Here is a 56563-nt window from a genome sequence, read left to right on the forward strand (position 1 = left end):
CGGGACCCGACGCGGAGGTGGTCGGCGTCGCCGGCATGGCGGGGAGTCGATCAGATCCGGCGGCCAGCGTCGAGTACAGCGCCGACAGCGCCGTGGTCGAGCGGTCCCACGTCAGGTGCGCCGCGACGTGCTCGCGGCCGGCGGCGCCCATCGCGGCGACCCGGTCGGGGTGGTCGAGCAGCACGCGGATCGCCCGGGCGAGCTCCGCCGGACGGTCGGGGTGGACGAGGCGGCCCTGCACGCCGTCGGTGACGAGCTCGCGGACCGCCGGCAGGTCGGAGGCGATCACGGCGGTCCCGGAGGCCATCGACTCCAGGAGCTTCAGCGGCGCACATCCCTGGGCGACGTTGCGCTCGCAGTCCTTCAGCGGCGCGAGCGACAGGTCGGCGTGCTCGCGCCACGGGGCCAGCTCGTGCTCGGGCAGCGCCGCGTGCCACGTCACGCGGTCGGCGACCCCGAGGCGCTCGGCCAGCTTGGCGTACGGCTTCGCGCGCCGTCGGTGGACCGACGAGCAGACGACGAGCCCGAGGTCGTCGAGGTCCGTGAGGCGGGCCAGCGCGCGGAGCGCGTCGTCGAGCCCCTGCCACGGCTGCAGCGCGCCGAAGTACAGGAGGTAGCGGTCGGGGGCGCCCGCCGGTCGCGGGGTCGGCGGGGGCAGGTCCGCGCCGTTGCGCAGCACGTGGATCCGGTCCTCCGGGACGCCGCGGGCCCGGACGGCGGCGGCGATCGTGTCGGCCGGGACGACGACGGCGTCCGCGGCGTCCAGGCAGCGCTGCTCGAGCGCGGCGACCTGCGCGAGGACGTCCGGCGGGATCCGCGGGAAGAGGAACGGCAGCTCGATCGACGGCAGGCCGTTGACCTCGTAGACCGTCGACCACGGCCCGCCGGCCTCGACGACCGGGACGCCGCTCCACGGATCGCGGAAGTGGCAGACCTCGAGGGTGCCCGCGTGCTCCTGCAGCAGGGCGTCGAGCCGGACGCCGAACGCGAGGGCGCGGGCCATGAACCGCGGCTCGTCGCGGGAGAAGCGGACGATCTCGACGTCCCCCTCGCGCTGGTAGGCGGGCAGGTCGTCCCCGCCGAGGACGTAGAGCAGCCCGCCGCCGTGGTGGTCGAAGAGCGTGCGCGCGAAGCGGTCGATGTGGACCGCGGAGCCCTTGCGCGACGGGAAGCGGTCGAACGACGCGTAGAGCGCGCGTGGGCCCGGCCGGGCGGCGGGGTCGGCCGGCGTCCCCGGCATGCTCAGCCCGCGGGCGCGCCCGGGTCCGCGAGCCCCGGCAGCTGCTCCGCGGCGCCGACGCCCTGCTGGTCGAGCCGCCGGGAGACGACCTTCGAGACGCCGTCGCCGCCCATCGACACGCCGTAGAGCGCGTCGGCGACGTCCATCGTCCGCTTCTGGTGCGTGACGACGATGAACTGCGCGCGGTCGCGGTAGCGGCGCAGGAGCTGGAGGAAGCGGTCGATGTTGAGGTCGTCCAGCGCGGCCTCGACCTCGTCGAGCACGTAGAACGGGCTCGGCTTGGCGAGGAAGACGGAGAACAGGAACGCGATCGCGGTCATCGTCTTCTCGCCGCCCGACATCAGGGTCAGGCGCTTCATCGACTTGCCGGCGGGGGTGATCTCGATCTCGACGCCCAGGTCCTCGTCGCGGTCGGCGTCGGCCTGGTCGGCGTCGTCGAGGTCGCGGGCCTCCTTCGTCCCGTCGTCCTCGGACTCGCCCGACTCGTCCTTGTCGTCGTCCGGGGTCTCGCGCACGAGCCGCAGCCGGCCGCGGCCGCCGGGGAAGACGTGCTGCGAGAGCTCCTCGAAGTTCTTGGCGCACGCCGCGAAGGTCTGCTCGAACGTCTCGCGGATCTGACGGTCGGTGTCGCGGACGAACGCCCGCAGCTCGCGCAACGCGGTCTCGAGGTCGTTCCGCTGGGCCTCGAGCGTCTCGACGTGCTCGCGGGCCTCCTCGTACGCGTCCATCGCGAGCGGGTTGACCGGACCGAGGGTCTCGCGGCGCTTCTGCAGACGGGCGATCCGGTCGCGGAGTGTCTGGGCGGTCTCCTCGTCCAGGGCCTCCTCGGCGGGCTCGGGCGGGAGGCCGAGGCGCTCGGCCAGGGCCTGCAGCTCGACCAGGATCTCGGCCTCTTGGTCGCGGGCGCGCTGGAACGCGACCTCGCCGGCCGTCACGCGCTCGCCGGTGCGGCGGATCCGGGTGGAGATGTCGGCCTCGCGCTGGGCGCAGGAGCGCAGGCGCCCGGCGACGTCGTCCCCGGCGGCGCGGTCGTCCTGGACGGCCTGCTCGAGCACCGCCGCGCGTTCGCGGACGACGCGGAGGGCGTCGAGCAGGAGGTCGGTCATGCGCTGGCCGAGCGGCTCGACGCGGACGTCGGCGGCGAGGGCCTCCTCGAGGACCTGCACCCGCGCGTCGCGCTCGGCACGCTCCCGGGTCAGGCGCTCGGCGGTGCGGCGCTCGGCCTGCAGCTCGCCGACGATCTGCGCGCGACGGACGGCGGTCGGGCCCTCGTCCGGCGCCAGCTGCCGGCGCTGGACGGCGCGGACCGCGTCGCGGAGGACCTCCTCGGCGTCGACGATCCCGCGGCGGGCCTCGCGCGAGGCCTGCTCGGCGGCCTCGCGCTCGCGGTCGGCACCGGCGAGGTCGTCCTTCAGGGCCTCGACGGCGACGACGGCCTCGCGGGCGGCGCTCGCGGCCTGCTCGCTCTCCCCCACCAGCCGGTCGCGGCGGTTGCGCTCGGCCAGCACGCGCTCCTCGCCGCCCTGCGGGCTGCGCTGGAGCTCGCCCGCCCCGACCCGCCACACGTGACCGTCGGCGGTGACCAGCGTGCCGGTGAACGTGAACGGGACCGCGTCGGGCAGCGCGTCGACGAGCCAGGCGTCGGTGAGCACGCGGCGGGCGATCGCGACGGCGGCATCGGAGCCGGAGACGCGCGGGGCCAGCGGGGTGGCGCCGTCGAACGGGGGCGGGTCGGCGGGGGTGCCCGCCGGGGCGCCGGATCCACCGTCGGCCGTCCCGGCCGGGACGCCGGCGGTCCCGGCGTCGCCCGGCCCGCCCGACGGTGACCCGGGGACCGGGGCGTCGGGAGCCAGCAGCACGCGCACCCCGTCGCGCCCGGCGTTCGTCAGGAGCTCGCGGGCCGCGGCGGGATCGTCGGCGACGGCGGCGCCCAGGCGGCCGTCGAGTGCGGCGGCGACCGCGAGCTCGCACCCGTCGTCGACACGCAGGCCGTCGCCCAGCGCGACGGGCTCCGGGGCGCCCGGGCGTCGCGGGCCCTTACGCGCCGCCGGCGACCCCGCCGGCCCCGCGGAGGAACTGGTTGGCGGCGGCGAGCTGCGAGCCGATCGCGGCGGCGTCGCGGCGCGCCTGCTCGACGGCCTGCTCGAGCTCGCGGCGGCGCTCGCGGACGGCCTCGGCGCGGTCCTCGGCGGCGCGGCCCTGCGCGCGGACCTCCTCGGCGGCGGCCTGCGCGCTGGCGACCCCGCCCTCGGCGGCGACCCGGGCCTGCTCGAGCACCGCGACCTCGCGCTCGAGGGTCTCCTGCCGCTCGCGGTCCAGGCGCTCGAGCTCCTCCTCGAGCGCGGCGATGCGGGACGCGCCGACCTCGTCGGGCCGGTCGTGCGCCGCGGCGGCCGCGAGCTCGGCCAGCGACTCGCGCCGGCGCTCGATCCGCTCCTCGAGCGCCTGGCGACGGTCGGCGACGCGCTCGACGCGGCCCTCGACGCGGTCGGCCGACGACTGCACGCGACGGGCGCGCGAGGCCAGCCGGTCGCGCCGATGGGCCTGCTGCTGCAGGGCCTCCTCGGCCTCGCGACGCTCCGCCACGACGGCGTCGAGCTGCCCCTGGAGCTCGTCGCGCTCGGCCTTCGCGGCGGTCGTCTCGGCCTCCGCGGTCGCGAGCTGCGCGCGACGGGCGCGAAGGCCGTCGCGGACGAGCTCCCAGCGGGCCTCGACCGTCTGACGCTCCAGGCGCTCGTGGAGCTCGGCGGCCTCGGCCTGGCGCTTCAGCGGCCCGAGCTGCTTGCGGGCCTCCTGCTCGACGAGCAGCGCCTGGTCGAGGTTCTGGCGCGTGCGCTCGAGCTTCAGCTGCGCGCGGCGGCGGCGCTTGCGGTGCTTGCCGAGACCAGCGGCCTCCTCGATCAGGAGCCGGCGGTCCTTCGGCTTCGACGTGACGATGCCCTCGACGCGCCCCTGCGAGATGACCGAGTGGGCCTCCTTGCCCAGGCCGGTGTCGGAGAGGACCTCCTGCACGTCGGTCAGGCGGCACGACGCGCCGTTGAGCCGGTAGCCGCCGCCACCGGTGCGGTCGAGGCGCCGGACGACGGAGATCTCCGCCACCGGCAGGTCGACGGTGCCGTCGCTGTTGTCGAGGACGAGTTCGACCTCCGCGGCGTCGCGCGCCTGGACGCCCCGGCCGCCGCCGAAGATCACGTCCTGCATCGACTGCCCGCGGATCGCCAGTGGGCGCTGCTCGCCGAGGGCCCAGAGGATCGCGTCGGTGACGTTGCTCTTGCCCGACCCGTTCGGGCCGACGACGACGGACACGCCCGGATCGAACTCCAGGCGCGTGCGGTCCGGGAAGGACTTGAAGCCCTTGAGGGTGACCGACTTCAGGTGCACGGGTCAGCCACCGGACCCTGGATGCGTTGCGGCGAGACGGCGCACGGCTACGGCTCGACGGTCGCGAGCGCCTCCCGCGCGGCCTCCTGCTCGGCCAGCTTCTTCGAGCGGCCGCGGCCGGATCCGACGACCGTGTCCTCGACGACCGCCTCCACGACGAACGTGCGGTCGTGCGGCGACCCGATCTCGTCGATGACCCGGTAGGCGACCGTCGACCCGCGCGCCATCAGGCGCTCCTGCAGCCGGCTCTTGTGGTCGGCCGGGTGGTCCAGGGCGTCCTCGAGCTCCGGCGAGAACGCGGCGACGACGGCCTCGGCCGTCCGCGTGTAGCCGAACTCGAGGTAGCAGGCCCCGATGATGGCCTCGCACACGGAGGCGAGCACGCGCTCGGTGCGCGTCAGGTCGGCGACGCGCCGCCGCAGGTTGTCCGGGGCGACCTCGGCCATCCGGCGCGGGACCTCCAGCCGCTCGGCGACCCGGCGGCACGGCGCCGCGGAGACGGTGCCGGCCCGGACCTCGGTCAGCCGGCCGGCGCCGAAGCGCTCGGCCTCCAGCGTGCGGAACAGGTGCGTCGAGACGGCGAGCTCGAGGACGCTGTCGCCGAGGAACGCCAGGCGCTCGTAGGAGTCCGAGCGCCGCGAGGTCCACGACGAGTGGCTGAGGACCGGTCGGCGCGCGGACTCGGGCAGGCCGTCGAGCAGCTCGCGCAGCGGCCGTGTGGAGACGTCGTCCTGCACCCGGCCCTAGGCGCCTGCGGGCAGGTGGCGCAGGACCGCGTCGGCGGCCTCGCCGACCGTCGTGATCTTCGCGGCCTCGTCATCGGGCAGCGTGACGCCGTGGCTGTCGTCGAGCTCCTGCACCAGCGTGAAGAGGTCGAGGGAGTCGGCCTCGAGGTCCTCGCGCAGGCGCGTGGACTCCGTGATGCGGGCCGGGTCCACCTCGAGCTCGTCGGCCAGGTGGGAGCGCACGATGTCGAGTACCTCGTCGCGGGTCATGGCCCCGGAACGCTACCCGCTCGGGCGGTCGGTGCCCGATGCGGCGTCGGCGGCCGCGAGCACGGCACCGGTCGTCGCGGCGGCCCCGTCGGCCGGTACGCCCGCCGCGGCGGGCGGACGCCGCAGGGCGCCGGCGTCCTCGAGGTCCTGGTGCAGGAGGTCCGTGATGCGGCGCTCGTGCCCCTGTGCGGCGAGCACGATCGCCCGGGCGAAGCCCTCGCGGGTGAAGCGGCCGTGCGGCACCACGCCGAGCGAGCGGAGGCCGAGCAGGTAGGCGCCGCCGGGCCCCTCCGGGTCGATCGACGCCTTGAAGCGGTTCAGCGCGGGCTTCAGCAGCAGGCCACCGAGCATCGCCATCGGGTTGGACGTCGCGGCCTGGCGGACGCCGGAGACGACGGTCTGCGACACGCCCTCCATGAGCTTCAGGGCGATGTTGCCCGTGAAGCCGTCGGTCACGACGACGTCGGCCGCGCCGGCCGCCACGACGTTGCCCTCGACGTTGCCGACCCACTCGATCTGCGGGTGGTCCGCGAGGCGCTCGCTGAGCAGGCGGTGGACCTCGACCACGTCGGGCGTGCCCTTCGTGGACTCCTCGCCGTTGGAGAGCAGCGCGACGCGCGGGCGCTCCACGCCGAGGACGGTGCGGGCCAGGGCGGCGCCCATGAACCCGAACTGGACGAGGTGGTCGGGGCGGGCCTCGACGTTCGCGCCGACGTCGACGAGCGTGACCGGGTCGCCGAGCGTCGGGATCGGCAGCGCGAGCGCGGGCCGGTGGATGCCGCGGGCGCGGCGCACGTGCATGAGCCCCGCGGCGAGCGCGGGACCGGTGGCGCCGGCGACGACGAACGCGTCGGAGCCGCCGGAGGAGACGTCGCGGATCGCCCGGACGATCGAGGCCTCCGGGTGCGAGCGGACCGCGACGGCCGGGTCCGGCGCCTTGGCGATGGACAGCGGAGCGTCGACGACCTCGATGCCGGGGACGCCGTCGACGACGGCGAGCAGCTCGGCGGACGGGCCGAACAGCCGGATCCGGAGATCGGCGCGCGAGGCGGCGAGCTTCGCCCCCTCGGCGACCTCGGCCGGACCGAGGTCGGCACCGGTCGTGTCGACCGCGACGGTGACCGTCATGACTGAGGATCGCGACCGGTGACCGGCCGCGAGCGTCCTAGAAGTCGAGCGAGCTCTTCGGCGCGACGACGACGCGGCCGTCGTAGTAGCCGCAGGTGCCGCACACGCGGTGCGGGATGCGGGGGCTGTGGCACTGCGGGCACTCGTTGACCGTCGGGCGCGCGGCCTTGTGGTTCGCACGGCGCTTGGCGGTACGGGCGTGAGACTGCTTCTGCTTCGGTACGGCCATAAGACGGGCAAGGATAGGGAATCGCCCGCCCCCGCGTCGCCTGCCTCCGAGGGCCGATCCGGCCCCCGGGTGCCCGGGGCCCCGCCGTGGTCCGACGGGCCCGGACCTGCGATGCCCGGCCGCGCCTAGGGCCCCTGGACGATGTTGCCGTCCTCGTCGAAGCGGATCCCCGCCAGGGCGGCCATGCGCGGATCCGGCTTCGGGTCGTGGTGGTGCGTGGGGTCGTCGTTCAGCTCGGCGCCGCACTCCGGGCAGAGGCCCTTGCAGTCCTCGCGGCAGAGCACGCGGACCGGCAGCGAGAACACGAACGAGTCGTTCGCCCAGCGGTGGAGGTCGAGCTCGTCGCCCTTCACGTAGTCGCTGTCGAACTGCTCCTCCGGATCGCGCTTCTTCTGCTCGAGCTCGCGCACGTCGACGCCGACCTCGCTCTTCGTCGGCAGCAGGCAGCGCATGCACGGCCCCGCGATCGTGGTGTCGAAGCGCAGCTGCAGGGCGTACCCGCCGCCGAGCATCCGCGAGATGTCGAGGCGGACCTCCTGCGTCTCGGGGTCGGGCGCGTAGCCCTGCTCGCTCAGCCGCACCGCGTCGAGGACGACGGGCAGGTCGAGCCGCCGGCCCTCGCCGGGGCTCATGCGCAGCCCGGAGAGGTCGATCAGGTCCGTGGGCTCCATGGACCTACGGTACCCCTCCCGGGCGACGCCCCGGCGGACCGTCGCCCGGTCAGCGGTACTGCCAGCGCGGCTTGAGTCCGAGCAGCTCCGGGACCGTCACGAGCTTCATGCCCCGGGCGCGGAGGTGCTTCACGATCGACGGGATCGCGGCCAGGGTGCCACCACGGGGCCCGCCGCCGTCGTGCATCAGCACGATCCCTCCGGCCGGGGCCCCACCCGCGCGGGACGCCACGGCCGCGGTGCCCGGCAGCTTCCAGTCGTTCGTGTCGACGGTCCAGAGCACGTCGATCATCCCCAACGACGACAGCTGCCCGTCGAGGGTCCCGCCCCGCGCGCCGCCCGGCGGGCGGAACAGGCAGGGCCGGAAGCCGACGGCGCGCTCGATGGCGTCGTTGGCGGAGGTGATCTGCCCCATGCCGCCGCCGGCGACCGTGGCGTGGCTCCACGTGTGGTTGCCGAGGGCGTGGCCCTCGCGGACCATGCGCCGCAGGAGGTCCGCCTTCGCCCCGACCTGCTGCCCGATCATGAAGAACGTGGCCGGGACGTCGAGCCGCTTCAGCGTGTCGAGGAACTGCGAGGTCAGCGTCCAGGGGCCGTCGTCGAACGTCAGCGCGACCTCCTTGCGGGCCGGGCCGCGGGTGACGAGCGTCGGGCCCGACGCGACGCAGCCCGCCTGGACCGCCCTACGGACGACGTAGCCCTGCGACCCGGTCGCCGGGGCGCGGTCGGCGCACGGGCGCCCCTCGGGGCAATTCGTGCTGCCCTCCCAGCCGGTCGTCGCGTACCAGCGGACCGGACCCGTGGCACGGCCGACGAGGTCCTTCGGCAGGCCCCGCACCCGCAGCGACCGGCCGTCCTCGCGGGACACCGTCGCGTCGGTGGCGTGCCACCCCGTCGGCAGGCCGTCCGCCCCGATCCCCGTGCTGCGGAGCGTGAGCGCCGAGCCCCGTCGCACGACACACGCCCGGTGGGCCTCGCGGCCGTGCCGGGAGACCGACAGGCAGATGCGGCGGCCGGCGCCGCCCTGGAGCCGCGCGGACTCCCAGGGCCCCCGGGTCCCGAGGTCCCAGGTGAGGTCCTGCCCGTCCTGCACGAGCGACGTCGTCCGGACGTCGACCGGGCCGGGGTCGCGGCCGTCGGTGACCGTCGCCGCCGGTGAGGGCGTCGACCGTTGCGCGGCCGCCGAGCCGGCGGCCGGGACCGCGAGTCCTGCCGCACCGATCGCCACGAGCACCGTCGTCGTACACCACACACGCATCGGCGGATCGTAGAACCGGACGGCGAGCGTCCGGGCGCCTGAAACCGATCTGGCGCGAACCTGGCGCGGCCCCGCTCGCGGGCGTGGCGGGACGCCGCGTCTCAGGCCGGCCGCAGCTCCCGCTTGAGCACCTTGCCCGTCGCGTTGCGCGGCAGCTCGGCGATGAACTCGACGTCGCGCGGCACCTTGAAGCCGGCGAGGTTCTCCTTCACCCGCGCCTTCAGGGTCTCGACGGGGAGCTCGGCGCCGTCGTCGAGGACGACCACGGCGCGGAGGACCTCGCCCCAGCGCTCGTCGGGCACGCCGAAGACCGTGACCTCCTTGACCTCCGGCATGTCGGCGATCAGATCCTCGACCTCCCGCGGGAAGACGTTCTCGCCGCCCGAGACGATCATGTCGTCGTCGCGGCCGTCGACGAACAGGCGGCCCTCGGCGTCGAAGTGCCCGACGTCGCCGGAGGACAGGAGCCCGTCGATGACGTCCTTGCCCCCGCCCCCGGTGTAGCCGTCGAACTTCATGTCGTTGCCGACGAAGATCCGGCCGACGGCACCGGGCTCGGTCAGCTCACGCTCGTGCTCGTCGTAGATGCGGACGGCCGTGCCGCGGGGCGCCTTGCCGGCGGTCCCGGGTGCGGCCCGGAGGTCCTCCGGGGTGGCGATCGTCGCCCAGCCGACCTCGGTGGAGCCGTAGAGGTTGTAGAGGACGTCGCCGAGCCGGTCCATCGCGCGGATCGCGAGCTCGCCGGGGAGCGCGGACCCGGAGAGCGCGACGATCCGCAGGCTCGAGAGGTCGTGCTTCGCCAGGGTCTCATAGGGCAGCTCGAGGATCCGCTGCAGCATCACGGGGACGACCGGCAGGACCTGGCACCGGTGCTCCGCGATCGCCGCGAGGGTGCCCTCGGGCGAGAACTTCCGCTGCATCACGAGCGTCGAGCCGAGCGCGAAGCCCATCGTGAAGTGCAGGTAGCCCCACGAGTGGAACATCGGGGCGGCGAGCATCGTGCGCTCCTCCGAGCGCAGCGGCATGCGCGAGAGGATCTGCGCGGCGGGCCCGAGCCCCTTGGGCTGCTGCCGGGCCGCGCCCTTCGGGGTGCCGGTGGTGCCGGAGGTGAGGATCACCATGCGGCCCATCTCGGCGGGGGCCCTGAGCGCCGAGCGGTCGCCCCGGCCGATCAGGCCCTCGGCCGTCGCGACGTCGCCGCCCGGCGCGGGCAGCGCGGGATCGGTCCAGACGACCTGCTTCAGCGTGCCGGACGGGTCGCCGTCGCCGGTGACGAGCTCGCGGAACTCCTGGTCGTAGACGGCGACGACCGGCTTCTCGCGGGCCAGGACGTCCCGGAGCTGCGGGCCGCTGAACATCGTGTTGAGCAGCAGCTGATGGACGCCGAGCTTGCTCGCGGCGACGATCGTCTCCACGAAGCCGCGGTGATTGCGGCACATGATCGCCAGGGCGTCGCCCTCGCGGACCCCCATCGCCCGCAGCTCGTGGGCCAGCGCGTTGCTGCGCTCGTGGACCTCGCCGAACGTCAACGAGCCGTGGTCGTCGATGATCGCCGTGTGATGGGGACGCCGGGCGGCGTTCATCGTGAAGCCCGCGGCGGGCGTCGGCCCGAACTCGTGCAGGCCCTTCAGGACGCCGGCGACGACGCTCGGGCGCATCGGCCCGACGACGCCGGCCGCGACGAGCTGCCGCAGCAGGAACGTCGTGTCCCCCGCGGCGGTCGTGACCTTCTCGAGCGGTGCGGCCAGCGGCATGGGCGCGAATGCTACCGCGGGTACGACGGACGTGACGGTGGTGTCCCCGACCGCGGCCGTCGACGGCCGCGGGCGGGTCCTCCGGGTGCGCCGAGCCTCGTCGCGGTCCGGCGCGGCCCTGCCCGAGACGCTCGGGGCGGGGCCCGGCCCGCGCTCTACCTCTCGGCGCCCTCGAGCTCGGCGTCGTCCTTGCCCTGCAGGCGCTCGCGCCCGCGGCGGACGGCCGCGATGAACTTCATGAGGTTGACCTCGAGCGTGTTCAGGATCTCGTCGGCGTAGTCCTCGGCGCCGAGACGGATCTCGCGCTCGCGGGCCCGCGCCTCGTCGATGATGTCGTCGGCCTCGCGCTCGGAGAGCTTGACGATCTCGGTCTCGGACACGAGCTCGACCTGCTGCTCCTTGCCCTCCTTGATGATCCGCTCGGCCTCGCGCTTGGCCTCGGCGAGCATCTCCTGACGCTCCTTCACGATCCAGCGCGCCTGCTTGATCTCTTCCGGGATCGTCGCGCGCATCTGGTCGAGGATGTCGAAGATCTCCTCGCGGTCAACGCGAACCTGGTCCGTGAGCGGGACCTGCTTCGCGTTGTGTACGAGGTCGTCGAGTTTGTCGATGAGGACCAGAACGTCCATGGCACACTTCCGATTCGCGGTGGTCCGGAAAAGTCCTTCTTTTCCGGATGGATCCGCGTTGGGCGGAACGTCAGAGGGATTGGCTGACCGCCCGACATATCCTGCCGGATCGGCTCCACAACACCAACGTCGGGGCCCTCAGCGTGCAAGATCGCGCCCACGGGGGCGCGGCGGGGGCCGCCGGAGCGGCCCGCGAGGTCAGTCCGCGGCCGCGCGCTGGGCGGCGACGCGCTCGCCCAGGAGCTTCGCCACGGGCGCGGGGACCAGCTCGTCGATCTGGCCGTCGAAGCGCGCGAGCTCCTTCACCCAGCTCGACGACAGGAACGCGTAGCGCGGCGACGCCATCACGAAGATCGACTCGATCTCCGGGGCCTGCTGGCGGTTGAGGTGCCCCATCTCCATCTCGTACTCGAAGTCGGAGATCTGGCGCAGGCCCTTGACGATCGCCTGGGCGCCGATGCGGCGGGCGTAGGCGACGACGAGCTCGTAGAACGGGTCGACGCGGACGTTCGTGACGCCGGCCTCGGCGAGCGCGTCCTGGATGAACCCGATCCGCTCGTCGATGGTGAACATGGCGGTGCTCTTGCGCACCGACTGGTTCACGACCGCCACGACGACCTCGTCGAACAGGCCGGCGGCCCGCTTGATGATGTCGAGGTGGCCGTTGGTGACCGGGTCGTAGCTCCCCGGGACGACGGCGATTCGGTGGTCGGTGTCTGGGCTCATGGGCGATGGATGCGGATCAGGGTGTCCCCGTAGCGGCGCTCGTCGGCTCCGCCCAGGTCGAGGTGCATCGGGGAGCGACGGTCGGATTCCGTCACCACCGTGGCGCCCTCGCGCAGCAGCGGCCGCAGAGCCGTGTCGAGCACGGGAGCGATCCCGGACGCGTCGCGGTACGGCGGGTCGAGCAGGACGAGATCGTATGCCTCGCCGCGCGCGCCTGCATCCCGGAGGGCCCGGCGGTAGTCGCCGCGCACCACGAGCGCCTCGTCCTGATCGAGTCCGAAGGCGTCGATGTTGGCGCCCAGGGCGTCGAGCGCCCGGCGGTCGCGCTCGACGAACGTGGCGTGCGCGGCGCCCCGCGAGAGCGCCTCGAGCCCGAGCGCCCCGGTGCCCGCGAACAGGTCGAGCACGCGCGCGCCGTGGAGCGGACCGAGGATCGAGAACAGCGACTCCCGGACGCGGTCGCCCGTCGGACGGGTGTCCAGCCCCGGCGGGGCCGTGAGCCGTCGTCCGCCGAAGCGTCCCGCGACGATCCTCACGCCGGGATCGCCTCCTCCGCGTCCGCCTCGGCGGCGCGGGCCTCGACGGCGTCCTTCAGCCCGACGTGGATCGGGTCCTCGAGCTCGGGGTCGACGCGGTGGAGCTCCTCGGCGACGTCGCGGGCCCGCAGCAGCAGGTCGGCGTCGTCGGGCAGGCGCGCGGTCCGGTAGCGGGCGATGCCGGACTGCCGGGTGCCCAGCAGCTCGCCCTCCCCGCGGAGCTGGAGGTCGACCTCGGACAGCGCGAAGCCGTCGGTGTGGCTGGCGAGCGCGCGGAGGCGGGCGGTGGACTTCGGGCCGAACAGCAGGCAGGCGGAGGCGTTGCCGCCCCGGCCGACGCGGCCGCGGAGCTGGTGGAGCTGGGAGATCCCGAACCGCTCGGCGTTCTCGATCAGCATCACGGTCGCGTTGGGCACGTCGATGCCGACCTCGATGACGGTGGTGGCGACGAGGACGTCGGCGGTGCCGGCGGCGAAGCGCTCCATCACGGCCTGCTTCTCCGCCGGCCGCATCTGGCCGTGGAGGAGCTCGACCCGGAGCTCCTTCAGCTCGCCGGTGGAGAGCCGCTCGTGCTCGGCGACGGCCGACCGCGCATCGACGGCCTCGGAGGTGTCGACCAGCGGACAGACGACGAACGCCTGGCGCCCCTTGCCGACCTCCTCCCGGATCCGCTCGTACGCCCGGGCGCGTTCGCGGTCGCTCGCGCAGACGTGGGTGGAGATCGGCTTGCGCCCGGCGGGGAGCTGCCGGAGCGCGACGACGTCGAGGTCGCCGTAGGCGAGGAGCGCCATCGTCCGCGGGATCGGCGTCGCGGTCATGTGGAGGACGTGCGGCGCCCGACCGTCGGGGGCCTTGCGGTCCAGGCGGCTGCGCTGCTGGACGCCGAAGCGGTGCTGCTCGTCGACCACGGCGACCGCGAGGGAGCGGAAGACGACGGGGTCCTCGATCAGCGCGTGCGTGCCGACGAGCAGCGGCAGCTCGCCGGACGCCAGGCGGGCGAGGAGGACCTTGCGGCGGGCCTGCGGCGTGGAGCCGGTGAGCAGCTCGACGGGCACCAGGACGTCGCCGAGCAGCTTCTGGAGGGTGCGGAAGTGCTGGTCGGCCAGGGTCTCGGTCGGCGCCATCAGCGCGGCCTGGTGGCCGGTCTCGACGGCACGGAGCATCGCGTGCAGCGCGACGACGGTCTTGCCGGAGCCGACCTCGCCCATCAGGAGGCGCTGGAGCGGCGTGTCCCCGGCCAGCCCGGCGGCGTTCGTGTCGACCGCCTTGACCTGGTCGTCCGTGAGCGCGAACGGCAGGGCCTCGGCGACCCAGCGGTCCGTGAGGCCGGTCGGCCCGTCGAGCGGGACCGCGGGGCGGCTGCGGCCGTGGCGCCGCCGGCGGCGCAGGTACTCGAGCTGGCCGAGGAGGAGCTCGTCGAAGGCGAGGCGCCGCCGGCCGGCCTCGTGGTCGCCGAGGTGCGCGGCGTGCAGCGCGTCGACGCGGCCGGGGAGCCGGTGCCGGGCCCGCAGACGCCCGGGCAGCGGGTCGACGGCCTCGTGCAGCTCGTCCTGGAGCTCGCGGACGCGGGCCAGGATCTCGATCGAGGTGATGCCGTCGGTGGCGGGGTAGCGCGCCATCACGGCACCGTCGCCCTCGTCCGCGGGCGCGCCCTCCCCCGTGTCGACGGTCGTACCGCCGTCGGGGTCGTCCGGGAGGACGCCGGCGGAGAGCGGCGTCGGCTCGGGCAGCGGGTCGCTGCTCGGGGCGTGCGCGGCCACGGAGAACCGCCCGGGCCCCTTCGACGTGCCGCTGAGCAGGAGCTTCGTGCCGGGCGGGTAGCGCTCGACGAGCCACGGCTGGTTGAAGAACGCCACGCGCAGGACGCCGGTGCCGTCCGTGACGAGCGCCTCGACGAGCGGCCGCATCCCGCGCCGGCGGACGGGCCGGCTGGCGATCCGCTGGACCTGCACGAGCAGCGTGACGCGCTCGTCCTCGCGGACGCCCGCGATCGTGCCGACGCGCCCGGACTCGACGGGCAGGTGCGTCAGGAGCCCGCCGACGGTGTCGATCCCGATCGCGGCGGCGGCCTTCAGCGCCTTCTTGCCGCCGAAGCCGCTCGCGGCGTCCCAGCGGGACGGGCGCGGACGGCGGACCGGCGCGTGCAGCAGCGCGGCGACGTCCAGCGGGTCCCCCGTGGGGAACGCCGAGCCGGCGGGGCGCTCGCTGGGTTCTGCCTCGTCGGCCGGCACGGCGTCGGATCGTCGCGGACCGGCCGGACGTGGAGCCCCGGAAGGGCTCACCCGGTGGCGACGAGCCACCACCAGGCGGTCTGCCCGCCGGCCAGGAGCTCGGGCTCGCTGCCCTCGGGGGCGAGCCGGACGACGTCGTCGTCGGAGAGCGGCGCGCCCTCGCCCGACGCCAGGACGACGAACTCGCGGCCGTCGTCCGTCGTCCGCTCCAGCACGGTGCGCAGGACGTCCTCGGGGCGACCCCAGGCGACGAGCTCCTCGTCGACGTAGCCCAGGGCGTCACCGACGGCGAAGCGGCCGGACGGGTCCGGGCGGGCGGCGGGGGCGACGCCGCCGATCGTCAGCTCCGCGACCTCGGCCTCGATCGCGGCGGCGCTGTCCGCCGCGGGCTCGTCGTCGAGCGCGGCGGCGACGGCGGCGAGCCCGGCCTGCTGGGACCGCGTGGGGACGACGACGGTCGGCTTGCCGGCGAGCTCGGCGGCCCGGTCGGCGGCCATCCGGACGTTCGAGTTGTTCGGCAGCAGCACGACCTCGTCGGCCGGTGCGGCGTCGATCGCGGCCACGAGGTCCGCCGTCGACGGGTTCATCGTCGCGCCGCCGTCGACGACGATCGCGCCCTCGTCGGAGAACGCGCCGATCAGTCCGGCGCCGGAGACGACCGCGAGCACGGCGCTCGTCGTGCGCTCCCGCTCGACGGTGGCGGCGGCCAGGGCCTCCGCCGCAGCGACCGAGCGCCCGGTGCGGGCGGCGACCTGGGCGTCCATGTCGGCGACGTCGACACGGGAGACCTCGCCGGTGCCGTCGAACAGCGCCATCGCGGCGTCGGGATCGTCGGTGTGGACGTGGATCTTCAGCGTCTGCTCGTCGCCGACCACGACGATGATCGAGTCGCCCATGCGGGCCAGCTCGTTGCGCACGCGCCGCGCGTCGAGGTGCGGGCCGGTGACCGCGAAGTTCGTGCAGAAGCGGAACGTCTCGGAGGCGTGGCTCAGGCCCTCGAGGCGCGCGGCCGCGTAGTGCGGGATGTCGAAGTCCCCGCCGGGCTGGCCCTGGCGGAGGAAGCGGATGACACCCGCGAAGAGCACCAGCAGCCCGAAGCCGCCGGCGTCGACGACCCCGGCCTCCTTCAGCGCGGGGAGGAGCTCGGGCCCCTCGTCGAGCGCGCGGAGCCCGGCGGCGATCGCCTCGCCGATCACGATCGCCAGCGCGAACGACTGCTCCGCGTCGTCGGCGGGCGTGCCGAGCTGGCCGGGATCGAGCTGCGCGACCGCGTGCGACGCGGCGCCCGCCATCTCGCGGACGACCGTGAGGATCGTGCCCTCGACCGGCTGCCGGACGGAGTCGTAGCCGCGACGCGACGCGCCGGCGAGCGCGGCGGCCACCAACGGCGGGCGGATCAGCTCGCCGGGACGGGCGACGAGCTCCTCCGCGGCTCCGCGGATCAGCTGCGACAGGATGACGCCGCTGTTGCCGCGCGCACCGAGCAGCGCGGCGCGGGCGAGCCGCCGGACGAGCTCCTCGCGACCGCCGCCGACGTTGAGGGTGATGCCCTCCGCCAGGACGGCGTCGAGCTCCTCGACGACCGAGCGGAGGGTCAACGCCATGTTGTCCCCCGTGTCGCCGTCGGCGACCGGGAAGACGTTGAGGTCGTTGATCTCCTGCTTGCGCGACTCGACGTGGGCGGCCGCCGCCGCGACCAGGTCGCGGAAGCGGACGATGCTGGGATCGACCGGGGTCAACGGGTGATGGGGAACCGCCGGGCGCGGGGCGCCCGATGGATCGCTAGACGGCCTTCTGGACCTTGCCGGCCTTCAGGCACCGGGTGCACACGTACGCGCGCTGCGGGGCACCCTTCAGCACGATGCGCACCTTCTGCAGGTTCGGATCGAACCGCCGCTTCGTGGCGCGCATCGAGTGGCTCCGGCTCTGCCCGAACGCGGGGCCTTTTTCGCAAGAGATGCAAACCTTCGCCATAAGACGAGAGAGGGTAGCGCGGTGCGTCCTCCCCCCGTCGTGCGCCTCGGATCGGGGTCAGCGGCGCATCGGCTCGTTGACGCGGTCCGGCGCCGGGGCGGGCGTCGGCGGGTGCGACGGGCGCCTGGCCGGAGCGGGCGTGGCGTCCGCGAGGCGGCCGGGCTCGCGCAGGCGCACCGTGGACGGCTCGGCGGACGGCAGCGGGGGCTCTCCCCCACCGCCGCCGGTGCGCGGGCGCACCGGGACCGGGCGGGGCGTGCCGCCGTCGCCGTCGTCCTTGAACCAGCTGCGGAGCTCGCGGCGAGCGTCCTTGGGCATCAGGCGCCATCCGAAGAAGACCCCGGCGACGCCGTGCGGCAGGAAGATCGCGAGCAGCGCGACGGACTCGGTGTCCATCGACCCAGCGTAGCGCGCCGCCGCGGCGGGCCCGCGGACCGGGGCGCTGTCCGTCCTACGTCCCGGCGAGCTGCCGGCGGACGCCGACGAGCGCCAGGACGGCGTCGGCGGCGTGGCGGCCGGAGTCCCGGGTGTCGCCCCCGGAGCGCGCGAGCGCCTGCTCCATCGAGTCGACCGTGAGGACGCCGAAGGTGGCGGGGACGCCGGTGGTGATCTGCACCTGCTGCAGCCCGCGCGCGGCCTCGGCGCAGACGAAGTCGTAGTGGTCCGTCTCCCCGCGGATCACGGCGCCGAGGCAGGCGATGCCGCCGTAGCGGCCGGACTCCGCCAGGTACTTCGCGGCCAGCGGCAGCTCGAACGCCCCGGGGACCTCGAAGACGTCGACCGGGTCGGCCGGCTTTCCGGCCTCCTTCGCGGCCTCGGCGAACGACGCCTGGGCGCCGGTGATCAGCCGGTCGGCGAGCTCGCGGTAGAAGGTGGCCGCGACGATCGCGAAGCGCCCGTCGGTCATCGGACGATCCCGTCGTCGCCCGGGCCCTCGTGCATCCCGGCCGTGCCGTCCGCGGCGTGGTCCCGGATCTGTTCCTCCCGGAGCATCTCCTCGTCGAGCGGCAGCCCTTGGTGGTGGAGCGGGTGCTCGCTGGTCCCGACGCCGGCCGTCCCGTCCACCACGCCGCTCAGGATGTGGCCCATCCGGTCGCGCTTGGTGTGCATGTACGTCTCGTTGTGCTCGTTGGCGCGGTGCTCGATCGGCACCTGCTTGCTGACGGACAGCCCGTAGCCCTCGAGGCCGCGGATCTTCTTCGGGTTGTTCGTCATGATCGCGATCGACGAGAGCCCGAGGTCGACGAGGATCTGGGCGCCGATGCCGTAGTCCCGCAGGTCGGCGGGCAGGCCGAGCTTGAGGTTGGCGTCGACGGTGTCGTAGCCCTCCTCCTGCAGCTTGTAGGCGCGGAGCTTGTTCAGGAGGCCGATCCCGCGGCCCTCCTGGGCGAGGTAGAGCAGCACGCCCTGGCCCTGCTCCTCGATCGTCATCAGCGCCGACTCGAGCTGCTCGCCGCAGTCGCAGCGCATCGAGTGGAAGACGTCGCCCGTCAGGCACTCCGAGTGCACGCGGACGAGCACGTCCTCGCGGCCGGCGACGTCGCCCTTCACGAGCGCGACGTGGTGCTTGTCGTCGACCAGCGAGCGGTAGCCGACCGCGGTGAAGGTGCCGAACTGGGTCGGCAGGTTGATGTCCACGACGCGCTCGATGAGCACGTCGTTCTGCCGGCGGTAGGCGATCAGGTCGGCGACCGTGATCATCTTCAGGCCGTGCTTCTGCGCGTACGGCACGAGGTCGGCCACACGGGCCATCGTGCCGTCGTCGTTCATGATCTCGCAGATCACGCCGGACGGATGGAGCCCGGCGAGCCGCGCGAGATCGACGGACGCCTCGGTGTGCCCCGTGCGCTCGAGGACCCCGCCGCGACGGGCCTTCAGGGGGAAGACGTGGCCGGGCACGACGACGTCGCGCGGACCGGACCGCTCGTCGATCGCGACCTCGATGGTGCGGGCGCGGTCCTGGGCGCTGATGCCGGTCGTCACGCCCTCGCGCGCCTCGATGGAGACGGTGAACGCGGTCTCGAACTGCGCCTCGTTCTTCGCGGCCATCAGGTCGAGGCCGAGCTCCTCGCAGCGCTGCGGCGTCAGGGTCAGGCAGATCAGGCCGCGCGCCTCGCGGGCCATGAAGTTCACGACCTCCGCGTCGGCGTACTGCGCGGCGCAGACGAGGTCGCCCTCGCTCTCGCGGTCCTCGTCGTCGCAGACGATCACCATCTTCCCGAGACGGATGTCGGCGATCGCGTCCTCGACGGTGTCGAACGGGTGCCCGGTGGTGCGGGGGGCGGTGTCGCTCACGAGCGGTCCTTTGCGGAGAGCAGCTTCTCGACGTGCTTGGCCAGCACGTCGACCTCGAGGTTGACCGGGTCGCCGGGCCCGACGCCGCCGAGCGTGGTGCGCTCCAGCGTCTCGGGGATCAAGGAGACCTCGATGGCCTCCTCGTCGATCGACGACACCGTCAGCGAGACGCCGTCGATCGTGATCGAGCCCTTCTCGACGACGTAGCGCAGCAGCGCCGGGTCCTCCGGGGCGATCCGCACGATCCGGGCGAAGCCGTCGGGGCGGGTGCCGACGACCGAGCCGGTCGCGTCGACGTGCCCCTGGACGATGTGGCCGCCGAACCGGTCGCCGGCGGCCATGGCCAGCTCGAGGTTGACGCGGCCGCCGACCGTGGCGGCGCGCGACAGGCTCGTGCGCCGCAGGGACTCGTTCATGACGTCCGCTACGAAGCTCAGCGTCGTCGTGGACGTCCCGTCGGGGCCCGCGACCTCGGCCGACTCGCCGACGGCCGTGAGGCAGCAGCCGTTGACGGCGATCGAGTCGCCCGGGGAGAGCTCGCCCGCGAGGGCCGTCGACACGCGCAGCCGCACGCCGTCGTCCTGCTCGTCGACGGCCACGACCGTCCCGAGGTCCTGCACGATGCCGGTGAACACGGTCTCACCACTCCTTGAGGCGGGCGATGGTCAGGAGGTCGTCCCCCACCGTCCGCCGGGTCAGCTCCACGGGGCGGGCGGCGTCCGCGATCCGTTCGACGCCCTCGCCCCCGATCAGTCCTGGGGCCTGCTTGCCGCCGAGCAGGAGCGGGGCGACGAACATGCGCAGCTCGTCGATCTCCCCCGCGTCGAAGAACGCGCCGGCGAGGTGCGAGCCGCCCTCGAGCATCAGGGAGGTGACGCCGCGCTGGCCGAGCTCGGCCAGCGCCGAGCGGACGCGGGAGTGCTCGTTCTGTCCGGAGACGACGACGACCTCGACCCCGGAGGCCGTCAGCGCGTCGACGGCCGAGCGGGACGCGGCGCGGCTCGTGATCACGGTGACGGGGGCCTCGTCGACGGACGCCACGAGCCGGCCGTCGAGCGGCAGGCGGGCCTCCGAGTCGAAGACGACCCGGCGCGGCTGCTGCCCGGCGTCGGGGACGCGGGCCGTCAGCTGCGGGTCGTCGGCCAGCGCGGTGCCGATCCCGACGACCACCGCGTCGACCTCGGCCCGCCAGCCGTGGGTCAGCTCGCGCGACGGGCCCGACGAGATCCAGCGCGAGTCGCCCGAGTGGGTCGCCAGGCGCCCGTCGAGGCTCGTCGCCGTCTTCATCATCACCCACGGCAGCCCGGTGCGGGCGTGCTTGCGGAAGGCCTGGTTCTGCAGCCGCGCGCGGCGGCCGACGTCGGAGTCCGCGGCCGCGCTCGCGACCTCGACGCCCTCGTCGCGCAGGATCCCGAGGCCCCGGCCGGCGGCCTTGACCGACGGGTCGTCGGCCGCCACCACGACGCGACCGAGCCCGGCCGCGAGGATCGCGTCGGTGCACGGCGGGGTGCGGCCCTGATGGCAGCACGGCTCGAGCGAGACGTGGATCGTCGCGCCGGAGAGGTCCTCCCCCGCGCAGGCGGCGATCGCCGCGACCTCGGCGTGCGGACCACCGAGCTCGGCGTGCCAGCCCTCGCCGACCACCCGCCCGTCGCGGGAGACGACGGCGCCCACCAGTGGGTTCGGGCTCACGTGACGCCGGCCGCGCTCGGCGAGCTCCACCGCCCGCTCCAGCAGGGCCACGTCTCGGGCATCGATCGTCATCCGTGCTCCGGAGGATAGTGCTGCCGCTCCGGGTTCCCCTGTACGCCTGGGATGACGAGTCGGACCGCGGTCCGGCGACCGCTCAGGCGGATGCGCACTTGCCGCCGGTGAGCCGGTAGACCTTCATGATCGCCCCCGGGCGCTCGTACGCCCCCGGGTAGTAGTCGAACGACCAGTCGAAGTCGAACTTCACCGGGTCCGCGCCCTTCTTGTACGGCGAGGACTCGAAGACGAGCTTGCCGACCTTGTCGAGCTTCTCGTAGTACTGGATGGCCCGCGGGACCTCCTCGGGCTCCGCCTCGGCGCGCCCGCGCTGGGTGGACCCGGTGATCACCCAGCAGTAGCCGCCCGCGGTGTACCGCTCGATCAGGCGCGGGTCGAGCGACCGGACGTAGTTCTCGAGGAAGACGGAGACGCCGCCCTTGACGGGCTTCCCGGTCCGGAGGTCCCACGGCGAGCGGCTCGTCGGGTAACGCGACCAGCGCGTGCCGTCGTCCCGGGCGTTGACCGAGTCGAGGTCCGACAGCCAGCTCGCGGGGACGACCGGCTCGAGGACGATCTTCTCGTTCGCCCGGATGTTCTTGACCATCCAGTCGCGCGTCTCGTTGCGCGTGTCCTCCCGGGCCAGCACACGCGCGACGTGGACGCTCGAGAACAGCCCCTGACCGCACAGGACGAGGCCGACCACCACGAGGGCGGCCGGTTGCCAGCGCGGTCTGCGGAACTCGACGAGCTCGACCAGCCGGGTCCCCGCGTAGCCGGCCAGCAGCGCGAGCGCCGGGTAGACCGGGAGCAGCCAGCGGGCGAAGAAGCGCCCCTGGATGCTCATGAACAGCAGGAAGAAGACGACCGTCGGGACGAGCATGAACCAGACCCGGCGGTCGTCCCGCCAGAGCGGGAAGAGCGCGCCGACCGCGGCGACCGACGGGATGATCCCGAGCCCCCAGGTCAAGGTCCAGACGTAGAAGCCGACGCCGCCCCCACGGGTGGAGCCGAGCTTCGTCGTCGTCTCGCCGCCCGCCGCCGAGCTCTGGTGGGCGATGCCGAACCAGAAGTCGTCGAAGTTCAGGAGCGCGTAGGGGTTGGCGGCGACGAAGCCGACGGCGAAGGCCACGAACGCCAGCATCGTGCCGCGGACCGCCGGGACCCGTCCGTCGGGCTGCGCCGCCTGGATCACGGCGCCGATCAGCACGGGCAGGAGGACGATGCCGCCGGTGTACTTCAGCGCCGCGGCGAGCCCGACCGCCAGACCGGCGATCAGGTAGTCGCGGTCCCGTCCGTATCGCAGCACCCCCGCGGACGCCCAGAGCCCGAGGGCGACGGGGGCGACGGTGGGCGCGTCGTTCAGCGCGAGGTGCCCGTAGAAGACGGGGAGGAACGCGACCGAGAGCAGCCCGGCGGCGAAGATGCCCGTCCGCCGGTCGAGCAGCCGCACGCCGGCGAGGTAGACGAGCCAGACCGACGTGACGCCGATCAGCGCGGAGACGACGCGCCCGACGACGTAGACGCTGCCGGGGTCGTTCGCGAACGCCGACCAGACCGAGTCCGCTCCGCCGAACCGCAGGCGCAGTCCGATGTGCGTGGCGTAGGTGAACCCCGGCGGGTTGATGAAGTAGTGCGGGTCGAGGTCGCCCCGGAACATCCCGACCGCCTGGGGCAGGAAGTGCGAGCTCTCGTCGGCGTTGTACGCGTACGGCAGCCCCGACCGGATGCCCCACAGGCGCAGGACGAGCCCGGCGAGCACCAGCACGCCCACCGCGATGCCCCACCGCAGCCGATCGGGGGCCGGGAGCCTCATGCGCTCAGGGTCGGCACGAGGCGTAGACGGCGTAGTGGGTGCTCGTGGCGATGCGCCGGAAGCCGGCGGGCGGGATCACGTCGAAGGCGCGGTCGTCGCCGACGAACACGTAGCCCTGTCGGACGAGGGCCAGGCGGGACGTCGGCAGCAGTGCGACGCCGCGGGTGACGGTCGGCGTCGGGTTCGGCACGGTGGTCTTCAGGACGTCGCCGCGGGAGTCCCGCTTCGGCGTCCCGTTCGGACCCTTGACCGTGACGTAGAGGAGCCTGCCGTCGGGTCCGCGGAGCCCCTCGGCGTCGGGGACGGCCTTGCGGGCGACGCGGCGGTCCGGGCTGCCGTACCCCGTGACGTCGGTGTCGAAGAGCGCCGGCTTGAGCATCGAGCGCGGGAGCACCTCGGCGTTGCCGGCGTCGAGGATCCAGCGCGAGTCGGGGACGAGCTTGTGGTTCGGCGTCCACAGCGGCCCGCACTTCAGCGCAGCCCGGACCTGGGGCTCGTCGAGCACCCGCACGAGGTCCTTGTGGGCGTCCCCGCGGAACTTCAGGTCGTTGGCCAGCGAGTTCGGCTGCAGGTTGACCGCGCCGACGACGACCACGCCGATGCCGCCGAGCAGGGACGCGCGGGCCCACCACGTCCGGACCCGGCCCTCGGGCATCAGGGTCCAGCCGACGAGCAGGACCGCGGCGAAGATCAGCAGCAGGGCGGCCGGCACCAGCAGGTAGCGGTCGATGACCGAGAAGCCGCCGAAGCCGAGGAGGAAGAACGTACCGATGCCGGCGACGAACAGGACGAGCGGCATCGTCGCGCGGTACGGCACGATCCAGAGCGTCGTCAGCAGGCCGACGAGGCCCGCGACGAAGAGCGGCAGACCGTCGATGCCGCGGAGGAACGAGATCGTCGTGAACGGGATCGCGAGCGGGCTCTGCGTGCGCCCCAGCTCCTCGGCCAGCCCGGACGTGTACGTCTGCGAGAACAGCGGGTTGCCGGTGACGACGGTGTCCGTCGCGAGCCACAGCCCGGTGGCGACGCACCCGAGCGCGAGCCACGTGATGCCGCGGCGGGTGAGGACGCGCGAGAGGCCCTCGCGGAGGGCGATCCGGCCGTCCCGCAGGACGTGGGCGCCGTCCCAGGCCATCCAGAGCCCGTAGAGCCCGCAGAGCACCCAGGCCTCCGGCCGGAGCGTGCCCGCGAGGGTGAGCAGCAGCATCGTGGGCCAGCCGCGGCGCCGGCGGCGCGTCTCGAGCACCGCCGCCCACAGCACGAGCGCCATGTAGGTGACGTCGAGGTAGCCGCGCACCGCCAGCAGGATCAGGTCCCAGTTGGCGACGAGGAGGACCCCGGCGACGAGGCCGACCCAGCGGTTGAAGGCGAGCTTCGCCAGCTGGTACATGCCGGCCCCGAGCGCGGCGACGGAGGCCATCGCGCAGAACACGACGACGCGGTCGGCGCCCTGCCCGAACGGGGTCAGGAACATCGAGAAGAGGATCGCCAGCGGGTGCTCGGTCGGCGCGCGGAACGCGTCGAAGACCGGCTTCTGCCCGTCCCAGATCTCCCGGGCCCAGAGCAGCGAGTAGTAGCTGTCGTAGTTCGGGTAGGTCGGGTAGACCAGGAACAGCGTCAGCAGGCCCGCGCACAAGAGGCCGAAGGCGATCCAGGGCAGGCGGGAGCTCGGGCCGCTGCGGTGCGTGTCTTCCGGTCCTTCCAAGATGCGTCGGCGAGTCTACGGGACCTCGCGGGGACGGGACCTCGCCTCCCCTCCGGCGACCCGGGCGTCGGGCCCTCCGCCGCCTCTGGAATACTCCTGCGGTTCCACGGCATCGACCGATGCTCGTGCCCGCGCCGCTGATCCGGATCACGCGGCGCGCAGAGGAGGGGCGGGCCGATGGGCACCGCCCCGATCTCGCCGCGGGCCGTGCTGACGTGCACGCCCGCGGCACCGACCTGATCGTCCAACGACGCGCTGAGCCCCAATGAAGCTGATCATCCAGATCCCCTGTTTCAACGAGGAGGAGACGCTCCCCACGACGCTCGCCGACCTGCCTCGCGAGGTCGAGGGCTTCGACCAGGTCGAGTGGCTCGTCATCGACGACGGGTCGGTGGACAAGACGCTGCAGGTCGCCCGCGACCACGGCGTCGACCACATCGTCAAGCTCACGAACAACAAGGGCCTCGCGGCGGGCTTCCAGGCCGGGCTCGACGCCTGCCTGAAGCTCGGCGCCGACGTCATCGTGAACACCGACGCCGACAACCAGTACGACGCGTCGTTCATCCCGGCGCTCGTGGCCCCGGTCCTCGCCGGCGAGGCGGACATGGTGGTCGGGGACCGCGAGGTCCACAAGATCGAGCACTTCTCGCCGCTGAAGGTGCGGCTGCAGAAGCTCGGGTCGGCCGTCGTCCGCCGTGCGTCGGAGACCGAGATCGCCGATGCGACGTCCGGGTTCCGCGCCTACAACCGCGAGGCCGCGATCCAGCTCGCCGTCGTCTCGCGCTTCACGTACACGCTCGAGTCGCTGATCCAGGCCGGCAAGCTGCTGGTCGCGACGAAGCACGTCCCCGTCTCCACGAACGAGAAGCTCCGCGAATCGCGGCTCTTCCCGTCGATGTGGTCCTACGTGCGGCGCAACACCGTGTCGATCTTCCGGATCTACGCGCAGTACGAGCCCATGCGCGTGTTCATGAGCATGGCCGTGGTCCTGTTCCTGCTCGCCTGCATCCCGTGGCTGCGGTTCTTCGTCGCCTGGGTCCAGAGCGACGGTGCCGGCCACGTGCAGTCCCTGATCTTCGGCGGCGTGCTGTTCACGGCCGCCGTGATGGTCGCCGCGCTGGCGGTGATGGGCGACCTGCTGCACGGGCAGCGGATCCTCACCCAGCGCGTGTTCGAGCGCGTCAGGCGCATCGAGCTGCAGCTCGGCGTCCCGCCGAGCCACTACGAGCCGGGCGCGAAGCCGACCGGCCAGAGCCCCACGACCGGCGCGCACGCCGCGCCGCCGGTGACCGACGAGACCGACGCGGAGACGACGCCCCGATGAGCACCCCCAGCCAGCCCACCGGTACCCCGGGCCCCTCCGGCTCCGGCGGCAACCCGCTGATCGTCACGACGAACGACGACGGCGTCATCACCGGCAACACGTACGACAAGTACAACACGACGAACCCCGTGGCCAAGCGGCTGCAGGCCGGGTTCGAGCGGCAGCTCGAGGAGCTCTTCGTCCGCGCCGACGCGCAGTCGCTGCTGGACGTCGGCTGTGGCGAGGGCGTCCTCGTCCACCAGTGGGCGCAGCGCCTGGGCGACAAGCGCGTCGTCGGGATCGACCTCGAGGAGGACTCGATCCAGGCCGGCTGGGCGCAGCGTCAGGCACCGAACCTCGACTACCGCATCATGCGCGCCGAGAACCTGCCGTTCGAGAAGGACGAGTTCGACGTCGCCTCGGCGATCGAGGTCCTCGAGCACGTGCCGGACCCGGAGCACACGGTCGCCGAGATGGCGCGCGTGGCGAAGCGCTGGCTGCTCGTGTCCGTCCCCCGCGAGCCGATCTGGCGCGCGGTGAACATGGCGCGCGGCGCGTACATCAAGGACCTCGGCAACACCCCGGGCCACCTGAACCACTGGTCGACCCGCTCGTTCAAGAAGCTGCTCTCCCAGCACGGCGAGGTCGTCGAGACCCGGCAGCCGTTCCCGTGGACGCAGCTCCTCGTCCGCGTCGGCGACTGACCTTGCGGCACGGCGGGGCGGGACGGTCGTGAGCGACCCGGAGGAGCCCCGCCACCGGCCGTACGAGCACACCGCTCCCGGTGCGCTCCCGGCCGACCCCAACCTCGACCCGTCGGGGGCCGTCGCCGACGAGGCGCTGGCGGAGGACCTCGCCGACGCGACGCACGAGCAGGGCTCGGTCGGACGCGGCGCCCGCCTCCTGACGATCGGGATCGCCTCCACCGGGCTCCTGACGTTCCTCTTCTTCTCCGTCGCGTCCCACGCGCTCGGGGACAGCGCGCAGGGGAAGGACGACTACGGCGAGATCGCCACGATGTGGGCGATCCTCTTCACGGCGATGTCGGTGTTCTACCGGCCCGTGGAGCAGCTCCTGTCGCGGACGATCGCGACCGCCCGGGCGCGCGGCGAGGCCCACCCGTCGCTGAAGGAGCCGCTGCTGATCCAGGCGGGGTTCGCGGTGGTCCTCGTGGCCGCGGCGCTGATCGCCCGCGGTCCGCTGCAGGACAACATCGGCTCTGACGGGATGTTCTGGCTCCTGGTCGGCGCCGGCCTGGCCTACGCGGCGAGCTACTTCGCCCGCGGGTTCGTGGCCGGGCACGGCTGGTTCGCCCTCTACGGCGGCCTCGTGCTGTTCGAGTCCGTGGCCCGGATCCTCTTCCCGATCGCGGCGCTGGTCGGCATCTCGTCCGGGCAGATCGCGGTCGCGGCGGGCATCCTCGCGGCTCCGCTCGCGTCGCTCCTGGTCGTCCCGTGGGCGATCCGCGCCGCGACGCAGCGGATGAGCGCGGAGACCGAGCGCTCGGCGCGTGAGGGGGTCGCGGCGAAGTCCGCGGCGTCCGACGCCGGCCTGCGCGCGGGCGGGTCGTTCGCGGTGGCGGTGGCGATGATCCAGCTCGGGGAGCAGACCCTGGTGAACGCCGGCACGCTCCTGACCGCGGACAAGGCGGTCGCGGGACTCATCTTCAGCGCCCTGCTGGTGACGCGGGCGCCGCTCCAGCTGTTCCAGGCGGTGCAGACGACGCTCCTCCCGCACTTCGCGTCGCTGGTCGCCACCGGAGCGCCGCAGGAGATCGCGGCGGCGATCCGCAAGGCGATCACCTACATCGCGGCGTTCGCGGCGCTCGTCGTCGTGGGACTGCTCGTCCTGGGCGGGGTCGTGATGCCGATCCTGTTCAAGGGCCAGGAGCCGCCGGTGCTCGGTCTGGCGGTCGTCGCGATCGGCATGGGCGCCCACCTGACGGCGGGCACCCTGAACCAGGCGGCGCTCGCGCGCGGGCACGCGTGGCCGGCGGCGGCGTCGTGGCTGGTCGCCGGCGGGGCGTTCGTGGTGTGGATGCTCGTCGGGCCGATCGGCGACGAGCTGTGGAACGCCGAGGTCGGCTACACGCTCTGCGCGTTCGTCCTCTGCGGCCTGCTGTCGCGGGTCTACGCGCGGCCGGTGCCGGGCGAGGCTGCCGCCGCGACCGCCTGAGCGGCGCGGCCGGGGCTCGAGCGGCCCACGGCCGGCCACGGGCAGGGCCCGGCGGCGCGGAGAGCCGAAGAGCGCGACGGGCCCGGCAGCGCGACCCGCCCGGCCGCGCGAGAGGTGCGGCGGCGCCGGCGTCGGCCCGGGAACGGGTGAGGGGCCGGATGGTGTCCGGCCCCTCAGGGGTGGTGCGTGGTGGGGCCGGTCCCTTGCGGGCCGGCCCGTGGATTCCTCAGCCTCCGACGGGCAGCTTGGAATCGGCGCCCCAGAAGAGGATCGTGAAGCCCTCGTTGAGCACCATTGTCAGGATCAGCGCCACCACCATCGATCGGGCGGTCGCCTCACCAACTCCTACGGGTCCGCCCTTGGCGTTGATCCCGTAGTACATCGCCGCGATCACGATCGCGACCCACATCACCAACGTCTTCAGATAACTGAAGATCACCGACGGTGCATCAGTGAACGCCCAGTGCACCGATTCCCATGCCCCGCGCGAGATCTCGCCGATCTGGAACAAGATGACGAACACCTCACCCAGGTAGAACAGCACCAGACCACTGATGAAGATCGGCAGGCTGACGAGAATGTTCGCCAAGAGACGCGTGCCGACGAGGTAGCGCATCGGGTTGATCCCCAGCGACTCCATCGCGTCGATCTCCTCGTTGATCCGCATCGACCCCAGCTCGGCGACGTAGCCGCAACCGATCTTCGCGCCGATCATGTACGCGAACATGAACGGCGTCGCCTCACGCACCGGACAGATCGCCGAGAACACCCCGGCATAACTGGAGGCGCCGTAGCCGCGCAGGACGTAGACGGCCTCGTTGCCGCACGTCAGTCCGAACGTGAACTGCATCGCCCACAACACCATCGCGGACCCGGTGATCAACAACGCGACCTGCCGCATCATCTCCGCCGAATACCGCAGCGTGCCGCGCAGCTCCAAGAACGACCGGCCCGCGAACGCACCGATCTGCCCGGCCTCCACCAGGATGTTGCGGACCGGGTCGACGAACCCCGCAGCGAACCGCTCCAGACCGGTCGGGGTGCCCTTGCGGCCCGCCCCGGTGGGCTGGTACGGCGCGGGAGAGTTTCCAGCTTCCATAGCTCTCAGCCCCTAGCGGAGGGTCGCGGTCTCCGGGAACGCGCCCAAGAGCAGCGAGTTCAGGAGATAGTTGTAGATGTAGATCGCCGAGAACGAGATCACGACGGCCTGGTTGACGGCCTTGCCGACCCCGGCCGCGCCACCCTTCGCGTTCATGCCCTTGTAACAGCAGACCACGGCGATGATGAACCCGAACGTCAGGACCTTCAGCGTGTTGAACACGACCTCAGCGATCGTGAAGTTCGACGCGAACGTCGACGTGTACCCCGCGACCGTCTCGTCCCACACCAGGATGTTCGCCAACAACTGGCCGATGATCGACACCGCCGTGTTCCAGTAGTTGAACATCACCGTCATCACGCCAAGCGCGATGAAGCGCGGAACCAGCAGGACCTTCACCAGGTCGGTGCCGAGAACGGCGAGCGCGTCGAGCTCGTCACGAACCTTGCGGGCACCCAAATCAGCGCAGATCGCGGTGCCGGCAACACCCGCGACGACCATCCCGTTGATCCACGTCGCCAGCTCACGCACCGACGCCATCACCGAGAACGCACCCAGACGATCCGTCGTCGCCAACGTCGACAAGAGCGAACCACCCGAGATACCAGGCGCGCCATACGCGAACACCAGCGTGCAGAACAAGCACGGCAAGAACGCCTTCTTCGTCACCAACCACGACTGCTCGATGAACTCGCCACCCCAATTGTACGGCGGCGAGATCGCAGACTTCATCACCTGCAACGTCAACAGCGTCATCCCGGTGAGCTGCTCCACCCAGCCAAGCGGGCCAGGCAGACCCTTCGGCGGCCTCGGCGCCTCACGCAGACCACCCGGAAGGGTGCCACGCTCACGCGTCGTTCCGGTCCCGGGGCCAAGCCCCGTCACAGTGGACATCAGCTCCACCGGTCCTTCAAGTCGAACACCATACGAACGTCCTCAGATCGAGAGTGAGAACGCATCCCCCACTGGTTCGTACTACGTCCGGACCCACGACACAGATCGCGCCCAGCTAGGGGGAACCTCGATCTCCCCCCTGAGGAAGGGTCCCGTGGGCGACCGTCCCGCCGGCGCAGGAGCGCCGGGCGCCCGCTGGGCCGGGGCGCCGGCGGGCCCTGGTCTCACTCCCCGGCGATCGCGTCCAGCACCTCGACGCGCGCCGCCCGCCTCGCCGGACGGATCGCCGCCACCACCCCGAGCACGCCGGTCAGTGCCACCAGCAGGGCGATCTGCCCGACCGGGATCGAGAGCGCGAACCCGTCGAGGGTCGCCCCGACCGCGGCGGCCAGGACGAAGCCGAGGGCGGCGCCGAGGAGCGCGCCCAGGAGCGCGGTGATCGCGGCCTCCAGCAGCACCATCCGGCGGACCTGCGCCCGGGTCGCCCCGACGGCACGCAGCAGGCCGAGCTCGCGGATCCGCTCCTGGATCGAGAGCGAGAGCGTGTTGACGATCCCGAACAGGGCGACGAGCACCGACAGGCCGAGCAGCGCGTAGACGAGCCCCAGGAGCTGGTTGACCTGGCCCGTCTGGTCGGTGATCCACGCGCTGCGGGTCAGGACCTCGGTCGCCGGGTAGTCCCGGGCGAGTGCGCGGCGGACCGCGTCGGGACGGCCGTCCACGACGACGAAGAACGGCTGCGTCGTCCCGAACGTGGCGGCGGTCGCCCCGTTGACGACCACGCCGCTGACCGCCGAGGCGCTGCCCTTGACGATCCCGACGATCCTGAGCGGGTGCTGCTCGCCGTTGGTCCCCCGGGCCAGGACCGTCCGGCCGGCACGGGCCCCGAGATCGCCGGCGACCGTGTCGGTGACGTAGGCCCCGCCCGGGCCCGGGTCGCCGGCGGTGCCGCCCCCGTCGGTGCGCTGCAGCCGGACCAGGCCGGTGCGCAGGGCCTCCGCGTCGAAGATCGTCAGGCTCGCCCGACGCCCGCCGACCGCCACGCGGCTGAACCCGACGCCGCCGGCCGACGTGACCCCGGGTGCCCGCCGGACCGCGCCCACGACCGACGTCGGCACGCCGCTGAACGACCCTCCGGAGGCCTGGACGACCACCGGGGCGGCGACGACGCGCTCGATGTCGCCGCGCAGCGTCTCCCGCAGCCCGGCGGCGAAGACCGTGGCGAAGACGACGAGGGCGAGGCCGATCATCAGGGCGCTCGAGGTGATCGCCGTGCGGCCCGGCTGCCGCGACGCGTTGTCCTGGGCGAGCCGGCCGGGAAGCCCGAAGATCCGCCGGAGCGGCCGGCCGAGCATCCGGGCGACCGGACCCACGAGCACCGGGGAGATCAGCGTGGCGGCGAGGAACAGGAGCCCCGCTCCGCCGCCCGCGAACGCGGTCCCGGTGTCGCCCTCGACCGAGCCGACGAGGGCCAGGGCGAGGGCGACGGACCCGACGACGCCGATCGCCAGGCCGGCCAGGACCGGACCGCGCGGCACCCTGCCGCGGCCCGGTGGTGCCGCGGCGTCGCGCAGGGCCTCCACGGGCGCGACCCGCGTCGCCCGGCGAGCCGGCAGCAGTCCCGCCGCCGCGGTGACGGCCATCCCGACGACGAACCCGACGACGATCGTCCGGCCCGAGAAGACGGTCGCGGTCGTCGGCAGGTCGACTCCCAGCGCCTTGATCACCGCCCGGAGGCCCGGTGCGACGCCGAAGCCGGCCAGGAGCCCGAGGGTGGCCCCGAGGAGCCCGACGGTCGTGGTCTCCGCCGCGACCATCGCGCGGATCTGGCCCCGCGCCGCCCCGAGGGCCCGCAGCAGCGCGAACTCGCGCTGCCGCTGGGCCATCGTGATGGTGAACGTGTTGAAGATGAGGAACGCCCCGACGAACGTGGCGATCCCGGCGAAGACCAGCAGGATCGTGGGCAGGAACGAGATCCGGTCCTTGATCTCCTTCGCCTGCCGGGCGCCCTGGTCCTCGCCGGTGCGGACGGTGGCACCGTCGCCGACGACGCGACGGACGTCCGCGGCCACCTGCTCGTCCCGGGTGCCCGAGGCGCTGAGCGCGAGCACCTGGCTCCAGTACCGGTCGGGTGTCCGGCGCAGGATCGACGCCGCCGTCGCCTGCGTGGCGAGCACGGTCGGCCGCGGGCCGAAGGTCGTGCCGTCCCCCAGCCCGGCGAGGCCGACGAGCCGCAGCCTCCGGCGTGGTCCCTCGCCCTGGACGGAGACGCGATCGCCGACGCGCACCCCTGCGCGCTCGGCGGTGTCGGCGTCGATCGCCACCTCGTCGTCCGCGGCGGGGGCGCGCCCCGCGGTGTACCGCACGCCGCCCACGCCGGGCGGGAGCGTCGACAGCAGTCGCGTCGGCGGACCGTTGCTGCCGACGGGGGTCCGGCCGTCCCTGCGGTAGACGATGGCCCGGCCCTCGAGCTGCCCGACCGCGAGCCGCACGCCCCGGGCCCCGGCGACGCGGTCGACGGCGTCGCGTCGCAGGCCGCGGTCGTCGTCGCTGCCCTCGCTGCTCGGCGTGCCCAGCGGCACCGCCGGGGTGACCGCGACGGCGACGCCGCGGTAGCTGACCTCCCCGATCTCGTCGAACGACCGCGAGATCGTGTCCGTGAAGATCAGGGTGCCGGAGATCAGGGCGACGCCGATGACGACCGCCAGCGACGTCATGACGGTGCGGCGGAAGCGCTCCCGCAGCGAGCGGAGGAGCAGGACGCGCATCAGGCGGCCGGCGGGTTCGGCGCGTCGGGGTCCGTGACCTGCCGCAGGCGCTCGTGGACGGCCTCGGAGCCCCCGGCGGGCCCGTCGTGCACGATCCGGCCGTCCTTCAGGAGCACGAGGCGGTCGGCGTAGGAGGCCGAGTGCGCGTCGTGCGTGACCATCACGACCGTCTGGCCGAACTCGTCGACGGAGCGGCGCAGCAGCTCGAGGACCTCCTCGGAGGAGCGCGAGTCGAGGTTGCCCGTCGGCTCGTCGGCGAAGATCACCGCCGGGCGGCTGGCGAGCGCGCGGGCGACGGCGACGCGTTGCTGCTGGCCGCCGGAGAGCTCGCTCGGGCGGTGGTCGCGGCGGTCGCCGAGGCCGACGGTGGCGATCAGGTGCTCCAGCCAGTCGGGATCGGGCTTCCGGCCGGCGATCGTGAGCGGCAGCACGATGTTCTCCTCCGCGGTCAGGACCGGCAGGAGGTTGAAGGCCTGGAAGACGAAGCCGATCCGGTCGCGGCGGAGCTCCGTGAGCCGCTTGTCGTCGAGCGACCCGGTCTCCACGCCGTCGATCGTGACCGTGCCGTGGTCGGGGCGGTCGAGGCCGGCGACGCAGTGCATGAGCGTGGACTTGCCCGATCCCGACGGCCCCATGATCGCGGCCAGCGCACCCGCCTGGAAGCCGACGGTGACCCCGTCGAGCGCGGTGACGACGGTCTCGCCGCGGCCGTAGGTCTTCCGCAGGTCGTCGGCCTGCACGATCGGAGTGCTCACGACGACCATCGAAGCAGAGCGCGGCGGCGGGGAGGCCCCGTCCGAGGGTGATCCCCGGCGGATCGGGGACATCCCCGGGGCCTGGCCGTCCGCGCGACGCCGGACGGACACCACGCGGTCCGGCGGGTCAGGCGGCGGCGAGCGCCCCGTCCGCGGCGGCCTGCAGCGCGCGGACGGCCTCGCCCGGGTCCGGCTTGCCGAAGACCGCGGACCCGGCCACGAAGCTCGTCGCGCCGGCGGCGGCGCAGCGCCCGATCGTCGAGAGGTCGACGCCGCCGTCGACCTGGAGCACCGCGTCGGGGCCGAGCAGCGCGGCCATCCGCTCGATCTTCCCGAACGACGTCGGGATGAACTTCTGCCCGCCCCACCCCGGGTTCACCGTCATGCAGAGCCCGAGGTCGACGAGGCTCGTCGTCTCCTCGAGGGGCGCCAGCCCGGTGCCCGGGCAGACCGCGAGCCCGGCGAGCGCGCCGAGCTCCCGCGCCTGGCCGAGGGCGAAGTGGAGCTGCGGCGTGGCTTCGGCGTGGACCGTGAGGCAGTCGGCGCCCGCCTTCGCGAACTCCGCGAGGTGCCGCTCGGGCCGCTCGATCATGAGGTGGACGTCGAGCACGGCGCCGACGCCCTTCAGCGCGTCGACGACGATCGGGCCCATCGTGATCGGCGGGACGAAGTGCCCGTCCATCACGTCGACGTGGATGACCGTGACGCCGGCGTCGACGCACTCCTGCACCTGGCTGCGCAGGGCGCCGAAGTCGCTGGCGAGGATCGAGGGGGCGATGCCCTTCAGGCGGGCGAGACGGGGATCCGGGGCGGTCACCCGGTCAGGGTATCGGGGGTCCGGCGGGGCGTGACGCCCGGGCTCTACACCTGGACGAGCATGCTGGAGCCGCAGTGGTTGCAGGCCAGCGTCGCGGTCTTCGACATGCGAACGATCGTGGAGTGCTCGCCGCAGTTGGGGCAGACGGACCGCAGCTCGTACCGCGAGAGGCAGTTGACGCAGCGGTAGCGCCCCGGGAGGTTCGTGGGGCGGAGCCACGGCTCCTTGCATCCGGGACAGCTGAGCCCGAGGTCGACCTCCATGCCCGCCACTATTGCAGTCGCCGCGCGGCGACCCCGCCACCCTCCGGTGAACCCGGTGGTGGCCGGTCGATCGCGGGCTCCGGGCCGCTCAGCCGCCGACGGCGGAGACGTAGAACCCGTCGGTGTGGTCGCGGTGCGGGTAGAGCCGGCGGACGGTGCCGTCGGTCTGCTGCTCCTCGCCGGGATTCAACGTGCAGACGCTGTACACGACGCGTCCGCCGGGCCGCACGGCGCGGTCGGCGACCTCGAGCAGACGGGTCTGGAGCTTCTCGAGCTCGCGAAGGTCGCCCTCCTGGACCCGCCAGCGCAGGTCCGGGTGCGACGCCAGCGTGCCGAGGCCGCTGCACGGCGCGTCGAGCAGCACGCGGTCGAAGGAGCCCGCCGCGAGCTCGTGCTCCAGCGCGTCGGCGTGGACGACCTCGACGTTCGTGGCCCCGACGCGCTCGCAGGTGCGGCGGAGGGCCCGCGCGCGGCCGCCGTGCTTCTCGAGCGCGACGATCGAGCCCTCGCCGCGCATCAGGTCGGCGAGGTGGGTCGTCTTGCCGCCCGGGGCGGCGCAGAGGTCGAGGACCCGCTCGCCGGGCTCGGGGGCGACCGCGCGGGCGGCCACCTGGGAGCTGTAGGACATCGCGACGTAGACGCCCTCATGCCAAGCGGGATCGCCGAGGACGTCGAGCGGGCCGGTGACCCGGCGGGCCTCCGGGATCGCGGGGTCGAACTCCTCGCCCGGGACCTCGAAGCCCTCGGAGATCGCGTGGTCGGCCCGCAGCCCGTTGGCGCGGAGCACGAGCTCGGTCGGCTGGTTGCCGGCGGCGAGCAGCGCGCGGGTGGCGTTCGGTCCGAGCCAGTCCCACCAGCGCTTGACGATCCAGAGCGGATGGCTGTGCCGGATCGCCGCGCCCTCGGGCGTGTCGTCCGGCGGGATCAGGCCCTTCACGCGGGCGCCGGGACCGTCCTCGGCGCCGCTCTGTTCGCTGACCCGGCGCAGCACCGCGTTGACGAGCTTGAAGCCGATGTTCGGCTTCGCGAGCTCGACCGCGGAGGCGACCGCCGCACGGGCCGGGACGCCGTCGGAGAACAGCAGCTCGTAGAGGCCGACGTGCAGGGCGGCGCGGACCTCGACGTCGAGCTCGCGGTCGACGTGCTGCCCGATGACGTGGTCGAGCGTCAGCCGCCGCTGGATGGCGCCGAACGCGAGGCGCTTGGCCTGGCCGCGCTCGCGCGGGTCGAGCTCGCCGGCGACGCCGTGGAGCGCCCGGTCGGCGAACGCACCGTCCCGGAGCGAGCGGACGACGACCTCGTGGGCGGCGCGTCGGGCGGCACCGGCCTTGTCGGCGCCGGAGCGCCGCGGGCGCGGGGCGCTGCCCGGTCCGTGGCCGGCGCGGGGACCGCGCGGCGCGCAGTAGCCCGGCTTGCGGGCGGGGCGCGGGGGGTCCTGAGCGGCCGCGTCGTCGTCCCGGGCCGGCCGCTGTCCGGTCGCCGCGGCGCCGTCGTGCGGGGCGCCGGGCCGGCCGGTGGTCGCCGGGCCGCGCTTCGGCCGGCGCTCCCAGCGGTCGGGGCGACCGGATCCGCGCTTGGGCAGCTCGGAGTCGCTCATCGGGCGGCGGTCCGGGTCATCGGGCGTCCCGTCCACGGAGGTAGTCGGCGTAGGTCATCGGGCTCTTCCCGGGGGGTTGGACCTCGAGCAGCTCGAGGGTGCCGTCGGCGGCGACGGCGGTCCTGCGGACGCCCAGGTACGAGCCGTCCTCCTGCTTCAGCCGCGCGCCGATGTGCGGGGCGAGCGCCCGCACGTGGTCGTGCTGCACGCGAGCCGGCGCGGCGGGGTCGAGGTCGCGGTCCGCGGCGACGATCTTCTCGGCGTACGTGATGCCCTCGTCCGGCTGCGGGGTCGCGGTCAGCGTGCCGGCGGCGACCTCGTCGAGGGCGCGCAGCAGCAGGTCGGAGCCGAGCTCGACGAGCTTCGGGGCGACGTCGCCGTAGGTGTCGTCGGGCCCGATCGGCAGGGACTCCTGCAGCTGGACGGGGCCGGCGTCCAGCGCCTCGACGAGCTCCATGATCGAGACGCCGGTCTCGGCGTCGCCGGCCATGATCGCCCGCTCCACCGGCGCCGCGCCGCGCCAGCGCGGGAGCAGCGACGGGTGGACGTTCAGGATCGGGTGCGCGGAGAGCAGCGGCTCCTTCACGATCGCGCCGTACGCGCAGACGATCAGGGCGTCGGGCTCGACCGCGGCGATCCGGCGGACCACGTCGTCGTCGAGCGTCTCGGGCTGCAGCAGCGGCAGGCCCAGCTCGAGCGCCGCGTCGGCGACCGGTGGCGGGGTGAGCTTCCGGCCGCGGCCGGCGGGGCGGTCCGGGCGCGTGATGACGAGGCCCGGCGCGCGGTCGGCGGCGACGAGGCGACGCAGGACGTCGGCGGCGAACCAGCTGGTGCCGAGGAAGGCCGTCCGGACGGGCGGGCCGTCGGCGGGCGGGTCCTGGGGTCGCGGGGCGGGCGGGCCCTCGACGCTCATGCGTCGCCGGCCGCGGCGCGGGCGCGGAGCTCGCGCAGCGCCCGCTTGCGCTGGTCGCGCGAGGTGCGGTCGAGGATCAGGACGCCGTCGAGGTGGTCCATCTCGTGCTGGATGATCCGCGCCTCGAAGCCGGAGGCCTCGACCATGATGTCGTCGCCCCGGTCGTCCTGGGCGGAGACGCGCAGGTGGACCGAGCGCTCGACGTCGACGAGCACGCCGGCCAGCGACAGGCAGCCCTCCTGCCCGACCTCGGACTCCGCGCCGCGCCACTCGATGCGCGGGTTGACGAGCCGCCGGACGGGCCCCTCGCCGCCGTCGACCGCGTAGACGAGGACGCGGTGGAGCGTGCCGACCTGGTTGGCCGCGAGCCCGACGCCGCGGGCGGCGTGCATGAGCTGCCCCATGGTGTCGAGCTCGTGCTTGAGCTGGTCGTCGAAGTGCTCGACCTCGCGGGCCTTGCCCTTGAGCACCGGGTCGCCCCACTGCCGGATGGCCTGGAGCGCGGCGGCGCGGCGGGCGTCGGCCTCGGCCTGCGCCTGCGCGCGGGCGGTCTCGGCGGTCCGGTCCTCCTGGATCTCAACGTCGGCCATCGACCGCCCAGGGTATCGCGGGCCCCACACGGGGCGGATCGCGCCGACGGCACGCCGCGCCCTCGCGGTCCGTCGCGGGTGCGCCACCGTCCGACGACGATGCGAACATGCGTTCGTGTCCAGCCCGCGGGCGATCCTCCACGCGGACCTCGACGCCTTCTATGCGTCGGTCGAGCAGCGGGACGATCCCGCGCTCGCCGGGCGGCCCGTGATCGTCGGCGGCGGCGTCGTGCTCGCCGCGAGCTACGAGGCACGCGCGGCCGGCGTCCGCGGCGGGATGGGCGGCGCGCGGGCGTACCGCCTGTGCCCCGACGCGATCGTGGTGCCGCCGCGATGGAGCGCGTACGTCGAGGCCAGCCGGGCGGTGCGCGCGGTCTTCGAGGCGGCCGCCCCCGAGGTCGAGCCCGTGTCGATCGACGAGGCCTTCCTCGACGTCACGGGACTCGACCGGCTGGGCCGGTCGCCCTCGGCGATCGGCAGGGCCCTGCGCCTGGACGTCCGGCGCGAGGTCGGACTGCCGCTGAGCGTCGGTGGGGCGAGCACCCGGATGCTCGCGAAGATCGCCTGCGGGGCGGGCAAGCCCGACGGGCTGCTCGCGCTCGCCCCGGACGACGAGCTGCCGTTCCTGCGGGCCCGCCCGGTGGGGGCGGTCCCGGGGATCGGTCCGGCGACGGTCGAGCGGCTCGACGCGCACGGGATCAGGACCGTCGCCGACATCGCCGCGTGGTCCGAGGAGGTCCTCGTCGCGTGGTTCGGCGGGCACGGCGGCCGCCGGCTCCACGCCGTCGCCCACAACCTGGACCGGACGCCGGTGCGGTCCGGGAGACGCCGCCGGTCGTTCGGTGCGCAGGCCGCGATGGGTCGGGGTCCGCACGGGTCCGCGGCGATCGACGCGCGGCTGGTGGGCCTGGCCGACCGGGTGACCCGCAGGATGCGGACGGCGGGCCGGGCGGGCCGGACCATCACGGTCCGGGTGCGGCTCGGGGACTACACCGCGATCACGCGCGCCAGGACCCTCCCCCTCCGGACCGCGGAGTCCGCGGTCGTCCTCGCCGTCGCGCGGGCGCTCCTGGCCGAGGAGCGCGCGCTCCTCCGCCGGCGCGGCGTGACCCTCGTGGGCATCGCGGTCTCCGCGCTCGAGGCCGACGACGCGCCGCTCCAGCTCGCCCTGCCGCTCGACGGCGAGGAGGCCGCAGGGACCGTCCGCGACCCCCGGGCGGTCGACACGGCGGTCGACGCGGTCCTCGAGCGGTTCGGCAGCGGGAGCGTGACCCGCGGGGTGCTCGTCGGGTCCCCCGGGTCGGAGGGCTCGTGGCCCGACCCCGACGAGCGGGGTCCCGACCGCGGGTGACCCGGGGAGCCCCGGACCCGGGCGTGCGGGGCCCGGGCGGGCTCAGCCGGCCGCGGCGGCCAGCAGCCCGGCGTAGCCGGTCGACTCGACGTCGCCGTCGTCGATCCCCAGGGCCGCACGGAGGTGCGCCACCTTGGCGGCGCACGCCTCGGCATCCCCTGCGGGGCCGACGACCGCCTCGAGCTCCACGAACGTCCCGAGCCCGTCGACGTCGTCGAGGTGGATGCGGACGCCCTCCCACAGCAGGAGCCCGCGGGTCTTCAGCACGTCGGCGGTGGTCCCGAGGCGCTCGTCGAGCGTCGCGCGGACGGTCGCGGGATCGTCGACCGCGAGGAGCTCGTACGCGCTCTCGCGGGCGACGGCCTCGTCCGCCCGCTCGTAGTGGATGAGGTGCGCGACGAGGACGTCGACGCCGGCGCGGCCCGGCCACGGCTCGCGCCGCTCCACCCGGAGCTTGAGCCTGCCCCGGGGCGCCGCGAAGTAGGTGTCCCGCTGGTGGAGCACCGCAGTCGGCTCGGCCCCGGCGGCCAGCGCGCGGGCCTCGAGGACCGCGACGTCGGCGCACCGCGCCTTCAGCTCGACGTTGCGCCCGGTCCGCCCGGCTCGGTCGGCGTCCATGGGACCAAGGGTGCCAGCCCCGGCGACGACGCGATTCCTGGGCTACCGCGGATCGACCTCGATCGCCAGGACGACCCCGCGGTGGGCGTTGTCGTCGACGACCGCCGCGACCGCGTCCCGGACCGCGGCCACGGTCGCGGCGCGGGAGGTCGCCTTGACGAGCAGCTGCCGGCGGAACCGCGCCTGGCGGCGGAAGAGGGGGACGGGCCCCATCGTGTCCTGCGGCATGCGGACGATCAGGGCGTCGGCGGCGGCCTGGACGCGGTGCTCGTCGGGGTGTTCGCAGACGACGCGGACGATCGTGGAGAACGGCGGGTACCCGAGCGTCCGCCGGCGCTCGATCTCCTCCACGACGAAGCCGTGCGCGTCGTGCCGGGCGGCGAAGCGCAGCGACGGGTCCTCGGGCGAGCGGGTCTGGACGAGCACGCGGGCCGGGGCCTCCCCCGCGCCCGCGCCGCGCCCCGCACGCCCGGCGAGCTGCGCGACGAGCTGGAAGGTGCGCTCCTGGCTGCGGAAGTCGGGGAACCGCAGGGTCGCGTCGGCGTCGACGACCACGCCGAGCTCGACGCCCGGGAAGTCGTGGCCCTTGGCGATCATCTGGGTGCCGACGAGGATCCCGTGGTCGGCGGCGCCGAAGGCCTCCAGCACCGACGAGCGGTCCCGGACGTCGGCGTCGAGCCGGTAGACGTGGCCGGGGAGCTCCTCGGCGAGCTGCTCCGTGCCCAGGCCGTGCTGGCCGACCGACACCGACGTGCAGGTGACGCAGCGTCCCGGCGGGCGCTCCTGGTGGCCGCAGTGGTGGCAGCGCAGGACGCCGCGGGTGCGCCCCGACGCCGAGGATCCGCCGTGCAGGACGAGCGAGACGTCGCAGTTCGGGCACTCCCAGGTGTGGCCGCAGTCCGCGCACTCCATCCACGTCGCCCAGCCGCGGCGGTTGAGGAGGACGATCGCCTTGCGGGCGTCCGCCAGCGCGCGATGGACCTCGGGGTGCAGGGCGCCGCGCGTGCCGCGGACGTCGATCAGGCGGACGGCGGGCATCTCGCCGCCGTCGGCCCGGCGAGGCAGCCCGATCCGGCGCAGCGACGCCCACGACTCCGGGCGCGGCGTCGCCGACCCGACGAGCAGGACGGCGCCGGCGTCGGTCGCCCGCCACGCGGCGACGCGCCGGGCGTCGTAGCGGGGGTCGCCGTCGTGCTTGTAGGCGGGGTCGTGCTCCTCGTCGACGATCACGAGCCCGAGGTCCGAGACCGGCGCGAACACCGTGGACATCGGGCCGACGCAGACGCGGGCCTCACCGGAGCGCAGGCGCCACCACTCGTCGCGGCGCTCGCCCTTCGACAGGCCCGAGTGCAGGACCGCGACGGTCTCCCCCAGCCGGCGGCGGAAGCGCGCGACCGTCTGCGGCGTCAGCGCGATCTCGGGGACCAGGACGAGGACCGTCCGCCCCGCGTCGACGACGCGCTGCGCGGCCTGCAGGTAGACCTCGGTCTTCCCGGACCCGGTGACCCCGTGCAGCAGCAGGCGGCGCTCGCGGGTCGGGGCGTCCGGATCGGCGAGGACCGCGGCGATCCGGCCGACCGCGAGGTGCTGGTCGGGGTTCAGCGGCGGAGCCGTGCGCCCGTCGCCGTGGAGCCCGCCGACCTGGGCGTGGTCGGGGCGGCGGCCGTGGGCGCGCTCCTCGATCCGCACCAACCCGCGGCCCTCCAGCCGGCGCAGGGCAGGCAGGTCGTCGCCCGCCCAGTCCGGCAGGCGGTCGAGGAGCGCGCGCTGGTTGGCGTTCAGGCGGACGTCGGCCCACGGATCGGCGGGGTCGGCGGGGTCGCCGGGGACCACCGGCTCGGCCCACTTCCGCGTCCGCTCGCCCACGCCCTCGGGCGGCAGGAGCAGCTCGAGGCAGCGCGCGCGGGTGGAGACGATGTCGTCGGCCATCCAGAGGGCGAGCCGCACGAGCTCCGGCGGCAGGGAGACGTCGGAGACGGCGGTCGGGGCCTTCAGCCGGTGGTCGGAGTCCTCGGCCAGCCCGGTGACGACGCCACGCAGTCGTTGCCGGCCGAACGGCACGTCGACGACCGCGCCGACGTCGCAGCCGTCGGGACGGGCGTAGTCGAACGGGCCGCGGACGCCGCGGGCCGAGACCAGCGGCTCGACCTGGATGACGCGCGGACCGAACACCGCGGTGATCGTCGCAGGAGCGCGGCGCGGGCCGACGGCCGGCGGTGTTCCGGCACGGGATCCGTCCCGGCCCGCGCCGGTCCGGCACCGCCGGCACCCGGTCACGCCCCGGGACCGACCGTCGACCGTCCATCGGGCCCGTCCACCGCCTGCACCGCCGGTATCGTCGCGGCATGGACCTGAACGACGACGAGACCCTGATCTTCAAGACGAGCCCGTCGTGGAAGAGCCAGTTCGGCAAGCACGTGATGCTCGTCATCGGGTCGATCCTCGTCGGCGCCGTCGTCGGCCTGATCGCGGACGTCGGCATCGGCATCGCGGCCGGCGTCGTGATCGCGCTCGTCGTCTTTGGCCTGCTCTGGGCCGAGCGTTCACGGACGACGTACATGGTCACGAGCCAGCGGATCCAGGTCCGGGAGGGCTTCCTCTCGAAGGAGGTCCAGCAGACGCGCCTGGACCGCATCCAGAACGTCACCCTCGACCAGTCGGTCGCCGAGCGGCTCCTGCGCATCGGCACCGTCGACTACGACACCGCCGGCGACGACGGCTCGCGCTTCCGGATGATCGGGGTGTCGAACCCGGACGGGCTCGTGCGGCTCGTCGACCGCACCCAGCGCGACGCGTTCGACGCCGAGCGCGACCGCAACGCCCGCGCCGAGGCCGAGGCCGACGCCCGGGTCCGCGGCCGCTCGGGCGACGGGCTCTGATCCCGGGTCGGGGCGGTCAGCGCCGCCGCCGGCGGTCGTAGGCCCGCCAGACCTCGTCGTACACGTCGTGTGCGGCGAAGAACGGGGCGAGCGCCGCGTCGTCCTCCCAGCCGTAGCCGTCGAGGGCGTCGCGGACGACCTCGGGGCCCGCGCCGCGGCCGCGCAGGCTGAGGACGAGGCCCGCGACGTCCCAGTGCGCCGGGCCCCGGAACGTGTCCTCGAAGTCGTTCCAGACGAGCCCCGTCGGCGTCCGGAGCAGGTTGCTCAGCGAGACGTCCCCGTGGAGCGCCCGGGCCGGGAGCGTGGACGCGAAGACGTCGCCGCGGAGCTCGTCCAGGCGCGAGCCGAGCGCCGTGAGCGCCGTCGCCCCGCCCACGTCGGCGGGTTCCAGCACGTGGAGGAGCCGCTCGATCCGTCCGCGGAGGTCGTCGGCGGTGTCGAGGTCTCCGGGGAACGGCTCGAGCGCGTCGTGCAGGTCGCGCAGCGCCCGTCCGACCTGGCGCCCGCCGGTGGGCCGGACGGCGGGCCCGGTGTCCGGCACCCACCCGACGAGGGTCATCCAGAGGCCGTCCTGTTCGTGCGGGCCCGGCGCCGCGTCCGCGCAGGGTGCGACCGCCAGGCCGCTCGGGGCGAGGAACCGCAGGACCGCGAGCTCCCGCGCCAGCCACCCGCGCGGATCGGCGTGCAGTGCCACGGTCCCGGTCATCACCCGGGCAACGACCGGGGACGGCCGCAGGTGCACGAGCACGTTGCTCCCCGACGCGACGAGCACGGGGTCGTCGCACGGGATCCTCTGCGCGTCCGCGACCGCCCCGGCGGCACGGAGGGCACGGCGCTCGAGCTCGGCGGTCATCGGCCGAGGCTCGCAGACCCCGACGGGTACCGGGCGTGCAGGCCGCGGTCGTCGCCCGGCCGTCCACGACCCCTGGAGTCCCCATGCCCGCATCCCCCACCGTCGCCCTGCTCGGGACCGGCACGATGGGCGCCCCGATGGCGCGCAACCTGCTGCGCGCCGGACTCGCGGTCCGCGTCTGGAACCGCAGCCCCGAGAAGGCGCAGGCGCTCGGCGACGACGGGGCGGAGATCTCTGCCGATCCCGCCACCGCCGTCCGCGGCGCCGACGTCGTCGTGACGATGCTCGACGCCGCCGCCGCGGTCCGCGAGACGATCGCCGCCGCGGCCCCCGGGCTCACGCACGACCAGGTCTGGGTGCAGGCCAGCACCGTCGGCGTGGCCGGGACGCAAGGCCTCGCAGCGCTCGCCGAGGACCTCGGGCCGCGCTTCGTCGACGCGCCCGTGCTGGGCACCCTCGGCCCCGCGCAGGACGGCACCCTCGTGATCCTCGCCAGCGGGCCCGACGACGCGATCGACGTCGCCCAGCCCGTGTTCGACGCGGTCGGGTCGCGGACCATGCGGGTCGGCGCAGCCGGGGCGGGGACGCGCCTGAAGCTCGTCGCCAACTCGTGGGTGCTCGCGGTGACCGCCGCCACGGCCGAGGCGTTCGCGCTCGCGCAGGGGCTCGACCTCGACCCACGGCTGTTCGTCGAGGCGGTCTCGGGCGGTCCGCTCGACCTGCCGTACCTGCACGTGAAGGGCCAGTCGATGCTCGACGACGCCTACCCGACGGCGTTCTCGGTGAAGAACGCGCTGAAGGACGCGCGCCTCGTCGGCGACGCGGCCGACGGCGCCGGCGTCCGCAACGGCATCTCGGCCGTCGCCGCCGAGCACCTCGACCGCGCGCTGCAGGCGGGCCACGGCGAGGACGACATGGCGGCGCTCTTCAAGGGCGTCTGAGCGGGCCCGCCCCGGAACGACGACGGGCGCCGCAAGCGGCGCCCGTCGGTCCTGCGGAGTGCGCTCCCGGCTAGAGGCCGGCGGCCGCCTTCAGCTCGTCGACCTTGTCGAGCTTCTCCCACGTGAAGTCCGGGTCCTCGCGACCGAAGTGGCCGTACGCGGCCGTCTTCTGGAAGATCGGGCGGAACAGGTTCAGGTGGCGGCGGTAGGCCAGCGGGCGGAGGTCGAAGACCTCACGGACGGCCTTCTCGATCTTCGAGCGGTCGATCTTCTCGGTGCCGAACGTCTCGACGAGGATCGAGATCGGCTGCGCGACGCCGATCGCGTAGCTGACCTGGATCTCGGCGCGGTCGGCGAGGCCGGCCGCGACGACGTTCTTGGCGACCCAGCGCGTCGCGTACGCGGCGGAGCGGTCGACCTTCGAGGAGTCCTTGCCCGAGAACGCGCCGCCACCGTGGCGGGCGGCGCCGCCGTACGTGTCGACGATGATCTTGCGGCCGGTCAGGCCGGTGTCGCCGACGGGACCGCCGATGACGAAGCGACCCGTCGGGTTCACGAGGAACTCCGGCAGCAGGGTGTTCTCGTCGTAGAGCTCGCCCGGGAGGACGTGCTTGACGACGTGCTCCCAGAGGTCGGACTTGATCTGCTTCTGGTCCAGCACGTCCTCGGAGTGCTGCGTCGAGATCAGGAGCTTGTCGATCGAGACCGGCTTGCCGTCGCGGTAGCGGACGGAGACCTGAGTCTTCGCGTCCGGGCGCAGGTAGTCGAGGTCGCCGTCCTTGCGGACCTTCGCGAGACGCTCGGCGAGGCGGTGCGCGTTCTGGATCGCGACCGGCATGTACTCGGGGGTCTCGTTCGTCGCGTAGCCGAAGATGATGCCCTGGTCGCCGGCGCCCTCCACGTCGTACTCGTCGGCGGAGCCGCCCTTGGCCTCGGTCGCGTCGTCGACGCCCTGCGCGATGTCCGCGGACTGCGGGTCGATGGCGTTGAGGACGGCGCACGAGTCGAACGAGAACCCGAGGTCGCCGTGCGTGTAGCCGATCCCCTTGATCGTGTCGCGCGCGACCTGCTGCACGTCGATGTAGGCGTCGGTGCGGATCTCGCCCGAGACCACCACGAGGCCCGTGTTGACGAGGACCTCGCAGGCCACGCGGGCCTTCTCGACGTTGGAGTCGTTCGCGAGGACCGCGTCCAGGACACCGTCCGAGATCTGGTCGGCGACCTTGTCGGGGTGGCCCTCGGAGACGGACTCCGAGGTGAACAGGAACTCGTTATCGGCGTACTGGCTCATGGGATCCTGAGGTCGACGTCAAGGGTGTCCTCCCGCCCGTCCGTGCGCGAGCGCAGGCTGGCCGAGCGCACCCGTCGCAGGCCGTCCAGGAGGGCACGGTCCGCGCTCGAGAGGCTCCCGGCCGGCGGCGCGGCGACGCGCAGCAACAGCGAGAAGTCGAGAAAGCCTATCGACATGGCGACATTTGGCGTCCTCCCGTCGTCGCGGTCCCAGTCCACGCGATCGGTCAGGCGGGGACCGCCCGCGAGCACGGCCTCCGCCCCGGCGCGCGAGGTGTAGACGACCACGCGGTCGCCGTCGACGAGGTATCCGGCGCCCCCGCCCCCGGGCAGCCGGAGCGCCCACGAGCGTCGCCCGGCGACCCGGCGGACGTCGACGCGGCGGTCGCCGAGGGCGCGGGCGAGCCGGGGGCGCAGCCCCGCCAGCGCGGAGGCGGCCCGCCGGCCGTCCGTCACCGGGACGACGACCGTGACCGCCAGCCCGCGCGAGTCGGGGCCGGTCGCCCGGCCCTCGGCGTCGGGCCCGGGGGTGAGCACGACCTCCGAGGGGCTGCGCTGCGCGCCGACGACGTCGCGGCGCACCCGGCCGCCGGTGCGCACGTCGATCCGCTCGACCACGGACGAGAGGAGCGCCGCGACGTCCTCCGGCCCCTCGCCGCGGGACGCCGCGATCGCGTCCAGCACCCGCGAGGTGGTCGCCAGCGGGTCGGTCGTGAGGATCGTCCCGACGGCCCCCGACGGGGCGAGCACCGGCGTGGTCGCGGAGAACGGCCGGCTCCCGTTCGGCGCGGTGTCCGTGCGGACCACCAGTCGCGCCCCGTCGCCCGTCGGGGTCGCCCCGATCGCGATGCCCCCGAGGACCGGGCGGTCCAGCGCGGCGGCGATCGTCGCGGCGCCCCGCCCCCGCGTCGCCAGCACCCGCCGGACCCCGTCGGGCGACAGCCAGGCGGTGGCGAGGCGGTTCCGCGGCAGGCCGTCGACGAGGCGTCGCTGCAGCGGCAGCGCGGCGAGCGACCCGCGAGCGCCGGGAACTCCGAGCAGCGCCCGGGCCTGCCGGACGACCGTGGCCGGCCCGATCGCGAGGAACCGCCCGAGGCGTTGCACGGTGCGTCCCCCGCAGCGGCGGACGGGCCCCGCGTCGGTGCGCCGTCCCCCGCGCTCGACGAGCACGAGCGGCGCGGCGGGCCCCCCGTCGCGGACGCGGACCAGGGCGACGGTCACCTCGCGCGCGGACACGGGGACGGCCGGGCAGCCGCCGGGGATCAGCCCGTCGCGCAGACGGCCGAGGAGCGCCGTGCCGCCGGGCAGGTCGTCGAGGCGCCGCAGCGCGTCGTCGACCTGCGGCGTCGTCTGGTCCGCCGCGACCTCGACCGCGATCAGGGCGCCCTCGGGCACCAGGCGCAGCGACGCGCCGGACGGGCGCAGCGGCGGCTCCTCCTCGGCGCTGAGGAGGAGCACCACGCCGATCGCGGTCAGGAACACCGCGAGCGCCACCGCGGCGGCGATGCGTCGCCGCGACGGCCGTCGGGGCGCCCGGGGCATCGGTCAGTCGTCGTCGAGCGGTCCGTCGCCCGCGTCGATCCACGGGAGCAGGTCGAGCTCCGGGTCGACCTCGAACTCCTCGACCTCGGGGAGGTCCTCGTCCTCCGGGCCGAACTCGTCCTCGACCTCGGCCTCGATCACCTTGCGCTGGCGCCCCGGGGTCATCGAGACCTCGCTGCGCCGGGCGCGTCGCTCGTTGAAGTCGATGATCACCGGCACGCCGTCGAAGCCGAAGCGCGCGCGCAGCCGGTTCTCGACGAAGTACGCGTAGGAGCGCACCACGCGGCCGCGGTCGTTGACGGAGATCGCGAAGCGCGGCGGCTCCTCCCCGACCTGCGTGATGTAGAGCATCTTCAGGCGGTTGCCGCGGACCGCCGGCGGCTGCTTGGCCTCGACGACCTCGGCGAGGAACCGGTTCAGCTGCGACGTCGGGATGCGGCCCTTGCGGCGGTCGCCGAGCGAGATCGCCTCCGACAGCACGCGCTGGACGTTGCGGCCGGTCAGGCCGCTGGCCGTGAGGACCCGGGGCCGCAGGCGCAGCTTCTGCTGGACGTGCCCGCGCTCGTGCGCCAGGTCGTCGTCGCCCATGTTGTGCTCGTCCCACTTGTTCAGGACGAGCAGGGTGGAGCACCCGGCGTGCATCGCGAGCTCGGCGATGCGGAAGTCCTGGCTCGTGACGCCGTCGGCGGCGTCGCAGACGACGATCGCGACGTCGGCGCGGTCGACCGCCCGCTGGGAGCGGAGCGTCGTGTAGTACTCGACGGACTCCGAGACCTTCGACTGGCGCCGCATGCCGGCCGTGTCGACGATGACGATGTCCCGCCCGTCGACGTTGAGCGGCAGGTCGATCGCGTCGCGGGTCGTGCCCGCGACGTTCGAGACGATCGTCCGCTCGTCGCCGACGATGCGGTTGAACATCGTGGACTTGCCGACGTTCGGCCGGCCGATGATCGCCAGGCGCAGGACGTCCTCCGCGTGCTGGTCGCCGTCGCCGTCGGGGAGCGCCTCGACGATCCTGTCGAGCAGGTCGCCCGTGCCGAGGCCCTGGGCTGCGGAGACCGGCATCGGCTCGCCGAGGCCGAGGCCGTAGAACTCGGCAGCCTCGGGGATGTCCTTGCCGACGTCGATCTTGTTGGCCGCGACGATCTTCGGGCCCTTCCAGCGGCGCAGGATGTCGGCCAGCTCGGCGTCGCCCGGCCGCAGGCCCGACTTCGAGTCGACGACCATCACGACGACGTCGGCGGTCAGGAGCGACGCGCGGACCTGGTCGAGGATCGCGGCGGCCATCGGGTCCGGGTCGAGCGCGTCGACGCCGCCGGTGTCGACGAGCTCGAAGACCCGACCGTTCCACTCGGCCTCGAGGTGCTTGCGGTCGCGGGTGATGCCGGCCCGCTCGTGGACGACGGCCTCGCGCCGGCCGGTGAGCCGGTTGACGAGCGACGACTTGCCGACGTTGGGGAAGCCGACGACGGCGACCTGTCTCATGCGGGGGTGTCCTTCGGGGTGGTCGCGGAGCTCCGGACGTCGTCCACGAGCACGGCGATCCGGGTGACGACCTCGTCGAACGCGAGACCGGTGGTGTCGACGAGGACCGCGTCGTCGGCCTGCTTCAGGGGCGAGGCCTCCCGCGTGCTGTCGCGCTCGTCGCGCTCGCGCAGGTCGGCGAGCTCCTCCTCCAGGGAGCGCCCGGTCTGCGCCGCCCGGCGCCCGGCGCGCTCCTCGTCGGAGGCGGTGAGGAAGATCTTCAGCTCGGCGTCGGGGCGCACGACGGTGCCGATGTCGCGCCCCTCGGCGACCCAGTCGCCGCGCTGCGTCAGGGCGCGCTGGCGCTCGACGAGGTTCTCGCGGACGGCCGTGTCCGTGGCGACCTCGGACGCCCGCTGGCTGACCGCCGGCGTGCGGATGGCCTCGGTCGCGTCCATGTCGTCGAGCAGCACGCGCTCGCCGTCGAAGTCGATCGCGAGGTCCTCGACCGGCCGCTTGTGGGCGGCGGACTCGTCCTGGACGCGGGCGAGCGCGACGCAGCGGTACATGGCCCCCGTGTCCAGGTAGGTGAACGACAGGTGGGCGGCGACGGCGCGCGCCACGGTGGACTTCCCGGCCCCTACTGGGCCGTCGATCGCGACGAGCATCCGTCCGAGGATAGAGCGGTCGTCCGTGACGGTGCCCGGCCGTGCCGGGTGGGCGTCGCGTCCGAGCGCGGGCCGCCCGCGACCCGCGACCACGCGGGAGGCGGGCCCGGTTCGAACCCCGGGGTGACCGCCGAACGCCCGCGTCCGGCCGGGGTCGCCCGCGCTCCCGCGCTACAACAGGTGCCCGTGCGCGCGCTCCGTCCCCTCCGCCACCGGGAGTTCCGGCTCCTGTGGTCGGGGCTCGCGGTCTCGCTCGTCGGCGACGGGCTGTGGCTCGTGGCGATCGCGTGGCAGGTCATCGAGCTCGGCGGCGGCCCGGTGCAGCTCTCGATCGTCACGACGCTGTTCGCGGTCGGGCTGGTGTCCTGCGTGCTCCTCGGCGGCGTCGTCGCCGACCGGGTCTCCCGCCGGCGCGTGATGCTGGCCGCCGACGTCGTCCGCGGGGTCGCGACGCTGTCGCTCGGCCTCCTCGCCGTGACCGGGGCGCTCGAGCTGTGGCACCTGGCCGTCGGGGGCTTCGCGATCGGGGCGGCGGAGGCGTTCTTCGTACCGGCGTTCACCGCTCTGGTGCCGCAGCTCCTGCCGGCCGACGAGCTGCTGGCCGCCAACGGCCTCGAGGGCGTGGTCCGGCCGCTGGCCGTGCAGTCGGCGGGGCCGGCGCTCGGCGGGCTGCTCGTCGCCGCCTCGGATCCCGGGGTGGCGATGCTCGTCAACGCCGGGACGTACGTCGCGTCGGTCGGGTTCCTGCTGGCGATGCGGCCGGTGCCGGCGCCGGAAGGGCCCGGTGCCGGGGTCGTCGCCGGTCCGGCGGTCGTCGCGGCGAGCGGGCTCCCGGCGGGGGCCGCCCGACCGGTTCCGACCGGACCGCCCGCGGGGGCCGGACGGTCCGCGGGACTGCGGTCCGTCGTCTCCGAGATGGCCGAGGGGGCGCGGTACGTCCGGTCGCAGCGGTGGCTCTGGAGCACGCTGCTGTTCGCGATGGTCGCCATCCTCTTCCTGCTCGGCCCGCTCGAGGTGCTGCTGCCGTTCGCGGTCCGCGACCAGACCGGCGGCGGTTCGTCGGAGTACGGGCTCCTGCTCGCGGTCTACGGGGTGTCGTCGGCGCTGGGCGCGCTCGCGATCTCGTCGCGGCCGCTGCCGCGCCGGTACATGACGGCGATGCTGGTCGGCTGGGGCCTCGGGACGCTGCCGATCGCCGCGATCGGGTTCCTCGACGCGCTGTGGGCGATGGCGCTCGTCCTCGTCGTGACGGGAGCCTGCGACGCCGTCGGCCAGGTGGTGTGGGGCACGCTCCTGCAGCGCCGGGTCCCGGCGCGCCTGCAGGGACGCGTCGCGAGCCTCGACTGGTTCGTGTCGCTCGGCCTGCTGCCGGTGTCGATGGCGCTCGCCGGACCGGCCGGCGAGCTCGTCGGCGTGACCGCGGTGTTCGTCGTCGCGGGCGTGATGACCGCGGTCTCCGGGCTCGGGGTCCTGTTCGTGCTCGGGCTGCGGCGCGACGAGCTGGAGCACCCGCTCGACGACCCGGCGTGATCCCGGGTCGGGCGCTGGGCGCGGCGACTCCCTTCCAGGCCCGGGTCAGGCGCAGTGGTCCGCGATCGCCGTGGCGACCTCGGCGGGGCGGTCCTCGACGAGGAAGTGCGACGCGTCGACCGCGTGGCCGGTGAGCTCGCCGCACCACGGGCGCCAGACCTCGAGGACGTCGCCGTAGAGCACCTCGAGCGCCCCGCGGGAGCCCCAGAGCGCCAGGGTCGGGCACGCGATCCGCCGCCCGGCCTCGCGGTCGGCCGCGTCGTGCTCGCGGTCGACCGTCGCGCCGGCGCGGTAGTCCTCGCAGATCGTGGTGCGGAACCCCGGGTCGTCGAGCTGCGCCCGGTAGGCGGCGAGGACCGCGGGCGGGTAGTGGTCCCCGTCCGCCGGGTCGATCCCCATCCGCGTCACGTGCGCGTCCCAGAACGCCTCGGGTGCGCCGCCGATCAGGGCCTCCGGCAGGGGCGCCGGCTGGGCGAGGAACGGCCAGTGCCAGTAGGCGATCGCCATGCGGTCGTCGGCGCGCTCCCAGACCTCGACGGTCGGCACGACGTCGAGCACGCAGAGCCGCGCGACCCGGTCCGGCAGGTCGAGGGCCATCCGGTACGCGACCCGCGCGCCGCGGTCGTGACCCGCGACCGCGAAGCGCTCGTGCCCGAGCGCCGTCATCACGTCGGCGAGCGCCGCGCCCCAGGTCCGCTTGGCGTGCGGCAGGTGGTCGTCGTGCGCCGCGGGCCGCTCCGAGGCGCCGTAGCCCGGGAGGTCGCACGCGACCACGGTGAACCGCTCGGCGAGCAGCGGCGCGGCCGCGTGCCACATCAGGTGCGTCTCCGGGTAGCCGTGCAGCAGCAGCAGCAGCGGCGGGCCGGCACCGCCGACCGCGGCGCGCACCGTGCCGTGGCGCGTCGGCACGTCGTGGAGGTCGAGGCCGTCGATCGCCGGGGTCACCGGCACCCCGTACCCGCACCGCGCGGCGGCGACCGGCGTGCCGGCCCGAGGCGCGCGGACAGGTGCCCCGCCGGTCGGCGGGGACGGGACCCGGCCGCGCGTGCGATCCCGCCCCGGCGGGCACCGGAGCACCATGCCGTTCGCCGTCGACGCCGCGACCCACGCCTACTACGACCTGCGGGCGGGCGAGTACGACGACTGGTTCGACGGGTCGGGGATGTTCGCCGACCGCGTCCGTCCCGGGTGGACCGAGGAGCTCGACCGGCTCGTCCGCGCCCTCGGCGCCCTGCCGCCCGCCCGGACGGTCGACCTCGCCTGCGGCACCGGGTACTTCACGCGGTACCTGCGGGGCCTGCTGATCGGCGTGGACCAGAGCGCCGAGATGGTCCGGTTGACGCAGGAGCGCCTGCCCGAGGGCCTGGCGGTGGTCGGCGACGCACTGGCCGCGCCGTTCGCCGACGGCGTCTTCGACCGGGTCTTCACCGGACACTTCTACGGCCACCTCGACGACGAGGAGCGCGCCGCGTTCCTCCGCGAGGCCCGGCGGCTCGGCAGCGAGCTGGTCGTCGTCGACTCCGCGCTGCGGGACGGCGTCGAGCCCGCGGGGTGGCAGACCCGGACGCTCAGCGACGGGTCCGAGCACCGCGTCTACAAGCGCTACCTCGACGGCGACGTCCTCGCGGAGGAGATCGGCGGCGAGGTCCTGCTGGACGGCGACTGGTTCGTCGTCGCCCGCGCGCGCTGGGACGTCTAGGCCGGGGGGCGCGGCCGGCGCCGTCTACCGGCGCTGCAGCCGTGCGACGTGGTCGCCGAAGCCCGGGTAGGAGACCTCGGCGGCCTCCATCCCGACGACGGTGACGCCCTCGCGCGATGCCAGCCCTGCGACGGCGCCGAGCATCGCCAGGCGGTGGTCGCCGTGCGCCTCGATCGTGCCGCCGCGGATGCCGGTGCCGCCCTGGACGACGAAGCCGTCGTCGGTGGCCTCGATCTCCGCGCCGAGCCCGCGCAGGCCGTTCACGACGGTCGCGATGCGGTCGGACTCCTTGTGCTTGAGCTCCTCGGCACCGCGGACGACGGTCTCGCCCTCCGCGAAGCAGCCGAGCAGCGCGACGAGCGGCAGCTCGTCGATCACCAGCGGGACCTCCTCGGCCTCGACCGTCGTGGCCTTCAGCGGGCCGTGCGCGACGTCGAGGTCGGCGACCGGCTCCTCGCCGGGGACGACGCCGTCCTGACGCCGCTCCCGCTCGCCGACGACCACGGCGCCCATGCGCTGGAGGACGTCGAGGATGCCGGTGCGGGTCCAGTTGACGTTCACGCCCTCGATCAGCAGCCGGGATCCGCGGACGAGGACGCCGGCGACGATCGGGAAGGCGGCCGAGGAGACGTCGCCGGGGACGTGGATGTCCTCGACGGTCAGCTCGTCGACGTGGCCGACGGTGATGCGGTCGCCGTCCCGCCACAGCGGGACCCCGAGGCGCGACAGCAGGCGCTCCGTGTGGTCGCGCGAGGCGACGGGCTCGACCACGGTCGTGCCGCCGTCGGCCAGCATGCCGGCGAGCAGCACGCAGCTCTTGACCTGCGCGGAGGCCACCGGCAGCTCGTAGGTGATGCCCCGCAGCTGGGTGCCGTGGACGGTGAACGGCGGGAGCCGGCCGTCGGTGGCCTCGATGTTGGCGCCCATGAGGCGCAGCGGCTCGGCGATCCGGTCGACGGGGCGGCGGCGGATCGAGGCGTCGCCGTCGAAGCGGAACGAGCGGCCGTCCTGCCCCGCCAGCCAGCCGGGCAGCAGCCGCATGAGCGTGCCCGCGTTGCCGACGTCGATCGTCTCGCCGTGCGCGTCCGGGGTGCGCATGCCGACGCCGCGCAGGACGACGCGGTCGCCGTCGCGCTGCACGATCGTGCCGAGCGTCCGCATCGCCTCCAACGTCGAGAGGGTGTCCTCGGCGGCGAGGTAGTTCGTGACCACGACGGGCTCGGACGCCATGGCGCCGACCATCGCTGCGCGGTGGCTGATCGACTTGTCGGCGGGCGGCGTCAGCCGGCCCTTGAGCGGCCCCGAGGGGTCGAAGCGGACGTCCATCCGGTGGTGGTCCTTCGCTGGTGCGGTGGGGGTGGTCGACCGCCGCCCCGCGCGGGCCGGGCGGCGGATGGATCCTACGGGGCCGTCGCCGGATCCCGCGCCCCGCGGGATCCGGACGGGCGGGAGCCCTGTACGCCCGGACAGGGCGGGCGGCGTCAGGCCGGCACGGCCACCGGTGCCGGGACGCGCCCGGCCAGAGCCGCGACCGCCTCGACCTGCCGCAGGTACGCGCCGAACTCGTCGGCGCGGAGCTGCTGCGGGCCGTCGCAGACCGCGTTGTCGGGGTCCGGGTGGGTCTCGACGATCAGACCGTCGGCGCCGGCCGCGGCGGCGGCCATCGACAGCGGCAGCACGAGGTCGCGGCGACCGGCCGCGTGGGACGGGTCCACGACGACGGGCAGGTGCGTCAGGCCCTTCAGGACCGGGACGGCGGCGATGTCGAGCGTGAAGCGGGTCGACGTCTCGTAGGTGCGGATGCCGCGCTCGCAGAGGATCACGTTCGGGTTGCCCTGCGCCAGCACGTACTCGGCGGACATCAGGAGCTCCTTGAGCGTCGCCGCCAGCCCGCGCTTGATGAGCGCCGCGGTCCCGCTGCGCCCGATCTCGGTGAGCAGCGGGTAGTTCTGCATGTTCCGGGCGCCGACCTGGACGACGTCGGCGACCTCGCAGACGGCCTCGACGTCGCGAACGTCCGTCAGCTCGGTCACGATCGGGAGGCCGGTCTCCTCCTTCGCGCGCCGGAGGATGTCGAGCCCCTCCTGCCCCAGGCCCTGGAAGCTGTAGGGCGAGCTGCGCGGCTTGTACGCCCCGCCGCGGAAGAGCTGGACGCCAGCGTCCCGCACGATCCGCGCGGTCGACAGCGTCTGGTCCGCGGACTCGACGGTGCACGGCCCGGCGATCGTCGCGAACGCCCCGCCGCCGATCCGTCGTCCGCCGATCTCGAGGGTCGTCTCGCGTCCTCCGGTCGCCTGCAGGGATCCCAGGCGGTACGGGACCTCGCGGACCCCCTCGGCGGGTGCTGCGGTCGTCTTGGTGCTCATCGTTCGTCGTTCCTCCCGGACGCCCGGTCGGGCCTCTGCCCACGGTACGTCCGTCGTCATCGGATGGGTTGGATCACCGTCCCGTCGGCGAGGGTGAGGGGTCCGGCACCCGATCGACCACCCCGCGGGAGAGGGGCGGATGCGCGCCCCGGAGACCTACGAGGACACGACGACCGAGGGCCTAGCGAAATCGCCAGGAGCGCCACGCGTACGAGGCCACGGAGGCCACGTCGGGGCGCGGGGCGACGACCGGGGAGTACTCGGCTGCGGAAGGCAGGGCTCGAGGGGCGGTCGTCGACATCGACCCGGCGATCGTAGCGCACCGGTCCGCGATGGTCACGGGCCTGCGCGACGCGAGGGAGGGAACGGCGGGGCCGGGACCGTCGACCGGCCACCCGGCCCTTCGGCGCACTGCCGGGTCGGCCACCGCGTGCCCCGCGGACGAGCGCCGACGCGCCACCGTCGGACGCCGAGCGACTACCGTCCTCCCCCGTGCGCCTGCTGATCGTCGAGGACGAGGCGAAGCTCGCCGCGCTCCTCGCGCGGGGCTTCCGCGAGTCCGGCCACGCGGTCGATCTGGCCGGCACCGGCGAGGAGGCCCTCTGGCGTGCCGGCTCGACGGCCTACGACGTGGTCGTCCTCGACGTCGGGCTGCCCACGATCGACGGCTTCGAGACCTGCCGGCGGCTGCGGGCCGACGGCGTTCGCACCCCCGTCCTGATGCTGACCGCACGGGACGGCGTCGACGACCGGATCGCCGGCCTCGACGGCGGCGCGGACGACTACCTCGTCAAGCCGTTCGACCTCGGGGAGCTCGAGGCGCGGCTGCGGGCGCTCGTCCGGCGCGGGCAGGTCGCGCTCGACCCGGTCCTGACCGTCGGCCCGCTGCGGCTGGACCCCGCCGGGCGACGCGCCTGGCACGGCGACGAGGAGCTCGGGCTCTCGGCGAAGGAGTTCGCCCTGCTCGAGGTGCTGATGCGTCGGCCCGGGGAGGCGCTGGACCGCCGCGCGCTGCTGGAGGCCGCGTGGGACGACGCCTACGACCCGCGCTCGAACGTCGTCGACGTCTACGTCGGCTACCTGCGCCAGAAGGTCGACCGGCCCTTCGGGACGGCGCTGATCGCCACGGTGCGGGGCGTCGGCTACCGGCTCGATGCGGAGGCCGGGGCGTGAGCCGGCTGTCCGTGCGCCTGCGGGTCGTCGTGGCCTCGACCGTCGCGATGGCGGTGGTCCTCGTGGCCCTCGGCGCGTTCCTGCGCGGCCAGGTCGCCGGCGGGCTCGACGACGCGCTCGGGCGGACGCTCGACGCCCGGCTCGCCGACGTCACCGGCTCGCTGGCCGCCGGGCGCTCGGCCCGCGCGGCGGTCCCGGCGGGCGAGGCCGACGAGGACACCGTCGTCGTGCAGGTCCTGGACCGCTCCGGCCGGGTGCTGGCGGCCAGTCCGGGGCTGGCGGGGTCGCCGCTCCTCCGGGCCGGGGAGCTGCGGGAGGCCGCCGACGACGACGTGACGATCGACCGCCGCGACGTCGGGGTCCGCGACGACGACGGCGACACCGACGCGTTCGCGGCCCGCCTGCGGGCGACGCCGGTCGACGACGACCGCGCGGACCTGCCGATCGTCGTGGCGGCCACCGGCGTCGCCGACCGGGACGCCGCGGTCCGGTCGCTCGACACCGCGCTCGCGATCGGTCTGCCCGTCGCGATCCTCCTGTCGGCCGCGCTCGGCTGGGCGCTCGCGCGCGGGGCGCTGCGTCCCGTCGAGGCGATGCGCCGGCGCGCGGACGGGATCGCGGGCCCGTCGGACGAGCGGCTGCCGGTGCCGCGTTCGCGGGACGAGATCGCGCGGCTGGGCCGGACGCTGAACGCGATGCTC

The 56563-nt window shown here is 74.3% G+C and carries 52 protein-coding genes (2 of these 52 running past the window's edge); 10 read left to right on the forward strand and 42 right to left on the reverse strand.

The genetic code is table 11. The features are described from left to right. From PATMI_RS32300 to PATMI_RS32330, 23 genes are all read right to left on the reverse strand, one after another. Positions 1-1240, reverse strand: partial view of a glycosyltransferase family 4 protein gene (locus tag PATMI_RS32300; protein ID WP_084270151.1) — the 5' portion only. Its footprint begins 80 nt before the window's first position; 1240 of the gene's 1320 nt are visible here — the first part of the coding sequence; its start codon is at positions 1238-1240; the stop codon falls past the left edge of the window. Between the two features lie 2 nt (positions 1241-1242). Next, complete coding sequence (locus PATMI_RS0121830; RefSeq protein WP_342673051.1) at positions 1243-3240, reverse strand: AAA family ATPase; 1998 nt, start codon at positions 3238-3240, stop codon at positions 1243-1245. A 37-nt stretch (positions 3241-3277) separates the two neighbouring features. Beyond that, on the reverse strand, positions 3278-4621 hold the full coding sequence (locus PATMI_RS0121835; protein WP_026912448.1) for an AAA family ATPase: 1344 nt from the start codon (positions 4619-4621) through the stop codon (positions 3278-3280). Between the two features lie 47 nt (positions 4622-4668). Further along, the gene (locus tag PATMI_RS0121840; protein WP_026912449.1) at positions 4669-5358 is read right to left on the reverse strand and encodes a ribonuclease III family protein; all 690 of its coding nucleotides are present in this window, start codon (positions 5356-5358) and stop codon (positions 4669-4671) included. 6 nt (positions 5359-5364) lie between these two features. Continuing rightward, complete coding sequence (locus tag PATMI_RS0121845) at positions 5365-5616, reverse strand: acyl carrier protein (RefSeq protein ID WP_026912450.1); 252 nt, start codon at positions 5614-5616, stop codon at positions 5365-5367. A gap of 12 nt (positions 5617-5628) precedes the next feature. Then, on the reverse strand, positions 5629-6744 hold the full coding sequence (locus PATMI_RS32305) for a phosphate acyltransferase (protein WP_084270152.1): 1116 nt from the start codon (positions 6742-6744) through the stop codon (positions 5629-5631). Between the two features lie 37 nt (positions 6745-6781). Then, on the reverse strand, positions 6782-6973 hold the full coding sequence (gene rpmF, locus PATMI_RS0121855) for a 50S ribosomal protein L32 (RefSeq protein WP_026912451.1): 192 nt from the start codon (positions 6971-6973) through the stop codon (positions 6782-6784). A gap of 125 nt (positions 6974-7098) precedes the next feature. Continuing rightward, complete coding sequence (locus PATMI_RS0121860; RefSeq protein WP_026912452.1) at positions 7099-7644, reverse strand: YceD family protein; 546 nt, start codon at positions 7642-7644, stop codon at positions 7099-7101. A gap of 49 nt (positions 7645-7693) precedes the next feature. Beyond that, a complete protein-coding gene (locus tag PATMI_RS35280; protein WP_157260918.1) occupies positions 7694-8902 on the reverse strand; it encodes a polysaccharide deacetylase family protein in 1209 nt (402 codons plus the stop codon). 101 nt (positions 8903-9003) lie between these two features. Next, entirely contained in the window at positions 9004-10656 is a 1653-nt protein-coding gene (locus PATMI_RS0121870) for an AMP-binding protein (RefSeq protein WP_026912453.1), read from the reverse strand. A gap of 155 nt (positions 10657-10811) precedes the next feature. Further along, a complete protein-coding gene (locus tag PATMI_RS0121875) occupies positions 10812-11285 on the reverse strand; it encodes an ATPase (protein WP_026912454.1) in 474 nt (157 codons plus the stop codon). A 198-nt stretch (positions 11286-11483) separates the two neighbouring features. Then, positions 11484-12011 (reverse strand): pantetheine-phosphate adenylyltransferase, encoded by a 528-nt coding sequence (gene coaD / locus PATMI_RS0121880; RefSeq protein ID WP_026912455.1) that lies wholly within the window; start codon positions 12009-12011, stop codon positions 11484-11486. Then, positions 12008-12547, reverse strand: a complete 540-nt coding sequence (rsmD, locus tag PATMI_RS0121885; RefSeq protein ID WP_026912456.1) for a 16S rRNA (guanine(966)-N(2))-methyltransferase RsmD — start codon at positions 12545-12547, stop codon at positions 12008-12010. The genes coaD and rsmD overlap by 4 nt, the downstream gene beginning before the upstream one ends. After that, complete coding sequence (locus PATMI_RS32315; protein WP_084270153.1) at positions 12544-14778, reverse strand: ATP-dependent DNA helicase RecG; 2235 nt, start codon at positions 14776-14778, stop codon at positions 12544-12546. The genes rsmD and PATMI_RS32315 overlap by 4 nt, the downstream gene beginning before the upstream one ends. A gap of 47 nt (positions 14779-14825) precedes the next feature. Beyond that, a complete protein-coding gene (locus PATMI_RS32320; protein WP_051472137.1) occupies positions 14826-16517 on the reverse strand; it encodes a DAK2 domain-containing protein in 1692 nt (563 codons plus the stop codon). 43 nt (positions 16518-16560) lie between these two features. Continuing rightward, on the reverse strand, positions 16561-16752 hold the full coding sequence (gene rpmB, locus PATMI_RS0121900) for a 50S ribosomal protein L28 (protein WP_026912457.1): 192 nt from the start codon (positions 16750-16752) through the stop codon (positions 16561-16563). A 57-nt stretch (positions 16753-16809) separates the two neighbouring features. Further along, the gene (locus PATMI_RS0121905) at positions 16810-17148 is read right to left on the reverse strand and encodes a hypothetical protein (protein ID WP_026912458.1); all 339 of its coding nucleotides are present in this window, start codon (positions 17146-17148) and stop codon (positions 16810-16812) included. Between the two features lie 55 nt (positions 17149-17203). Then, positions 17204-17659 carry a 6,7-dimethyl-8-ribityllumazine synthase gene (gene ribH, locus PATMI_RS0121910; protein ID WP_026912459.1) on the reverse strand — a complete coding sequence of 152 codons (456 nt, stop codon included), beginning with the start codon at positions 17657-17659 and terminating at the stop codon, positions 17204-17206. Then, positions 17656-19047: a bifunctional 3,4-dihydroxy-2-butanone-4-phosphate synthase/GTP cyclohydrolase II gene (locus tag PATMI_RS32325; RefSeq protein WP_051472138.1), complete on the reverse strand. Its 1392-nt coding sequence runs from the start codon at positions 19045-19047 to the stop codon at positions 17656-17658. The genes ribH and PATMI_RS32325 overlap by 4 nt, the downstream gene beginning before the upstream one ends. After that, positions 19044-19682: a riboflavin synthase gene (locus PATMI_RS0121920; RefSeq protein ID WP_026912460.1), complete on the reverse strand. Its 639-nt coding sequence runs from the start codon at positions 19680-19682 to the stop codon at positions 19044-19046. Before PATMI_RS0121920 ends, PATMI_RS32325 begins: the two co-directional genes overlap by 4 nt. Positions 19683-19686: 4 nt before the next feature. After that, positions 19687-20811, reverse strand: coding sequence for a bifunctional diaminohydroxyphosphoribosylaminopyrimidine deaminase/5-amino-6-(5-phosphoribosylamino)uracil reductase RibD (gene ribD, locus PATMI_RS0121925; protein WP_026912461.1), 1125 nt, complete (start codon positions 20809-20811; stop codon positions 19687-19689). A gap of 82 nt (positions 20812-20893) precedes the next feature. Beyond that, positions 20894-22609, reverse strand: coding sequence for an ArnT family glycosyltransferase (locus PATMI_RS0121930; RefSeq protein WP_026912462.1), 1716 nt, complete (start codon positions 22607-22609; stop codon positions 20894-20896). A gap of 4 nt (positions 22610-22613) precedes the next feature. Beyond that, entirely contained in the window at positions 22614-24314 is a 1701-nt protein-coding gene (locus tag PATMI_RS32330) for a glycosyltransferase family protein (protein WP_036726259.1), read from the reverse strand. Positions 24315-24579: 265 nt separating this feature from the next. On the opposite strand from PATMI_RS32330, the gene PATMI_RS0121940 reads away from it, so the two are divergent. From PATMI_RS0121940 to PATMI_RS0121950, 3 genes are read left to right on the forward strand one after another with little or no spacing between them, the layout of a single operon-like run. Next, complete coding sequence (locus tag PATMI_RS0121940) at positions 24580-25638, forward strand: glycosyltransferase family 2 protein (RefSeq protein WP_026912463.1); 1059 nt, start codon at positions 24580-24582, stop codon at positions 25636-25638. Beyond that, the gene (locus PATMI_RS0121945; protein WP_051472139.1) at positions 25635-26321 is read left to right on the forward strand and encodes a class I SAM-dependent methyltransferase; all 687 of its coding nucleotides are present in this window, start codon (positions 25635-25637) and stop codon (positions 26319-26321) included. Before PATMI_RS0121940 ends, PATMI_RS0121945 begins: the two co-directional genes overlap by 4 nt. 28 nt (positions 26322-26349) lie before the next feature. Continuing rightward, positions 26350-27792, forward strand: coding sequence for a lipopolysaccharide biosynthesis protein (locus PATMI_RS0121950; RefSeq protein ID WP_026912465.1), 1443 nt, complete (start codon positions 26350-26352; stop codon positions 27790-27792). A 226-nt stretch (positions 27793-28018) separates the two neighbouring features. Here the strand turns inward: PATMI_RS0121950 and PATMI_RS0121955 are convergent, their stop codons facing one another. The 9 genes from PATMI_RS0121955 to def all read right to left on the reverse strand — a co-directional run bounded on the left by PATMI_RS0121955 (position 28019) and on the right by def (position 37488). Next, positions 28019-28891 (reverse strand): MlaE family ABC transporter permease, encoded by an 873-nt coding sequence (locus PATMI_RS0121955; RefSeq protein ID WP_026912466.1) that lies wholly within the window; start codon positions 28889-28891, stop codon positions 28019-28021. Between the two features lie 12 nt (positions 28892-28903). Further along, on the reverse strand, positions 28904-29665 hold the full coding sequence (locus tag PATMI_RS0121960) for an MlaE family ABC transporter permease (RefSeq protein WP_245604070.1): 762 nt from the start codon (positions 29663-29665) through the stop codon (positions 28904-28906). A 344-nt stretch (positions 29666-30009) separates the two neighbouring features. Then, complete coding sequence (locus PATMI_RS0121965) at positions 30010-32553, reverse strand: ABC transporter permease (RefSeq protein ID WP_026912468.1); 2544 nt, start codon at positions 32551-32553, stop codon at positions 30010-30012. After that, positions 32553-33317, reverse strand: a complete 765-nt coding sequence (locus tag PATMI_RS0121970; RefSeq protein ID WP_036726262.1) for an ABC transporter ATP-binding protein — start codon at positions 33315-33317, stop codon at positions 32553-32555. The genes PATMI_RS0121965 and PATMI_RS0121970 overlap by 1 nt, the downstream gene beginning before the upstream one ends. Positions 33318-33435: 118 nt before the next feature. Then, the gene (gene rpe / locus PATMI_RS0121975; RefSeq protein WP_084270154.1) at positions 33436-34125 is read right to left on the reverse strand and encodes a ribulose-phosphate 3-epimerase; all 690 of its coding nucleotides are present in this window, start codon (positions 34123-34125) and stop codon (positions 33436-33438) included. A gap of 44 nt (positions 34126-34169) precedes the next feature. Then, positions 34170-34388: a YfgJ family double zinc ribbon protein gene (locus PATMI_RS36170; protein ID WP_084270413.1), complete on the reverse strand. Its 219-nt coding sequence runs from the start codon at positions 34386-34388 to the stop codon at positions 34170-34172. A gap of 88 nt (positions 34389-34476) precedes the next feature. Next, entirely contained in the window at positions 34477-35985 is a 1509-nt protein-coding gene (locus PATMI_RS32335; protein ID WP_157260919.1) for a transcription antitermination factor NusB, read from the reverse strand. Positions 35986-36001: 16 nt separating this feature from the next. Then, positions 36002-36898 (reverse strand): methionyl-tRNA formyltransferase, encoded by an 897-nt coding sequence (locus PATMI_RS32340; RefSeq protein WP_051472141.1) that lies wholly within the window; start codon positions 36896-36898, stop codon positions 36002-36004. Next, entirely contained in the window at positions 36895-37488 is a 594-nt protein-coding gene (def, locus tag PATMI_RS0121995) for a peptide deformylase (protein WP_026912471.1), read from the reverse strand. Before def ends, PATMI_RS32340 begins: the two co-directional genes overlap by 4 nt. Before the next feature lie 115 nt (positions 37489-37603). Between def and dinB the strand changes: the two genes are divergently transcribed. Beyond that, complete coding sequence (dinB, locus tag PATMI_RS32345; RefSeq protein ID WP_051472142.1) at positions 37604-38839, forward strand: DNA polymerase IV; 1236 nt, start codon at positions 37604-37606, stop codon at positions 38837-38839. 42 nt (positions 38840-38881) lie between these two features. On the opposite strand, the gene PATMI_RS0122005 is transcribed toward dinB, so the two are convergent. Then, positions 38882-39457, reverse strand: coding sequence for a class IV adenylate cyclase (locus PATMI_RS0122005; RefSeq protein ID WP_026912472.1), 576 nt, complete (start codon positions 39455-39457; stop codon positions 38882-38884). 42 nt (positions 39458-39499) lie between these two features. After that, on the reverse strand, positions 39500-41629 hold the full coding sequence (priA, locus tag PATMI_RS32350; protein ID WP_051472143.1) for a replication restart helicase PriA: 2130 nt from the start codon (positions 41627-41629) through the stop codon (positions 39500-39502). A gap of 173 nt (positions 41630-41802) precedes the next feature. On the opposite strand from priA, the gene PATMI_RS0122015 reads away from it, so the two are divergent. Next, on the forward strand, positions 41803-42336 hold the full coding sequence (locus PATMI_RS0122015; protein WP_026912473.1) for a PH domain-containing protein: 534 nt from the start codon (positions 41803-41805) through the stop codon (positions 42334-42336). A 16-nt stretch (positions 42337-42352) separates the two neighbouring features. Here the strand turns inward: PATMI_RS0122015 and PATMI_RS32355 are convergent, their stop codons facing one another. Further along, a complete protein-coding gene (locus PATMI_RS32355; RefSeq protein ID WP_051472144.1) occupies positions 42353-43189 on the reverse strand; it encodes a phosphotransferase in 837 nt (278 codons plus the stop codon). Positions 43190-43272: 83 nt separating this feature from the next. Between PATMI_RS32355 and PATMI_RS0122025 the strand changes: the two genes are divergently transcribed. Beyond that, positions 43273-44130 carry an NAD(P)-dependent oxidoreductase gene (locus PATMI_RS0122025; protein WP_026912474.1) on the forward strand — a complete coding sequence of 286 codons (858 nt, stop codon included), beginning with the start codon at positions 43273-43275 and terminating at the stop codon, positions 44128-44130. A 70-nt stretch (positions 44131-44200) separates the two neighbouring features. Here the strand turns inward: PATMI_RS0122025 and metK are convergent, their stop codons facing one another. From metK to cmk, 4 genes are read right to left on the reverse strand one after another with little or no spacing between them, the layout of a single operon-like run. Beyond that, entirely contained in the window at positions 44201-45421 is a 1221-nt protein-coding gene (gene metK, locus PATMI_RS0122030; RefSeq protein WP_026912475.1) for a methionine adenosyltransferase, read from the reverse strand. Next, positions 45418-46962 (reverse strand): hypothetical protein, encoded by a 1545-nt coding sequence (locus tag PATMI_RS0122035; RefSeq protein ID WP_026912476.1) that lies wholly within the window; start codon positions 46960-46962, stop codon positions 45418-45420. Before PATMI_RS0122035 ends, metK begins: the two co-directional genes overlap by 4 nt. A 3-nt stretch (positions 46963-46965) precedes the next feature. Next, positions 46966-48447 (reverse strand): ribosome biogenesis GTPase Der, encoded by a 1482-nt coding sequence (der, locus tag PATMI_RS32360; RefSeq protein ID WP_084270156.1) that lies wholly within the window; start codon positions 48445-48447, stop codon positions 46966-46968. Then, the gene (gene cmk, locus PATMI_RS0122045) at positions 48444-49094 is read right to left on the reverse strand and encodes a (d)CMP kinase (protein WP_051472145.1); all 651 of its coding nucleotides are present in this window, start codon (positions 49092-49094) and stop codon (positions 48444-48446) included. Before cmk ends, der begins: the two co-directional genes overlap by 4 nt. A 186-nt stretch (positions 49095-49280) precedes the next feature. On the opposite strand from cmk, the gene PATMI_RS0122050 reads away from it, so the two are divergent. Then, entirely contained in the window at positions 49281-50624 is a 1344-nt protein-coding gene (locus tag PATMI_RS0122050) for an MFS transporter (protein ID WP_084270157.1), read from the forward strand. 45 nt (positions 50625-50669) lie between these two features. Here the strand turns inward: PATMI_RS0122050 and PATMI_RS32365 are convergent, their stop codons facing one another. Next, positions 50670-51569, reverse strand: a complete 900-nt coding sequence (locus tag PATMI_RS32365) for an alpha/beta fold hydrolase (protein WP_211241774.1) — start codon at positions 51567-51569, stop codon at positions 50670-50672. 133 nt (positions 51570-51702) lie between these two features. Here PATMI_RS32365 and PATMI_RS35285 point away from each other — a divergent pair, with 133 nt between their 5' ends. Further along, the gene (locus tag PATMI_RS35285; RefSeq protein WP_084270159.1) at positions 51703-52323 is read left to right on the forward strand and encodes a class I SAM-dependent methyltransferase; all 621 of its coding nucleotides are present in this window, start codon (positions 51703-51705) and stop codon (positions 52321-52323) included. Positions 52324-52347: 24 nt separating this feature from the next. Here PATMI_RS35285 and aroA read toward each other — a convergent pair whose 3' ends face one another. Together aroA and aroF are read right to left on the reverse strand one after the other, a co-directional pair. Beyond that, on the reverse strand, positions 52348-53649 hold the full coding sequence (aroA, locus tag PATMI_RS0122065; RefSeq protein WP_026912479.1) for a 3-phosphoshikimate 1-carboxyvinyltransferase: 1302 nt from the start codon (positions 53647-53649) through the stop codon (positions 52348-52350). Positions 53650-53804: 155 nt separating this feature from the next. Next, on the reverse strand, positions 53805-54689 hold the full coding sequence (aroF, locus tag PATMI_RS32375; protein ID WP_245604245.1) for a 3-deoxy-7-phosphoheptulonate synthase: 885 nt from the start codon (positions 54687-54689) through the stop codon (positions 53805-53807). A 492-nt stretch (positions 54690-55181) separates the two neighbouring features. On the opposite strand from aroF, the gene PATMI_RS0122075 reads away from it, so the two are divergent. Together PATMI_RS0122075 and PATMI_RS35290 are read left to right on the forward strand one after the other, a co-directional pair. Continuing rightward, on the forward strand, positions 55182-55862 hold the full coding sequence (locus PATMI_RS0122075; RefSeq protein WP_026912480.1) for a response regulator transcription factor: 681 nt from the start codon (positions 55182-55184) through the stop codon (positions 55860-55862). After that, positions 55859-56563 carry the 5' portion of a sensor histidine kinase gene (locus PATMI_RS35290; RefSeq protein ID WP_051472147.1) on the forward strand. 690 nt of this gene lie beyond the right edge of the window, so 705 of the gene's 1395 nt are visible here — the first part of the coding sequence; the start codon lies at positions 55859-55861; its stop codon lies beyond the right edge, outside the window. The genes PATMI_RS0122075 and PATMI_RS35290 overlap by 4 nt, the downstream gene beginning before the upstream one ends.

The organism is Patulibacter minatonensis DSM 18081 (genome assembly GCF_000519325.1).
In the GTDB taxonomy this organism is placed as follows: domain Bacteria; phylum Actinomycetota; class Thermoleophilia; order Solirubrobacterales; family Solirubrobacteraceae; genus Patulibacter; species Patulibacter minatonensis.

Excerpts from the sequence above, each read along its gene's own strand:
- PATMI_RS0121845 (WP_026912450.1), bottom strand. The coding sequence starts at position 5,616 with ATGACCCGCGACGAGGTACTCGACATCGTGCGCTCCCACCTGGCCGAC.
- cmk (WP_051472145.1), bottom strand. The coding sequence starts at position 49,094 with ATGCTCGTCGCGATCGACGGCCCAGTAGGGGCCGGGAAGTCCACCGTG.
- aroF (WP_245604245.1), bottom strand. The coding sequence starts at position 54,689 with ATGAGCACCAAGACGACCGCAGCACCCGCCGAGGGGGTCCGCGAGGTC.
- PATMI_RS32335 (WP_157260919.1), bottom strand. The coding sequence starts at position 35,985 with ATGAGCGACTCCGAGCTGCCCAAGCGCGGATCCGGTCGCCCCGACCGC.
- PATMI_RS0122005 (WP_026912472.1), bottom strand. The coding sequence starts at position 39,457 with ATGGACGCCGACCGAGCCGGGCGGACCGGGCGCAACGTCGAGCTGAAG.
- PATMI_RS0121965 (WP_026912468.1), bottom strand. The coding sequence starts at position 32,553 with ATGCGCGTCCTGCTCCTCCGCTCGCTGCGGGAGCGCTTCCGCCGCACC.
- PATMI_RS0121870 (WP_026912453.1), bottom strand. The coding sequence starts at position 10,656 with ATGCCGCTGGCCGCACCGCTCGAGAAGGTCACGACCGCCGCGGGGGAC.
- PATMI_RS0121940 (WP_026912463.1), top strand. The coding sequence starts at position 24,580 with ATGAAGCTGATCATCCAGATCCCCTGTTTCAACGAGGAGGAGACGCTC.
- PATMI_RS0122025 (WP_026912474.1), top strand. The coding sequence starts at position 43,273 with ATGCCCGCATCCCCCACCGTCGCCCTGCTCGGGACCGGCACGATGGGC.
- rpmF (WP_026912451.1), bottom strand. The coding sequence starts at position 6,973 with ATGGCCGTACCGAAGCAGAAGCAGTCTCACGCCCGTACCGCCAAGCGC.
- PATMI_RS0121930 (WP_026912462.1), bottom strand. The coding sequence starts at position 22,609 with ATGAGGCTCCCGGCCCCCGATCGGCTGCGGTGGGGCATCGCGGTGGGC.
- def (WP_026912471.1), bottom strand. The coding sequence starts at position 37,488 with ATGGCCGACGTTGAGATCCAGGAGGACCGGACCGCCGAGACCGCCCGC.
- ribH (WP_026912459.1), bottom strand. The coding sequence starts at position 17,659 with ATGACCGACGGGCGCTTCGCGATCGTCGCGGCCACCTTCTACCGCGAG.
- PATMI_RS32355 (WP_051472144.1), bottom strand. The coding sequence starts at position 43,189 with ATGACCGCCGAGCTCGAGCGCCGTGCCCTCCGTGCCGCCGGGGCGGTC.
- PATMI_RS0121875 (WP_026912454.1), bottom strand. The coding sequence starts at position 11,285 with ATGGACGTTCTGGTCCTCATCGACAAACTCGACGACCTCGTACACAAC.
- PATMI_RS0121955 (WP_026912466.1), bottom strand. The coding sequence starts at position 28,891 with ATGGAAGCTGGAAACTCTCCCGCGCCGTACCAGCCCACCGGGGCGGGC.
- coaD (WP_026912455.1), bottom strand. The coding sequence starts at position 12,011 with ATGAGCCCAGACACCGACCACCGAATCGCCGTCGTCCCGGGGAGCTAC.
- PATMI_RS35280 (WP_157260918.1), bottom strand. The coding sequence starts at position 8,902 with ATGCGTGTGTGGTGTACGACGACGGTGCTCGTGGCGATCGGTGCGGCA.
- PATMI_RS0121970 (WP_036726262.1), bottom strand. The coding sequence starts at position 33,317 with ATGGTCGTCGTGAGCACTCCGATCGTGCAGGCCGACGACCTGCGGAAG.
- PATMI_RS0121905 (WP_026912458.1), bottom strand. The coding sequence starts at position 17,148 with ATGGACACCGAGTCCGTCGCGCTGCTCGCGATCTTCCTGCCGCACGGC.
- aroA (WP_026912479.1), bottom strand. The coding sequence starts at position 53,649 with ATGGACGTCCGCTTCGACCCCTCGGGGCCGCTCAAGGGCCGGCTGACG.
- PATMI_RS0122015 (WP_026912473.1), top strand. The coding sequence starts at position 41,803 with ATGGACCTGAACGACGACGAGACCCTGATCTTCAAGACGAGCCCGTCG.
- ribD (WP_026912461.1), bottom strand. The coding sequence starts at position 20,811 with ATGACGATCGATGCCCGAGACGTGGCCCTGCTGGAGCGGGCGGTGGAG.
- PATMI_RS36170 (WP_084270413.1), bottom strand. The coding sequence starts at position 34,388 with ATGGAGGTCGACCTCGGGCTCAGCTGTCCCGGATGCAAGGAGCCGTGG.
- der (WP_084270156.1), bottom strand. The coding sequence starts at position 48,447 with ATGAGACAGGTCGCCGTCGTCGGCTTCCCCAACGTCGGCAAGTCGTCG.
- PATMI_RS0121945 (WP_051472139.1), top strand. The coding sequence starts at position 25,635 with ATGAGCACCCCCAGCCAGCCCACCGGTACCCCGGGCCCCTCCGGCTCC.
- PATMI_RS32340 (WP_051472141.1), bottom strand. The coding sequence starts at position 36,898 with ATGAGCGTCGAGGGCCCGCCCGCCCCGCGACCCCAGGACCCGCCCGCC.
- rpmB (WP_026912457.1), bottom strand. The coding sequence starts at position 16,752 with ATGGCGAAGGTTTGCATCTCTTGCGAAAAAGGCCCCGCGTTCGGGCAG.
- PATMI_RS0122035 (WP_026912476.1), bottom strand. The coding sequence starts at position 46,962 with ATGCCCCGGGCGCCCCGACGGCCGTCGCGGCGACGCATCGCCGCCGCG.
- metK (WP_026912475.1), bottom strand. The coding sequence starts at position 45,421 with ATGAGCCAGTACGCCGATAACGAGTTCCTGTTCACCTCGGAGTCCGTC.
- PATMI_RS35285 (WP_084270159.1), top strand. The coding sequence starts at position 51,703 with ATGCCGTTCGCCGTCGACGCCGCGACCCACGCCTACTACGACCTGCGG.
- PATMI_RS0121860 (WP_026912452.1), bottom strand. The coding sequence starts at position 7,644 with ATGGAGCCCACGGACCTGATCGACCTCTCCGGGCTGCGCATGAGCCCC.
- PATMI_RS32305 (WP_084270152.1), bottom strand. The coding sequence starts at position 6,744 with ATGACGGTCACCGTCGCGGTCGACACGACCGGTGCCGACCTCGGTCCG.